The sequence below is a fragment of the Paenibacillus tyrphae genome, assembly GCF_027925525.1.
GTDB classification, from domain to species: domain Bacteria; phylum Bacillota; class Bacilli; order Paenibacillales; family NBRC-103111; genus Paenibacillus_G; species Paenibacillus_G tyrfis_B.
This window is the reverse complement of record NZ_BSDJ01000035.1, coordinates 1-57,671: the sequence shown is the minus strand read 5'-3', so window position 1 is coordinate 57,671 and position 57,671 is coordinate 1. Positions and strand designations below refer to the sequence as shown.

General features: G+C 51.7%; 43 protein-coding genes, 10 tRNA genes and 1 riboswitch (1 of these 54 running past the window's edge). Of the genes, 11 read left to right on the top strand and 42 right to left on the bottom strand.

The window, feature by feature from the left end:
- The 5 genes from QMG93_RS29530 to QMG93_RS29510 all read right to left on the bottom strand — a co-directional run.
- Positions 1–386, bottom strand: the 5' portion of a protein-coding gene (locus QMG93_RS29530; RefSeq protein WP_281942926.1) for a hypothetical protein. Its footprint begins 874 nt before the window's first position; 386 of the gene's 1,260 nt are visible here — the first part of the coding sequence; the start codon lies at positions 384–386; its stop codon lies off the left edge, out of view.
- Positions 387–400: 14 nt separating this feature from the next.
- Complete coding sequence (locus QMG93_RS29525) at positions 401–3,508, bottom strand: glycosyltransferase (protein ID WP_281942924.1); 3,108 nt, start codon at positions 3,506–3,508, stop codon at positions 401–403.
- Positions 3,505–4,728: an ABC transporter ATP-binding protein gene (locus QMG93_RS29520; RefSeq protein WP_281942922.1), complete on the bottom strand. Its 1,224-nt coding sequence runs from the start codon at positions 4,726–4,728 to the stop codon at positions 3,505–3,507. The genes QMG93_RS29525 and QMG93_RS29520 overlap by 4 nt, the downstream gene beginning before the upstream one ends.
- 11 nt (positions 4,729–4,739) lie before the next feature.
- On the bottom strand, positions 4,740–5,522 hold the full coding sequence (locus QMG93_RS29515; protein WP_281942919.1) for an ABC transporter permease: 783 nt from the start codon (positions 5,520–5,522) through the stop codon (positions 4,740–4,742).
- A 173-nt stretch (positions 5,523–5,695) separates the two neighbouring features.
- Positions 5,696–6,679, bottom strand: a complete 984-nt coding sequence (locus tag QMG93_RS29510; protein WP_281942917.1) for an acyltransferase family protein — start codon at positions 6,677–6,679, stop codon at positions 5,696–5,698.
- Positions 6,680–6,836: 157 nt separating this feature from the next.
- On the opposite strand from QMG93_RS29510, the gene QMG93_RS29505 reads away from it, so the two are divergent.
- Both QMG93_RS29505 and QMG93_RS29500 read left to right on the top strand, forming a co-directional pair.
- A complete protein-coding gene (locus QMG93_RS29505; RefSeq protein WP_281942915.1) occupies positions 6,837–9,320 on the top strand; it encodes an O-antigen ligase family protein in 2,484 nt (827 codons plus the stop codon).
- A gap of 157 nt (positions 9,321–9,477) precedes the next feature.
- A complete protein-coding gene (locus QMG93_RS29500) occupies positions 9,478–11,136 on the top strand; it encodes an S-layer homology domain-containing protein (protein ID WP_281942913.1) in 1,659 nt (552 codons plus the stop codon).
- A gap of 309 nt (positions 11,137–11,445) precedes the next feature.
- Here QMG93_RS29500 and groL read toward each other — a convergent pair whose 3' ends face one another.
- The 9 genes from groL to QMG93_RS29455 all read right to left on the bottom strand — a co-directional run bounded on the left by groL (position 11,446) and on the right by QMG93_RS29455 (position 18,359).
- Positions 11,446–13,080 (bottom strand): chaperonin GroEL, encoded by a 1,635-nt coding sequence (groL, locus tag QMG93_RS29495; RefSeq protein WP_054974092.1) that lies wholly within the window; start codon positions 13,078–13,080, stop codon positions 11,446–11,448.
- A gap of 99 nt (positions 13,081–13,179) precedes the next feature.
- Positions 13,180–13,461 (bottom strand): co-chaperone GroES, encoded by a 282-nt coding sequence (gene groES / locus QMG93_RS29490; RefSeq protein ID WP_010494510.1) that lies wholly within the window; start codon positions 13,459–13,461, stop codon positions 13,180–13,182.
- A gap of 198 nt (positions 13,462–13,659) precedes the next feature.
- Entirely contained in the window at positions 13,660–14,427 is a 768-nt protein-coding gene (gene tatC / locus QMG93_RS29485) for a twin-arginine translocase subunit TatC (protein WP_281942909.1), read from the bottom strand.
- A gap of 47 nt (positions 14,428–14,474) precedes the next feature.
- A complete protein-coding gene (locus QMG93_RS29480; RefSeq protein WP_010494507.1) occupies positions 14,475–14,738 on the bottom strand; it encodes a twin-arginine translocase TatA/TatE family subunit in 264 nt (87 codons plus the stop codon).
- Positions 14,739–14,780: 42 nt separating this feature from the next.
- Positions 14,781–15,785 (bottom strand): molybdopterin-binding protein, encoded by a 1,005-nt coding sequence (locus QMG93_RS29475; RefSeq protein WP_281942906.1) that lies wholly within the window; start codon positions 15,783–15,785, stop codon positions 14,781–14,783.
- A complete protein-coding gene (gene mog / locus QMG93_RS29470; protein ID WP_088834226.1) occupies positions 15,775–16,275 on the bottom strand; it encodes a molybdopterin adenylyltransferase in 501 nt (166 codons plus the stop codon). Before mog ends, QMG93_RS29475 begins: the two co-directional genes overlap by 11 nt.
- 33 nt (positions 16,276–16,308) lie before the next feature.
- Positions 16,309–16,803, bottom strand: a complete 495-nt coding sequence (gene moaC / locus QMG93_RS29465; protein WP_281942901.1) for a cyclic pyranopterin monophosphate synthase MoaC — start codon at positions 16,801–16,803, stop codon at positions 16,309–16,311.
- A complete protein-coding gene (locus QMG93_RS29460) occupies positions 16,796–17,431 on the bottom strand; it encodes a 5-formyltetrahydrofolate cyclo-ligase (RefSeq protein WP_281942899.1) in 636 nt (211 codons plus the stop codon). The genes moaC and QMG93_RS29460 overlap by 8 nt, the downstream gene beginning before the upstream one ends.
- A 352-nt stretch (positions 17,432–17,783) precedes the next feature.
- Positions 17,784–18,359, bottom strand: a complete 576-nt coding sequence (locus QMG93_RS29455; protein WP_281942897.1) for a biotin transporter BioY — start codon at positions 18,357–18,359, stop codon at positions 17,784–17,786.
- Between the two features lie 125 nt (positions 18,360–18,484).
- Between QMG93_RS29455 and QMG93_RS29450 the strand changes: the two genes are divergently transcribed.
- A complete protein-coding gene (locus QMG93_RS29450) occupies positions 18,485–19,315 on the top strand; it encodes an ATP-binding cassette domain-containing protein (protein ID WP_281942895.1) in 831 nt (276 codons plus the stop codon).
- Positions 19,306–21,063, top strand: coding sequence for an ATP-binding cassette domain-containing protein (locus QMG93_RS29445; protein WP_281942893.1), 1,758 nt, complete (start codon positions 19,306–19,308; stop codon positions 21,061–21,063). The genes QMG93_RS29450 and QMG93_RS29445 overlap by 10 nt, the downstream gene beginning before the upstream one ends.
- 41 nt (positions 21,064–21,104) lie before the next feature.
- On the opposite strand, the gene QMG93_RS29440 is transcribed toward QMG93_RS29445, so the two are convergent.
- Positions 21,105–21,992 (bottom strand): endonuclease/exonuclease/phosphatase family protein, encoded by an 888-nt coding sequence (locus tag QMG93_RS29440; RefSeq protein WP_281942891.1) that lies wholly within the window; start codon positions 21,990–21,992, stop codon positions 21,105–21,107.
- Positions 21,993–22,178: 186 nt separating this feature from the next.
- Here QMG93_RS29440 and QMG93_RS29435 point away from each other — a divergent pair, with 186 nt between their 5' ends.
- The gene (locus QMG93_RS29435; protein ID WP_281942889.1) at positions 22,179–24,152 is read left to right on the top strand and encodes an ABC-F family ATP-binding cassette domain-containing protein; all 1,974 of its coding nucleotides are present in this window, start codon (positions 22,179–22,181) and stop codon (positions 24,150–24,152) included.
- A gap of 30 nt (positions 24,153–24,182) precedes the next feature.
- On the opposite strand, the gene QMG93_RS29430 is transcribed toward QMG93_RS29435, so the two are convergent.
- The 7 genes from QMG93_RS29430 to QMG93_RS29400 all read right to left on the bottom strand — a co-directional run bounded on the left by QMG93_RS29430 (position 24,183) and on the right by QMG93_RS29400 (position 37,395).
- Complete coding sequence (locus QMG93_RS29430; RefSeq protein WP_281942887.1) at positions 24,183–26,759, bottom strand: hypothetical protein; 2,577 nt, start codon at positions 26,757–26,759, stop codon at positions 24,183–24,185.
- 570 nt (positions 26,760–27,329) lie between these two features.
- On the bottom strand, positions 27,330–28,742 hold the full coding sequence (locus QMG93_RS29425; protein WP_281942886.1) for an NCS2 family permease: 1,413 nt from the start codon (positions 28,740–28,742) through the stop codon (positions 27,330–27,332).
- A gap of 100 nt (positions 28,743–28,842) precedes the next feature.
- Positions 28,843–28,943, bottom strand: a riboswitch (purine riboswitch).
- A gap of 171 nt (positions 28,944–29,114) precedes the next feature.
- Entirely contained in the window at positions 29,115–30,653 is a 1,539-nt protein-coding gene (gene guaA, locus QMG93_RS29420; protein WP_281942884.1) for a glutamine-hydrolyzing GMP synthase, read from the bottom strand.
- A gap of 452 nt (positions 30,654–31,105) precedes the next feature.
- Complete coding sequence (locus QMG93_RS29415; protein ID WP_281942881.1) at positions 31,106–33,631, bottom strand: transglutaminase-like domain-containing protein; 2,526 nt, start codon at positions 33,629–33,631, stop codon at positions 31,106–31,108.
- The gene (locus tag QMG93_RS29410) at positions 33,612–34,874 is read right to left on the bottom strand and encodes a DUF58 domain-containing protein (protein WP_281942879.1); all 1,263 of its coding nucleotides are present in this window, start codon (positions 34,872–34,874) and stop codon (positions 33,612–33,614) included. Before QMG93_RS29410 ends, QMG93_RS29415 begins: the two co-directional genes overlap by 20 nt.
- A gap of 15 nt (positions 34,875–34,889) precedes the next feature.
- Positions 34,890–35,852 (bottom strand): AAA family ATPase, encoded by a 963-nt coding sequence (locus QMG93_RS29405; RefSeq protein WP_281942969.1) that lies wholly within the window; start codon positions 35,850–35,852, stop codon positions 34,890–34,892.
- A 130-nt stretch (positions 35,853–35,982) separates the two neighbouring features.
- Positions 35,983–37,395 (bottom strand): polysaccharide deacetylase, encoded by a 1,413-nt coding sequence (locus QMG93_RS29400; protein ID WP_281942878.1) that lies wholly within the window; start codon positions 37,393–37,395, stop codon positions 35,983–35,985.
- Positions 37,396–37,593: 198 nt separating this feature from the next.
- On the opposite strand from QMG93_RS29400, the gene QMG93_RS29395 reads away from it, so the two are divergent.
- Entirely contained in the window at positions 37,594–38,586 is a 993-nt protein-coding gene (locus QMG93_RS29395; RefSeq protein WP_281942876.1) for an ABC transporter substrate-binding protein, read from the top strand.
- A gap of 12 nt (positions 38,587–38,598) precedes the next feature.
- Here QMG93_RS29395 and QMG93_RS29390 read toward each other — a convergent pair whose 3' ends face one another.
- From QMG93_RS29390 to QMG93_RS29380, 3 genes are all read right to left on the bottom strand, one after another.
- Positions 38,599–39,684 carry a lactonase family protein gene (locus tag QMG93_RS29390; RefSeq protein ID WP_281942874.1) on the bottom strand — a complete coding sequence of 362 codons (1,086 nt, stop codon included), beginning with the start codon at positions 39,682–39,684 and terminating at the stop codon, positions 38,599–38,601.
- 143 nt (positions 39,685–39,827) lie between these two features.
- A complete protein-coding gene (gene bcp / locus QMG93_RS29385) occupies positions 39,828–40,316 on the bottom strand; it encodes a thioredoxin-dependent thiol peroxidase (RefSeq protein WP_281942872.1) in 489 nt (162 codons plus the stop codon).
- A 153-nt stretch (positions 40,317–40,469) separates the two neighbouring features.
- A complete protein-coding gene (locus QMG93_RS29380) occupies positions 40,470–41,138 on the bottom strand; it encodes a hypothetical protein (RefSeq protein ID WP_281942871.1) in 669 nt (222 codons plus the stop codon).
- Between the two features lie 381 nt (positions 41,139–41,519).
- Here QMG93_RS29380 and QMG93_RS29375 point away from each other — a divergent pair, with 381 nt between their 5' ends.
- The gene (locus tag QMG93_RS29375) at positions 41,520–41,732 is read left to right on the top strand and encodes a hypothetical protein (protein ID WP_216798292.1); all 213 of its coding nucleotides are present in this window, start codon (positions 41,520–41,522) and stop codon (positions 41,730–41,732) included.
- Positions 41,733–41,837: 105 nt separating this feature from the next.
- Here the strand turns inward: QMG93_RS29375 and QMG93_RS29370 are convergent, their stop codons facing one another.
- Genes QMG93_RS29370 through QMG93_RS29360 form a run of 3 tightly spaced genes read right to left on the bottom strand, consistent with a single transcriptional unit; the run spans position 41,838 to position 44,469 of the window.
- Positions 41,838–42,623, bottom strand: a complete 786-nt coding sequence (locus QMG93_RS29370) for an ABC transporter permease (RefSeq protein ID WP_281942868.1) — start codon at positions 42,621–42,623, stop codon at positions 41,838–41,840.
- 6 nt (positions 42,624–42,629) lie between these two features.
- Complete coding sequence (locus QMG93_RS29365; protein ID WP_281942865.1) at positions 42,630–43,424, bottom strand: ABC transporter permease; 795 nt, start codon at positions 43,422–43,424, stop codon at positions 42,630–42,632.
- On the bottom strand, positions 43,417–44,469 hold the full coding sequence (locus tag QMG93_RS29360) for an ATP-binding cassette domain-containing protein (protein ID WP_281942864.1): 1,053 nt from the start codon (positions 44,467–44,469) through the stop codon (positions 43,417–43,419). The genes QMG93_RS29365 and QMG93_RS29360 overlap by 8 nt, the downstream gene beginning before the upstream one ends.
- 191 nt (positions 44,470–44,660) lie before the next feature.
- Between QMG93_RS29360 and QMG93_RS29355 the strand changes: the two genes are divergently transcribed.
- The 4 genes from QMG93_RS29355 to QMG93_RS29340 all read left to right on the top strand — a co-directional run bounded on the left by QMG93_RS29355 (position 44,661) and on the right by QMG93_RS29340 (position 53,085).
- Positions 44,661–45,692, top strand: coding sequence for an LCP family protein (locus QMG93_RS29355; protein ID WP_281942862.1), 1,032 nt, complete (start codon positions 44,661–44,663; stop codon positions 45,690–45,692).
- A 70-nt stretch (positions 45,693–45,762) separates the two neighbouring features.
- Positions 45,763–46,572 carry a PhzF family phenazine biosynthesis protein gene (locus QMG93_RS29350; protein ID WP_127463227.1) on the top strand — a complete coding sequence of 270 codons (810 nt, stop codon included), beginning with the start codon at positions 45,763–45,765 and terminating at the stop codon, positions 46,570–46,572.
- Positions 46,573–46,675: 103 nt separating this feature from the next.
- Entirely contained in the window at positions 46,676–48,031 is a 1,356-nt protein-coding gene (locus QMG93_RS29345) for a glutamate-1-semialdehyde 2,1-aminomutase (protein ID WP_281942861.1), read from the top strand.
- A gap of 515 nt (positions 48,032–48,546) precedes the next feature.
- Positions 48,547–53,085 carry a glutamate synthase-related protein gene (locus tag QMG93_RS29340; RefSeq protein ID WP_281942860.1) on the top strand — a complete coding sequence of 1,513 codons (4,539 nt, stop codon included), beginning with the start codon at positions 48,547–48,549 and terminating at the stop codon, positions 53,083–53,085.
- A 113-nt stretch (positions 53,086–53,198) separates the two neighbouring features.
- Here QMG93_RS29340 and QMG93_RS29335 read toward each other — a convergent pair whose 3' ends face one another.
- From QMG93_RS29335 to QMG93_RS29270, 14 genes are all read right to left on the bottom strand, one after another.
- Positions 53,199–53,861 (bottom strand): bifunctional 2-keto-4-hydroxyglutarate aldolase/2-keto-3-deoxy-6-phosphogluconate aldolase, encoded by a 663-nt coding sequence (locus tag QMG93_RS29335; RefSeq protein WP_281942859.1) that lies wholly within the window; start codon positions 53,859–53,861, stop codon positions 53,199–53,201.
- Between the two features lie 58 nt (positions 53,862–53,919).
- Positions 53,920–54,918 carry a sugar kinase gene (locus QMG93_RS29330; RefSeq protein ID WP_413789358.1) on the bottom strand — a complete coding sequence of 333 codons (999 nt, stop codon included), beginning with the start codon at positions 54,916–54,918 and terminating at the stop codon, positions 53,920–53,922.
- A complete protein-coding gene (gene kduD / locus QMG93_RS29325; RefSeq protein WP_281942858.1) occupies positions 54,903–55,658 on the bottom strand; it encodes a 2-dehydro-3-deoxy-D-gluconate 5-dehydrogenase KduD in 756 nt (251 codons plus the stop codon). The genes QMG93_RS29330 and kduD overlap by 16 nt, the downstream gene beginning before the upstream one ends.
- A 250-nt stretch (positions 55,659–55,908) precedes the next feature.
- Positions 55,909–56,370, bottom strand: a complete 462-nt coding sequence (locus tag QMG93_RS29320; RefSeq protein WP_216798283.1) for a GreA/GreB family elongation factor — start codon at positions 56,368–56,370, stop codon at positions 55,909–55,911.
- Positions 56,371–56,684: 314 nt separating this feature from the next.
- Positions 56,685–56,758: transfer RNA gene (locus tag QMG93_RS29315), tRNA-Arg, on the bottom strand.
- A gap of 7 nt (positions 56,759–56,765) precedes the next feature.
- A tRNA-Gly gene (locus QMG93_RS29310) sits at positions 56,766–56,839 on the bottom strand.
- 14 nt (positions 56,840–56,853) lie between these two features.
- Positions 56,854–56,930, bottom strand: a tRNA-Pro gene (locus QMG93_RS29305).
- Between the two features lie 7 nt (positions 56,931–56,937).
- Positions 56,938–57,017: transfer RNA gene (locus tag QMG93_RS29300), tRNA-Leu, on the bottom strand.
- 10 nt (positions 57,018–57,027) lie between these two features.
- A tRNA-Gly gene (locus QMG93_RS29295) sits at positions 57,028–57,102 on the bottom strand.
- Between the two features lie 65 nt (positions 57,103–57,167).
- A tRNA-Gly gene (locus QMG93_RS29290) sits at positions 57,168–57,239 on the bottom strand.
- Between the two features lie 21 nt (positions 57,240–57,260).
- Positions 57,261–57,333: transfer RNA gene (locus QMG93_RS29285), tRNA-Lys, on the bottom strand.
- A 12-nt stretch (positions 57,334–57,345) separates the two neighbouring features.
- Positions 57,346–57,417, bottom strand: a tRNA-Gln gene (locus tag QMG93_RS29280).
- 7 nt (positions 57,418–57,424) lie between these two features.
- Positions 57,425–57,500, bottom strand: a tRNA-His gene (locus tag QMG93_RS29275).
- Between the two features lie 25 nt (positions 57,501–57,525).
- Positions 57,526–57,600: transfer RNA gene (locus tag QMG93_RS29270), tRNA-Thr, on the bottom strand.
- Positions 57,601–57,671: the final 71 nt, after the last annotated feature.

The following is a 57,671-nucleotide window of genomic DNA, read 5'->3' as shown; positions in this document are numbered from 1 at the left end:
TTATTATAGCGATCATTGAAAGCCACAATTTGTTTCGTACTTAATGAATCAACCTCTGGCAAGACAAATTCGTACTCCGAATATCTTGCAATATCTTCCGGGCCCGGACTTGAATCTGTTAATATAATACGTTGATTCTTAAAATGGCCGCTCAGTAGGTTAAAAAAATGAATTGCAGTGGAAATTCCACCAAAAACGTGTTCTTGATTTATGGATGGCACTATTAAATTAATTCTTTTTTCTTTTAAATCAACAGTCCGGGCGTTAAAAGGTGTAATTTCACCAATATGCGTATTAAGGTAAGAAGTGACGGTAGTTTTATATAACTTCTTAATGAACCTGCTTTTTTTTGCGTATCTGATAAGTTTTTCTACCATGTCACTCATAGATATACATCTCCTTACTTCACAGTCGGTTGCGGGAATTGTAACGAAAGATTGGGATTATAGTACGGATCACCATTTTCACGATATGGGCTATAGTGAATAGCTGATTGTTCAAAATCACACTCAGGTACAAACGATGTTCTTGTTTTTGATTCCAAATGATAAAGTCGGACATTAGGATCGTAAATATTAAACAACCCTCTTTTCATAGCTCTTAGAGAAATCTCTACATCGCTACCACAGATAATGAAATTTTCATCAAACAAACCTATCTTTTCGATAGTTTTCCTAGAAATAGCCAGACAAGCTCCTGTACTAGCAGCAACGTTTCTAGTCAGTACCGGGGAAACAAAAGGTGAGCCGAAATGTACTGGTTTCATCCCTTTAAATACATGATCAGCCCAGCCCCCCATCCCAATAACTACACCAGCGTGTTGAATAGTGTCATCTTCGTAGAGCAGTAGAGCTCCTACAGTTCCTACATCTCCTCTCACAGCTTTCTCTGATAATCGTTCCAGCCAATCAGGCGTAATAATAATCGTATCGTTATTTAAAAATATAAAGACGTCACCAGTCGCTTCGTTAATTCCGTGATTGTTTAATTTTGACCAATTGAATTCGTAAGAGGCTTCAACAACCTTTATAAACTGATGCTGTGTAGTTATTTCTTCAAACCATGAATAAGTTTCATCTAATTCTGAATTATTGTTCAGTATAATAATCTCGTATTGCTCATAAGTTGTTTTTTCAATAATACTATTAATACAAGGAATAAGTAGTTCGACCTTATCTTTAGTTGGGATAATAATACTTGCTTTGGGTTTTTCATTTAATAAATTATATCTTGCATCATAAACAAAAAAATGCTCTGTTTCATTAACCCAAGCCTTCCCCTTACCATACACCCTTTCCAAATGTTCGTTTAAAGCTCTTAATCCTGTTTCATGAGCATATGGTTTTGAATGAGGATTAAGCGCAGTCGAAGTTTCAAGTTCTCTCCAAGAATAAAGAACTTTAGGTATATGGTGAATATTGGACGTTCTCTCTGTCATTCTTAGTGCCAGGTCATAATCTTGGCTTCCTTCCAACCCTTTTCTAAAACCTCCAACTTCATTGAACAATGACTTTTTAAAACAAAAAATATGTCCAATATACATTTGTGTTCTAAACAAGTCGGGTGACCAATCTGGTTTAAAAAATGGAAATCTTCTATTTCCACTCATATCAATTTTATCTTCATCGGAATAAATTATATCAGGATCATAATGATTAATAGCCTTTACAATTTCAAATAAAGTATCGGGCATAAATTCATCATCATTATCAAGCAGAACAATATACTGGCCATCTGTAAGTTTAACTGCTTCATTAGAAGCTCCGGAAATCCCTTGATTTTCATTCAAAAATTTTATCTTAATATTTGTATTATTTAAATTAGTTAGATATTCTTTAGTTAAAGGATTTGTTGAACAATCATCGACTATACACAGTTCCCACTTTTCGTATATTTGTCTTTGCACGGAATCAATCGCTAGTTTCAACCATCGTGGATCAACATTAAATACTGGCATGACAATTGAAATTAATGGTTGCAAGTTAAACTTTGAAATCTCCTGCTTGATAAGTTGTTCGTCAAGATGAGATAAGTAATCTGATGATTGAATTTCACTTGCAGAAAGTTTGGCTTTAACTTTTTCTAAAGAGCCGCCAACCCCTTGTTTGCTTATTTCTGACAATCCCCGCTTTATGTACGCGGGATTTTCTCTAATAAGTTTTATTGATCGATAACCAAACTTTAATTTTTTCCACATAAAAGAGGGCATTATTTTTTTTATTACTTTCTTGATTCTTCCTTTAATTCTTAGCTCTTGTGCCATGAGTTCTAACTTGGAAATATATTCATCTTTACTCAAAATAACTTGATTCTTATTATCCAGCTCATTTTGTAATAACTGATATTCTTGCTCTTTAATAGTCATTACTTTGATTTTTTCCTCTAATAATTTTTGACCCTCATCCTTAATATGGAGGTCAATTAACAGGTGATTGATTTTATTTTGACTATCTTTAAGATCACTAGTTGTTTTTTGATGATCTCTCTCAAGTAATTTATACGATTCAATAACAGCACTTTGTTCATTAATTTGGTTTTTCAAATTATTAATACTGTTATTAAGTTCTGCTATCTGTTCTAATTTCGTTTGAAGAATCCCACTGATTTTTTGAACGTGTTCAAAGTTACTTAATAATTGACTATCTTTTATTCTAATTTGCTCGTACAATGTACTTACTTCACTCCTTAATTCTGCGGAAGCCAACCTATAAAAACTTTCTTCTAGTTGATCAAATAACATCAAATCCTTCTCATCAAATGGATTAGAATTAGGATAATTATATTTAATAAGACCAACAGCTTCAGATTCCCTTAAACTAACGATAAACTGTCTATAACACAGCTCACCATAATCGCATTGGAACAATTTATCATTATAAAAATCGTCAAGCATAAATCGATAATCATAAAGTACATTTTTCCCTGCAGCAAAAAAATGCACCTTTGTCATTCTCTCCCAAATCGCAAGGGATCCGTGCGAAAAATGATAAATAGTATTTTCTTTTAGTCGCAGATATTTTAAAGTGTTTTCCAGTTGGGGTAATGTGTTGTTAATGTGTTCTTCAAGCCACTCATAATTCATTCCATAAATGGTTTTGAAAAATGAGTTGGCCCTTAATTCAGCATCACGAACCCCCTGTGTATCGAAAGGTGCCGCCAAAACAAAACCGTATTTCCCAACCCGGTGCAATTCATCCAAAAATTTTTGTCTTAGCTGAACAGGAATATGCTCAAATACATCTAGGGCGACAACAAAATCATATGCCCCATCTGAGAAAGGCATCTCCGTTGCGTCACCCTGGATATATGATTTGTCTTCCTTCAAATGATCGGGTACGTTAATATCTAGATACGTAATTTTATCATCAGTTAGGAAAAACTCTAAGTTCTTATGTTCATTTGCCCCAACTTCCAAGATTGTTAACCTCTGATCCTTACCTCTTACTTTATTTATAATGTCACTTGTTAACCTATATCTTTGATATTGATCAAAAGGAATTTTTTTCATTTGATAACTCTCCATTCGTGTTCCAAATAAACCAAACCCTCGGTAAAATATTCGTTTTTTAACGTAATCGTTTGCGAATTAGTTTGATAATCAATACAAATTAATCCTTCATCACTAAAAATACCTACATCGATAAAATAAGTACCCGATAGCAAAGGAAGTTTAGGTATAATATACTGAATTGAATGCGCACCGTAAGTATTTGGTACACCCTCTATCTTATCAAGATAAGTGTTGGGGCCAAAAATATACTTTCTGTCTCGATCATATATCGCAACACCCAGCAAAAAATTAGGTATGACCTTTTGAAGAATTGTATATTTCACCTGCACAATTAATGATTCAAAAGTACTTAACTCATTTTCCACACAAACGACAGAATTAATTATGCCTACCTTGGAACTATCCGTTGACGGCTTTTCCGATAAGTTTTCTTCTTCTTGCAGCATTTGCTCTTGTTGTTTGTGTAATGTTTGATTTAAAATCTCTAAGTGCATAGAATCCTCGTATAAATTAACAATCTCATTCGCATCTCCAATTGCCTTAATATGACCTTTTTCTATCCATATGGCTTTTGTACAAAATCTTTTAATTTGTTCTGTAGCGTGGGAAACAAATAATATAGTTGTTCCGCTTTCTTTAATTTGTTTCATTTTTTCAATGCACTTCATTTGAAATCTTGTATCACCAACACTAAGAGCCTCATCGACGATTAAAACATCTGGCTCGACATTTATAGCAACCGCAAAAGCCAATCTTGCAAACATTCCACTTGAATAAGTTTTTACAGGCTGGTTTATAAATTCACCTATTTCCGCAAAGGAAATAATAGAATCAAGTTTATCCTCAATTTCTTTTTTGGAATAACCCATTATGGTTCCATTAAGATAAATGTTTTCGATACCGGTAAATTCCGGGTTAAATCCGGCACCAAGTTCTAGTATAGCCGCTACCTTTCCATATACACTAACTTCCCCTGCCGTTGGATGTAAAACTCCAGTAATCAATTTCAACAAGGTGGATTTTCCTGATCCATTTGTTCCTACAACGCCAACTGTTTCGCCTTTTACAAGCTCGAATGAAATATTTTTTAGAGCGTGAAATTCTTTATGAAATTTTTTAGAAAGAGGATGAACGGACTCTTTTAGTCTGTCGATAGGTTTCGAATAAATTTTATATGATTTTGATAAATCCTTTATTTGAATTACTAAATCACTCATATTTTTTCTCCTTAGAGCACATCTGAAAAATGAGGTTTTAATTTTTTAAAAATAAGTCTCCCCAAGAAAAGGAACAATAGCGCACCAGTCCAAAAATATAGGGTTTGCCATGGATGTTCCCAAAACCATGTATGGTAAATGAAAGACTCCCTATATCCATTAACAATGTAAAATAAAGGATTCAATTTGAAAATAAAAACAAAATTGTCAGGAACCGTTTTTAAGGACCAGAAAATTGGTGTTATCCAAAATCCAAATTGCATCATCATTGCAACAATCTGTGACGTATCTTTTAAGAACACCAAAAGTGCTGAAGTAAGATAAGATAAACCTACCGTTAAAATAATCATGGCAAGCAAATAATAAATAATTTGAAAATTATAAATCGATAGTCCGTACCCGTATATTTGAAACATCAAAAAAGTAACAAAAATAAAAAACAAATGAATTTTTAAAGAAGTTGTTAATTTGACAAGTGGCAATAATTCTATTTTAAATACAACTTTTTTAACAAGGTAACTACTTTCAACCACACTATTTGTCGCATTTGGAAAAGCGTCCGAAAAGAAGAACCACGGAATTATACCTGCGATCAGCCAAAGAACAAATGGGAAATTATCTACAGGCATTGATTTGAAACCCACTTGAAATACAAACCAAAATATTAGAATTAGTATAGAAGGGTGTACAAAAGCCCAGATAACTCCTAAGTAAGATCCTAAATATTTGTTTTGAAAGTCTTTTTTCGAAAGATCATAAATTAAACTAAGATGACTCTTAAAATTTTTAGACATATAAAATCTCCCAAATTTTATTAAATCTCAACATCATTCTACCAAAATACAATTTTATATACCATAGTAACATACTTCCTTATAAAGTCTACACAACTTAAATTTTAAATTAAATTCAAAGTAAATCTGATTCAAGAAAAAATCATTGATAGCCCCCTAATCGCGGCAAGGAATTAATATCCAAACAAAAAACGACTATGTTTTTTTAGTAATTTCTTTGAGAACACCAAAAAAAGATAGCTAAGTGTTAAAATAACTATGGTGACTATAAAATACAAAATCAATGCAACAATATTATTATGGCTATAATCAAGAATATGCGATTCATTAAGAAGTAGCAAAAAAAAGAAATGAACAAAAAATATACCGAAACTTGTGTCCGCAATCTTTGAGAAAACCGTTCCTAACTTACTATCTTTCTCACGTAAGAACCACACTAATATAATACATAGTACAATTTTTCCTATGGCACGCAGAAAACCATTGCCTTTTAAAGGTGAATAATATTCATCAGTAAAAAGGTTTACATAGTCTAATATAAATACTCCAAAAAGTAGAATGAACAAGTGTATAAGATACTTACTTGTAAAACGATGCAATTCATCTTTAAAGCGACTAGAAAACATACCTAGAACATATATAAATAGAAAATGAAGGGCATTTTCAACAGGATTAGCCCCTCGTGGAATAAATATGGTGACAACAAAAAAAACAGGTAAAAAATAATAAAAATATTTCCAACCATCCATTTTATAAAGTAAATTGGCAAGTATATAAATAATAAGAATCATTGGTATAAACCATAGATGTCCTGAAGTAGGATAACCTAATAATATCGCTTTTGGAACGTCACTTATTTCCATAGTTTTGGCAATAAAGCAATTATAATATAAGTATAACGCTGAACAAAACAAATAAGGAATCACTACATAGAAAATTTTCTTTAGAATATACTTTTTAAAATTAAACTTACCTGATAAATGTTGAAAGAGATACCCCGCGACAAATACAAATATTACAGTACTATCTTGGAATAGAACAAAAAAAAAGTCATAAATACTTTTGTCAAGATGTTGCTGGAAAGGTAATAAGCAGTGAATAGCTACAACCATTATCATGGCTATTCCCCTGAAATTATTAATGTAATTTAAGTACATTTTTAAATATCTCCTAGTCTTCTCTATGCTGTGGTGTAATTTTAACTCAAACACTTTTTCAATTCAAATATGAGCAATTCAATAAATTTGTCGGATCCCCCAAACTATGATAAGATTTTGTCGTAATTCCAAGAAATCAAAAGGAGAAATCCCAATCATGAGTGCTAATAAAAGCCAGCATGTGTATGCTGCTCACCTAAAAAAGTCGTCCGAATCTAGCGACAAAAGTTCGATTCTATTCTGGATACTAGCAGGAATCTTCGTAATATTCCTACTCTGGGCTCCGTTCCAACGCGGATTGTTCAACGGAAACAACTTCGACTTTGAAAGACCGATCTATTCCTCCTTTGTTTGGGCCTCGGTCATTTTGATCCTGCTTTCCATTTATTTGTACTTCCACTGGGGACTAAAAGAAAAGTCGGATCTTGCAATAATTATGGCTTGGCTGCTGCCAATTACGTATTTCATTTCGACATTCACAGCGGCCTCAACTAATTATGCTGCAAACTCGGTCTATATTCAAATTATTTATATCGTTTTTTTTTCATTAGCCTACTATCTTTCAAAGCAAAATCTCGGCCTATCGATACTCAAATACGGTTTTGTCATCACTTCATATTTTATCGTAATTTTCGGGATCATGAACTGGTTTGGCAATAAAGAAGCTGCTTTTGCGCTGGTAAAGTGGTTCGCTGCCAATATGGAGCCTAATAACTCTTACCTTCACGCGGTGATGTCGGATTCCAACGGTCCTCGTTTGACATCGGTTTTCCAGTATGCCAACTCTTACGCGGCTTTTCTTATTGCCGTCTTGCTAGTCGCCATATTCTTAGTTATCACCTCTTCAAAATGGTATTCGATAGGTATCCATGCTTTTATGGTCGTTCCTATTATCATTTCTTTTTTCGTTACATTGTCGCGCGGCGCTTTGGTCATTTTGCCAATTGTTTTGTTATTGGTCCTGCCGTTTCTTAAACCGCGCAAGCAGGTTACCTACCTAATTCATTTTGTATTATCTTTTGGATTATCAGTTATCATTCTAAATAAAGTAACGACAATCGGCGTTACTTTGTTTCAAGGCTATAAATCTGACTTATCTATTTCGGGTTGGACTAACCTATTGGTGATTTCTCTAATTTATGCGGTATTAGCAGTGCTTATCCAAAAGTTTGCTTCTCCATGGATCGAAAAGTTAACAAATCGTTTCGAAGAAAAACGTTTTGCTTTTCTGGCTATTCCCGTTGTTACCGTCATCGTTGGTGGAATAGGGGCCGTATTGTTATTTACTGATACCGGAGTAACAAAGTTGCTTCCGGAAAATATCCGTACCCGTATTGAAAACATCAACTTTCAACAGCACAGTGTGTTAGAGCGCGGTACGTTCTACAAAGATGCTATGAAATTATTCAACGACTACCCCGTTTTTGGCGCCGGTGGGGGAGCTTGGCCAGCACTATACGAAAAGTACCAGAATAACCCTTATATCAGCCGACAAGCTCACAACTTCTTTCTTCAATATCTAACGGATGTAGGTATCATTGGATTTGCTGTATTCTTAGTTTTTCTTATTTTTATTTACTATATTTACATCCGCAATTTCATCTATCAGGATGAGCAAACGCGAAACAAACGCTTTATTTTCTATATTGTATCGATCTCTCTGCTTGTTCACAGCAGTCTGGACTTTGACATGAGTTTTGTTTATCTGGGAATGCTTTTGTTCTTAAGCTTAGGAATCATGATCTCAAACGATACAATGGAGCTAGGCGGCCGGTGGAAAGAAGTATTGAATTCAAAAAAATGGGCTTATCCATCAGTAATACTACTGGTTTCTATGCTGCTTTTCTTCATTTCCGTTAAGATGCTGAGCGCAGACAGCCAATTCAATCAGTCTAGAGCTATAGCAGCTAGCGGAAATAACAACCTGAACGACATTTTAACACCGTTGGATAATGCCTTATCGCAGCATCCGAATCATCCTGATTATGTATACCAAAAAGTCTCTATACTTTTTCAAGTTTATAACCAGACCAAGGATGATAAATACTTTACGGAAGCTACAGCTTTGCTGGATCAAGCATTGCAAAAAGAACCCTTTAACTTTCAACTGGTAGATAGAAAGATTTACAGTCTGATTCTAAAAGATAAAGTAGAAGAAGCACTGCAGTTTACAAAAGATAAGCTCAATAGCTTCCCTTGGAAAGTTTATCTTTATGAAGTTGCCATTTCCCTAAGCACGGATCTGGGCCATAAAGCTCGCGAAGCAAATAATATAGCACAGCAAGATCAATATTGGAATCAAGCTTCCGAACTCTACAACCAATTTGAAACTCGCAAAAAAGCTCTTGCCTTACTGCCAAAAGAACAAGGTCAAGGTCAAGAATTCTCGGAAACCGGAAAAATGGGACTGGCTTTAGGTCAGATTCAGTTCGTTCGAGGTAAATACGATGCTGCAGAAGCAATGTTCCGTTTCGGAATCGGGGGTTCGCTAGATGATCCAGCAACAAGACAAAACATCCGTTGGTACCTGGCCTCTCTGCAAAAACAAGGCAAAACAGATCAAGCCCTTTTCGATAAGCTAGTAACAAAAGATCCGAATGAACGTCAAGAAATCCAAACCCTTGTAAACGCTAAGTTTTAAAAAAATCTTTATAAAAAATGGTAGCTAAATTTACACTACAATTTGCTACCATTTTTTTGTCTATGATGCTAAAATAGATTCTAGGCCTTAAAGACGATTTCTAATCGAAAAAGGTATTGTTTAGTGATTCTACTCAGGGAGGGAGGTGAAATGCGAAATGAGTCAAATAGAGAAAAAAAATGTTTACAATTCTGAAAGGAGCAAGACCCAAGTGAAATCGACTGTATTGAAAAAAACATCCCAAGCATTGGCCGGAATCATGATCGCTTCGACGCTAGTGCCTGTGCTTGCATTTGCTGGTATTGATTTTGGTAGTTTGAAGTATGATAAGTACACCAAAACTGTTTCTGGTTCCGTATATACCAATACCTATGACAAAGAAAAAAGCGTATCTTTAAGTGTATATTCGGATGCTTACCACAAAGATCTGCTTATCACGACTTCTAACGTAACCTACAGAACGGTTGATAAGGTTACATACTTCGACTTTGACTTTAGCTGGACAAATCCTACCGTTCCGGACAGCGTCTATATGGTAACCTACTACGGTAACGACCGCAATCAAACTTACGCACTGAACAGCGGTCAAGCTCCGACTACCTCCACCGGTTCTAGCGGTTGGGGCGGCGGCGGTGGTTGGATTTCTTCCAACAACGGCGTTATCGAAGTATCCGGTGATTCTATTGACGCCTACACCTTACAAAGAGCTTTTGAAAACTCCAAAGAAGTTAAAATCAAAATCAAAGGCGAAAAACTTGCCATCCCGGCTGATGTATTGGCAGAAGCGCTGAAAAAAGGTGCTATTTCTGTAACAATCATCAACGACAACGGCACTTATACTCTTCCGCTGGCTGCTATGAAATTCGAAGCACTCGCGAAAGAATTGGGCGCTGAACTGAAAGAAACGAAAATCAATGTAACGATTGCAAAAGTAACGGGTACTGCAGCTGAAGATGTAACAAAAGCAGTATATGCTGCTGGCGGCAACCCGATTGCCACATCTGTTGACTTCAACGTAACAGCTTCCGGCAACAGCAAGTCTGTTAATGTTGATTTCGGCAGCACTTATGTTTCCCGTACGTTGAACGTTAACAAAAACCTGGATGCTAAAAAAGCAACCGGCGCTCTTTACAACGAAACAACGAAGAAGCTGAGCTTTGTGCCTTCTACGTTCGAATCGAAAGACGGTCAAACCGTTGCAACGTTGAAACGTAACGGCAACAGCATCTACACGGTAATCGAAGCAAGCAAATCGTTTGAAGATCTCGCTTCCCACTGGTCCAAAGCAGACGTTGAGCTGCTTGCTAACAAATTGGTGGTTGAAGGCGCAGCCGACAAACAATTCCAACCGGACCGCAACATTACTCGCGCAGAATTTGCAGCACTGGTTGTTCGTTCCTTGGGTCTGAACTCCGTAACGGCTAATACGTATTTCACTGACATTAATGCTTCCGCTTGGTACGCTGGCGTAGTAGCAGCGGCTTCCAAGGCAGGCATCATCAATGGCTATGAAGACAACACGTTCCGTCCGGATGCACAAATCACTCGTGAAGAACTGGCTGCTATGATCATCCGTTCCCTGTCTTATGCAGGCGTAGCTTCCGATGTTTCCGAGTCGAACCAAGCTCAACTGCTTGCAAAATTCAAAGACTCTTCCAAAATCGTTTGGGCTAAGAAAGAAATTGCTGCTGCCGTAAATGCTGGCATCATCAATGGTCTGACTGACGACACCATCGGTTCTGCTGAGAAAGCAACTCGTTCGCAAGCAGCTACGATGCTGAAACGTTACCTCAAACTGGCTGACTTCATTAATTAATCTTTAATGCTTTAGGAGACCTGGTACCTTTGGTGCCGGGTCTTTTATTTTTTTAACCTTAAAAAGTGTGATGCTTTACCGATCATATTAAAGACAAGCGATTAAGGTATACCCTGAGACACGAGTACCGCCCTATTAAGACCGTAAAATGCTTAATTAATCCCCCAGAGCCTATTTTATGAGCAGGCCTTTAAAACAGCATTTCGCAAACCTCAGAGATTCTCTCCTTTATAGTATCGACACACCCAACCATAACAAAAACGGCAGCCATCCCGAAGGATGCTGCCGTTTTTGCGGGCTAAGGTCGGATTAGAATCCGCCCATGCCGCCCATTCCACCCATGCCGCCCATGTCAGGCATAGCAGGTTTGTCTTTTTCCGGTTTGTCTGCGATAACGGCTTCGGTTGTCAGGAACATAGCTGCAACGGAAGCTGCGTTTTGCAGGGCGGAGCGAGTTACTTTCGCCGGGTCAACGATACCCGCTTCGATCATGTTCACCCATTCGCTGGTAGCGGCGTTGTAGCCGATGCCAACGGATTCTTTTTTCAGGCGCTCAACGATAACGGAGCCTTCTTGACCTGCGTTTGCTGCGATCGTGCGAACAGGCTCTTCCAGAGCGCGCAGAATGATGTTTACGCCTGTTTTCTCGTCGCCTTCAGCTTGCACAGCTTCTACAGCTGCGTAGACGTTCACGAGGGCCGTACCGCCGCCTGCAACGATACCTTCTTCTACTGCTGCACGCGTAGCGTTCAGAGCGTCTTCGATGCGCAGTTTGCGCTCTTTCAGCTCGGTTTCGGTAGCAGCGCCGACTTTTACGACAGCTACGCCGCCAGCCAATTTTGCAAGGCGCTCTTGCAGTTTTTCTTTATCGAAATCGGAAGTGGTTTCTTCCAGTTGAGCACGGATTTGCGATACGCGCGTACCGATGTCTTTTTTGTCGCCTGCGCCGTCAACGATGATCGTGTTTTCTTTCGTAACACGGATTTGACGAGCGGAACCGAGTTGGTCCGGAGTCGTGGATTTCAACTCAAGACCGAGCTCTTCGGTGATCACTTGGCCGCCAGTCAAGGCAGCGATGTCGCCGAGCATAGCTTTGCGGCGGTCGCCGAAGCCAGGAGCTTTAACCGCTACGCAAGTGAACGTACCACGCAGTCTGTTCACGACGAGAGTCGCCAGAGCTTCGCCTTCTACGTCTTCTGCGATGATCAGAAGCTGCTTGCCGGATTGAACGACTTTCTCCAAGACAGGCAGGATTTCTTGAATGTTGGTGATCTTTTTGTCCGTGATCAGGATGTACGGGTTATCCAGAACGGCTTCCATTTTGTCCGTGTCCGTGATCATGTACGGGGAGATGTAACCGCGGTCGAACTGCATGCCTTCAACCACTTCCAGCTCCGTTGCGAAGCCTTTGGACTCTTCTACGGTGATTACGCCGTCTTTGCCCACTTTTTCCATCGCTTCTGCGATCAGTTGGCCTACTTCGTCGTCAGCAGCGGAGATTGCCGCTACTTGAGCGATGGATTGTTTGCCTTCGATCGTTTTGGAGATTTTCGCGAGCTCTTCTACCGCTGCACGAACGGCTTTGTCAATGCCTTTGCGGATAACCATCGGGTTAGCGCCAGCCGTTACGTTTTTCAGACCTTCGCGAATGATCGCTTGAGCCAGAACCGTAGCCGTCGTCGTACCGTCGCCGGCAACGTCGTTTGTTTTGGTCGCTACTTCTTTTACAAGTTGAGCGCCCATGTTCTCGAAAGCATCTTCGAGTTCGATTTCTTTCGCGATCGTCACACCGTCATTGGTGATGAGCGGGCTGCCGAATTTTTTCTCCAGCACGACGTTACGGCCTTTCGGTCCCAAGGTAACTTTTACGGCATTCGCAAGCGCGTCAACCCCGCGAAGCATCGCGCGGCGAGCGTCTTCACTGAACTTAATTTCTTTTGCCATGAATGAACCCTCCCGAGAATTAATCGTATATTTTTAACGGTTCGAATATTTTCGTAAGTAAATTACTAGAACTTAAGTATCGAATCGAGGCGTTGGTTCTTAAGCCAGAACGGCCAGAACGTCGCTCTCACGCATAATCAGCAGCTCGCGGCCTTCGAATTTTACTTCAGTACCGGCGTACTTGGAGAAAATCACGCGGTCGCCTTCTTTCAGCTCAAGCGCAACGCGCTCGCCGTCTTTGAGTGTACCGCTGCCTACAGCTACGACTTTGCCTTCTTGCGGCTTCTCTTTCGCCGTGTCAGGCAGTACGATACCGCTTGCGGTCGTTTCCTCCTTAGCGATGGCTTCAATGACTACGCGATCACCCAACGGTTTGATCATGAGAAAATAGCCTCCTTTTGATATTAGGGTAACGATGGTTTATCTTATTAGCACTCAAACGTCTTTAGTGCTAACAACAATTCTTATGATAACTATTTCCCATCAATTTTGCAAGTGGTTTTACAACATTTTCACACCTCAATCATTGTATCCAGCCCTTTCCAAAATATACGACAAGCCGACAAACAAAAAAGCCTGTCATTCGACAGACTTTGCGGAGCTTTCCGCCTCCCAGGCTTGATCCTGCAGCAACTGCTTCCGGTAGACAAGCGCCGACAGGTAGACGCTGAACTCGTATAAAATAATCATCGGCACAGCGACGATAATGGCGGACACGGCATCCGGCGGTGTAATCATCGTGGCGATTATGACGAGCGCCAAATACGCGTAACGGCGCAGTTTGCGGAGAAGCAGCGGATTGAGCAGGCGGATTTTGGTCAAAAACATCACAACAATCGGCAGCTCGAAAACGAGTGCGATCGGAATCAATATATTGAACATGAACGTAAAATATTGCGCGATGCCGAAGTTTTCGTTCAGCTCCAAGCTTTGACTAATCGCCGTCGTAAACAAGAATGCCATTTTAAAAACGATAAAGTAACCAAACGCCAAACCAAGCAAAAACATAAGGAACGCAAAAGGGATGAAGATTAATGAGGCTTTTTGTTCTACTTCACGAAGCCCTGGCTTCAGGAAAGCCCAGATCTGGTATAAAGCAAACGGAAGCGTGACCAGAAGGCCGGTAACCAGAGAAAAGCTCATATACATCTTAATCGGGTCCCACGGGGAAAACACATACCAGTTCATGTTAGCGATCGGAGAAACGCTTTTCAAATAATTAATTAACGGCTTGGCCACGAGCAGCCCGACCACCATGCCGACGATCAGGACAAGCAGCACCCAAATAATTCGTTTGCGCAGCTCCGCCAGATGCTCCACCAGCGTCATGCCTTCATCATGTTCCATAACGGTTCACCTTCCACACGGTCTAAATCGGGAGTACAAGAGCCTCCCTAATCCGGCAAACGACGCGAGTCTTGTCTCGCTTCTGGCTGTACAGCATGCGGCTGTGGCTGCTGAGCAGGCGCCGGCGGCGTAACGTCTTGACGCGGCGGCTGAGGTGCATCCGTATTCATCAGATCGCGGGCGCCCTGCTTGAACTCGCGCAGCGTCTTGCCTAGTGCCCGGCCAAGCTCCGGCAGCTTGTTCGGGCCGAACAATAGTAGAGCAATGAGGCCGATGAGCAAAATTTCGCTAAATCCTATATTTCCGAGCATATCGAGTATCCTCCTTCAGTGGAGATGTTACCTGTTCATCAACTAGCAGCCGTAAAGCCCGCCGTAGCCGAGCTCGGTAATATCCGCCCGGGTAATCGTTTCTCCCGCACAAATGCGCGGCAGCAGAACGTCAAACGACGTGTACGGGTCGTGCATGACGCAGCCGGGCAGCCCCATAATCGGAACGCCGTCCAGATAGCCCATCAAAAGCATAGAACCGGGAAGCATCGGGGTGCCGTAGCTGACAACGGACGCTCCGGCACGTTTGATGGCGCCGGGCGTCCGGTCGTCCGGGTCTACGGACATGCCGCCGGTAACGAGAATAAGATCCGCGCGGTCTTCCTCCAGGAAGCGGCGGATTTCCTGTACGATCGTTTCGCTGTCGTCCGGCGCAAACCGCTGCTCGATCACTTCCGAGCCGAGCGCCGCAAGCTTGCTGCGTACGACGGGACCGAACTTATCCTCAATCCGGCCCTTGAACACCTCGCTGCCTGTTGTGATCAGTCCTGCCCGCAGCGGACGGAACGGCTTGACCTCCACCATGGGCTGTCCCATGGAAGCGGCGATGCGCTCAACAACTTCAATGCGGTCTTCTTCTATAACAAGCGGAATGACGCGGGTCCCCATCAAGGAACGGCCGGGTTCCGCCACCGTATTCGTTTTCACGGTCGACATGATGACTTGATCCAGCGAATTGACTTGGTCGATCCGGTCTTTGTCGATCTTGACCAGACCATGGATCGCAGACTTCAGCGTGACTTTGCCTTCGTGCGGCTCAGTCAACGTGACGCCGGCTCCCTGCGCGGCCTTCGCCATCCGCAGAGCCGCTTCGTCTTCGTGCAGATAACCTTGCTGCAGACGAAGCGTGTAAATATGCTCCTTGCCGATGCTGAGCAGCGCCGGGATATCCTCCTCGCGGATCACGTGTCCTTTTTTAAACAGGCGGCCCTTGAACTTGCCGGGAATAATCTGGGTCAAATCATGTGCAAGTACCATGCCGACGGCTTGTTCCACAGGAACCTCTTCGAGCATCGAATCATGCTTCATCGCCATGGTCTCCCTCGCGTCCGGTCAGAATGGCAAGCGCGTGAGGCAGTTGGTCGATGACGGCGGATAAATTTTCCGAAACCCCCTTGGGGCTGCCGGGCAAGTTCAGGATCAGCGTCTTGCCGCGAATCCCGGACACGGCCCGGGAGAGCATCGCGCGCGGCGTCTTTTGCAGCGAATACATGCGCATCGCTTCGGCAAAGCCCGGAGCGTGACGATCGATGACGCTCAAAGTCGCTTCCGGCGTGACATCCCGCACCGCGAGACCCGTGCCTCCGGTTGTCAAAATGAGATCGGCCCGGAAATAATCCGTCATTTCGATCAACGCCGCCATAATTTCGTCTTTCTCGTCAGGCACGACACGGTATTCGATAATTTCGCCGTTCATTTCTTCTTCAATCAATTCCCGAATGACCTGTGCACTCGTGTCTTCCCGCTCTCCGCGCGAACCACGGTCGCTTGCGGTCAAGATAGCCACTTTCCAGCGCATACATCTGCTCCTCTCCCGGATCTCATTAAGTCTCTATGGGACTGCGTGAAAATCCCCGCTCTTGCCGCCGGTCTTGCTCAGCAGCAGTGTCGGTCCGATCTGCATCGTTTTCTCCGCAGCCTTGCACATATCGTAGACCGTCAGCGCCGCGGCGGATACGGCCGTGAGCGCCTCCATCTCCACACCGGTCTGTCCCTTCGTGCGGACGGTCGCTTCGATGTATAATTGCCCTTCTCCGTTATCGCTAAACCGGACATCGACGCCGGTCAACGCAATCGGATGGCACATCGGAATCCAATCCGACGTTTTTTTGGCAGCCATGACCGCGGCAACCTGCGCGACCGCCAGTACATCCCCTTTGGCGATGCCTCCCCGCCGGATCAACTCCAGCGTAGACGGAAGCATCGTAACGGTCGTACGGGCCGTCGCCGTACGGACGGTTTCCTGCTTGTCCGAAATGTCCACCATGCGCGCGCGGCCTTGTTCGTTCAGATGGGTAAGCGGAGACGGCTGCCGTTCCTCAGTCATGAACATCCACTCCCTTCTCCGTCACAATGCGGGTTTCCGTCACCAGCTCGTCGATCCGGAAATCGAACAGTCCCATCGGGACTTCCGGGATCAACTGCTCCTCGTAAGCCGCCGCCAAAATATAAGGCTTCGGCAGGCCGGTACGGACATATTGCTGCATAAAACGATCGTAGAAGCCGCCGCCGTAGCCAAGCCGGCCCATATGGGCATCGAACGCCAGTCCCGGAACCAGCGCGACATCCACCTGCCGGATATCGAATAGCTGCTGCGCTTTGGCTATCGGCTCGCGGATTCCCCACGTTCCGCGCTCCAAGTCGGCGTATGAACGCACCTCGAACAGCTTCATCTGTTTATAGGCGGGCACGACCTTCGGGACGACGACGCGCCAAGGACGGTCCCAGCAGGCTTCCATGACTGGGGTCACGTCCACTTCAGTTTTCACCGGCATATAGGTAAGCAGCGTCGGACGTCTTCTCATCGACGGCTCGGGACGAAGCAGCGCTTCCAACCGTTCGATCAGCTTGCCGCTGATGATCTCAGACTTGCGCTTCCGCTCGTCCTCTGGGATGGCTGAACGAACCGCTTCGGCCTGGCGGCGAAGTTCGATTTTTTTCTCTTTAATATTCATGAAACGGCCTCATTTCATCGGGTCGATTCTGGGTTAACAACATTCTAATGGGTACCGTGCTCGATGGCAAATCCCTTTTAGGGCATTTTCTCCTAGTTTAACATAAATCGAAGCAAAATAACGAATTTCTACGATTTTACCCAAAAACTCGCGGCAAAATAAAAAAACTTCTTATCGAAGCATTTTCGAGGAAAAAATATTCGGTCTTAGAGTAAGCTTTTCTTAAATGATAGAGTGGTTCAACTCCACTGAATACTTATGCATTTTATACATAAACAAAAAAGCCTGCCCGAGGGCAGACGTGTATGTAAAGAGTTCGCGTGAAAACGAACGATTTTCCGATATATCATTCCTACTCTTGGGGAATTCCTTCACCTGTTAACCGTTCCGGCGGGAACACTTGACGCACAGAGGCGATAATCAGGGTCGCCGCGGCAGCCTTGATCGCATCGCCGATCAGATACGGGTAACACCCGGCAACCATTGCTTTAGACAATGACATGCCCGTCACATAAGCGAGCCATGGCACTCCGCTTACATACAGCAGCAGCGAGCCGAACAGCTCGAGCACAAGAAACGAGGCAACGTATCCCCATATGCCTCGAACACGTATCCGCGGCAGCAGCCAGCCGATCAGGAGCGCAGAGATTGGCCACATAAATACATAGCCTCCGGTCGGTCCGAGCAGAACGCTCAATCCTCCCGTGCCGTGCAGCAGCGGAAAACCGATGGCCGTCAGCACCACGATAAGTGCCATGCTCAAAAAGCCGTACCGCGAGCCGAGCAGCCCGCCCGCCAGCATAACGGCCAGCGTCTGCAGCGTGATAGGTACGGGCGTAAAACCGAGCGGAATGCTGATAAATCCGAAAAGTACGACGAGTGCGGCGAACAGCGCACTAAAAACAATGCCTCGAAGCGTAAGCTTCATATTGATGAATGCCTCCTTTTTTGGTATGGTTATGATGACCGAATCGTCAACTAGAAAAATCGATTAAAGGTTAACAATTGAGGATTATAGCACACGGTTTTTAAAAACGAAAGGATTTTTTACCTATGTCTTCTTCCTTCTTTATAGCCTTGCAGGAAGCATCCGTAAAGTACCCGACCGGCTCGGGCACACATATAGCTTTGTCCAACGTTACACTGCTCATCGAGCCCGGGGAATGGATAACCGTTGCAGGTCCGAACGGAAGCGGCAAAAGTACGTTGGCCGGCGCACTGCTTGGTACGTGCCGACTGACGTCGGGGCGGCTGGTCCGGAAAGAGCCCCTGGACATCCGCGGCGTGCTGCAGCATCCGGAGGCCCAGCATATCGGCGATACGCCGGCCGAAGAGCTTGCTTTCGCGTTGAACGACCGCCGCTTAAGCAAGGAGGAGCTGAAGCTGGTTCAAAAGCAAGCCCTGCTTCGGGTGGGGCTCCAATTGTCACCCGATACGCCGCTGAACTCCTTGTCCGGGGGGCAAAAGCAGCTCGTCAACATTGCCGCGGCACTCGCAACCGCCCCCGATATGCTGGTGCTGGACGAGCCGACCGCCATGCTCGATCCGGCTGCAAGAGAACTAGTGCTGCGGGTCGTCCGGCAAGCTCATCTTCAAGGAACGACCGTCGTATGGATTACGCATCGGCAGGAAGAAGCGGTCCACGCAAGCCGTATTGTCGCTTTTCAGAAGGGTGAGATTGCGTTTGACGGAGCGCCGGAGACGTTCTTTTATGGAGACCCTGCTACGGCTTCCGATTCGGAGACGCCATGCGAGCGAGTTGGACTTGACCCTCCCTTCGTCGTGCAGACGGCACTGCATTTAAAGAAAAAGGGGCATGACCTGACGGCCCGTCCCTTAAGCTACGACGATTTGGCGAAGGCGGTGAACCGCTTATGCCTCTGACGCTGCACAACGTAAGCGCAGCAGCTCCGGACGACCCGAACCGCCGCTTGTTAAGCGATATCAATCTTACATTCGAAGACGGAACGGTCACGCTGCTCGTCGGACATACCGGCTCCGGCAAGTCCACGCTGCTTCACCTGCTGGCAGGCATGCGGCCGCCATCGTCGGGCGACATTCGTCTGGATGACGAGCCGTTATGGCGCCGCAACCGGGTCACCCAGCCGCTTCTTCTTCGGCTCGGCTTGACGTTTCAGTTTCCGGAGCAGCAATTATTCGCGCGAAGCCTTCGGCAGGAGTTCGGCTATTCGTTACGTCCGTATGGATTGACGGCGATGGAAAAGGAACGCCGCATTCAATCCGCTTGTGAAGACCTCGGCCTCGGCGCCGCGTTCGACCCGGATCGTTCCCCGTTCGCGCTGAGCGGAGGCCAGCGGCGCAGGCTTGCTCTGGCTACGACAATCGCTACCTCGCCGGATTGGCTCCTGATGGATGAGCCTACCGCGGGTCTTGAATCGGCGGCAGCCAAAGAGCTGCTCCGGTACGTACAAGCCCGTAGAACGGCCAAAGGCGGCATGATTATCGCCACCCATGATTTGGACTTGTTTCTTCCGCTGGCGGACCGCGTGATCGTGCTCGATCGCGGTACGATCGCAGCCGATGGCACACCGGCTGCTCTATGCGCCAATCCCGAACCGTTAGTACAAGCGGGAGTCGGGCTCCCAAGCTGCGTCCTGCTTTCGCACGCGCTGGCGCGAAACGGCATTGCATTAATGGACGAAGGCAGGCTTTCGCCCAAAGACATGGCCGATGCGATAGCAGAGAGGCTGATGGAACGACGCAAAGTTGCGGTAAAATCTGCACTGCAAGCAGAGCATCTGGACGGCAAGCCGCAGATTGAATCCCAGTCGGATGAATCTGAACTGTTCGCCTCGCTTCCGCCGCAGAGTCTAGCGGCCGGTCTGTCAGAAAAAAGCGAACATCCGCCTGCCGCTGCTAAATCGCTCTGGTCTCGGCTCGATCCGCGCACCAAATGGCTGCTGTATCTTTTTATTGTCATGGGCACGATGCTGCAAAGCAGCTGGCTCGGACTTGCCTGCGCCGCATTGCCGATTGGCACCGCCTATATCGGACTGTCCCGCTCCGCGCTGCTTGGCGCGGCCAAGCTCCTAAAACCGTTAGCATGGTTCATGCTGATCTCCGTCGGCTTGGCCGGGCTGGAGTGGACGGCAAGCGGCAGCTTTCCCTTCGTCGGGTTTTCCCTTGAGAAGGCGCTTGCTACCGGCTTGAATGTGTTCCGCCTGTTTCTGATCACGCTCGCAAGCTATTGGTTTGCGGCTGCAACACCTTACGGGCGCATGGTGCAGGGCCTTGCCTGGGGGCTAGGATATGCGAAGCGGTTGAGGCTTCGAACGGATTCGTTTGCTTTGGCGGTATCGCTCATGTTCAAATTTATCCCGATGATCGTGCGCGAATGGCAGCGATTCTCGGATATCGTTCGGGCAAGAGGCAAAGCGGCCATCCGGCCGGGAGCCGTACGGGGACGCGATATGCCGGCGTTGGTCGTCCCGCTTCTGCTGGCGCTGTTCCACCGGGCGGAGGAAATGACCTCCGCTCTGGAAATGAAAAAAATCGGCCGGCGAACCGCGCTCTTGGGCCAAACCGAGTCGCTTCGCCTGACCCGCGCCGACGGAATCGCCATCGTCTCAGGCCTCCTTCTTCTAGGCGGGCTTGCCGTATTGCGCGGCTGACTTAACAAAAATCCCCCTTCGTCGCACGTGAAGCTGGCAGCTTAATGTGCGCGGAGGGGGATTTCGTTTTCGTTCAACGAGGCGGACACGGGCCTGTGATCGGAAGCGCGGCTGTCTCTGACAAGCGCGGGTCGCTCTGCTAGCAAATTGGTAAAAATATGGTCTATCCTGCCTCCATGGGCAACCGTCGGCAAGGAGGAAGGCTTCGGCCTGATTTCCTTCAGTCCAAGTCCGCGGACGGTCTCCTGAAGCTCGGGGCTGGAAGACGGGCTGTTAAAGTCGCCGAGCAAAATCAAAGACGTCTGCCCGTTCTGCAGCGCAGCAAGCAGCTGCGGCCATTCGCGCATTCGTCCTTCGGCTTCGACGCTGAGATGCGTGGTCGCAACCGTCACGGTGCGGTCCGGCAAGCGCAGCTCGGCCGTCAGCAGCAGCCGCGGCTCGCGTCCGCCGGCAAGCCGGTGAAACTGCGGCGCTTCAAGCGGATAGCGGCTCAGCAGAGCAACGCCGTACTGCGACACGCCACGACGGATCGTGGGAGCATAGATGCAATGCATGCCCATGGCTTGGGCAAAATAGCGGGCTTGATCCTGCAACCCGCTGCGCCACTGCAGCCGGTCCACTTCCTGCAGCGCAATGACGTCCGCATTGGCGACTTTTAGATCCCGCAGCACCGCTTGCGGGTTGACGCGACCGTCCATTCCTTCGGCGTGGCGAATATTGTATGTCATTACTTGAAGCGGCCGGGAATCGGGACCCGTAGACGAGACGGCCGGTACCAGGCGGGGCTTTGCACCGGAAGGCGTCGGCTGCAAGAAGCCGGTATTCGGAACGATGAACGCCATCAGCAGCAGCGAGCTCCATATGGCAAGCCACACAAGGCGGGACGGTGCGCCGCGTCGCGGGTCTTTTTGTAAGGTCACCGGAAGCACAATAATCGCCTCCTCTCCACTCGGTTTGATCACGTTTCGGAAGCATGTGTATAAAAGCATAAGACAAGCGGGCTGTAATTGTATACCGGGGAACGGATGGAAATCGAAATTGGCGGACAAATATGCTAAACTGAGGGAGATTGTCGTCTTTTTTCAGGACTTTGATTTCAGGAGGCTTTATTCATTATGCTGCTTCAAGTTTCGAACATCACCAAAAGCTACGGCGTCAGCACCGTACTTTCCAATATATCGCTTCAAATCGAGGCGCGGGAGCGCATCGGACTCGTCGGCGTCAATGGCGCAGGCAAATCGACGCTTCTTCAGATCATCGCAGGCGAGCTGTCTTACGATTCGGGGAGCATTTTTAAGGCAAAAGAGACGAAAATCGGCTATTTAAAACAAAACAGCGGATTAGCGTCGGACCGATCCATCTGGAACGAGCTGATGAGCGTCTTCGACCGTTTGCTGGAAATGGAAGAGGAGCTGCGGCGGCTGGAGGCGCGCATGTCCGATCCGGACGTCCTGGCCGACGAGAAAAAAACCGAGGAAACGATGCGCCGTTATGCCGAGCTGTCGGATGCATTCCGCGAGCGCGGCGGCTACGAGATCGAGGCTAGAATTCGCGGAATCTTGAGCGGGATGGGCTTCGGACACATGGACCCGGCTACCCCGGTGCAAACGTTGAGCGGAGGACAAAAGACGCGGCTCGCGCTGGCCAAAATGCTGCTCGAAGCTCCTGACCTGCTGCTGTTGGACGAACCGACCAACCATTTGGACATTCCGACGCTGACGTGGCTGGAGCAGTATTTGCGCTCCTATCCCGGAGCCATTTTGGTCGTCTCGCACGACCGTTATTTTCTCGATTCGCTCGTCGGCGCCATCTATGAGATCGAACGAACTTCGTCGCGCCGGTACACCGGAAATTATTCGCGGTACATTGAGCTGAAAGCGGCGGATTACGAGGTGCAGCTCAGGCAGTACGAAAAACAGCAGGAAGAAATTTCGAAAATGGAAGACTTCATCCAGCGCAACCTGGTCCGCGCTTCCACAACCAAACGGGCGCAAAGCCGCCGCAAAGCGCTGGATAAAATGGAACGGCTCGACAAGCCGCTCGGCGAGCTGAAGCGGGCCAGCTTCTCCTTCGAGGTCGAGGCGCCTACGGGTCGGGAAGTGCTCGACGTGCGGGGGCTGACCGTATCCTACGATCGGCAACAACCGCTGGCGCAAGGCATTACGTTCCAATTGCGCCGCGGCGACACGGCCGCCTTGATCGGTCCGAACGGGATCGGCAAATCGACCCTGCTGAAGACGCTGATCGGGCAGCATACGCAGGACCGCGGGGCCTTCGATTGGGGAACGAATGTCAAAATCGGCTACTACGATCAGGAGCAAACGGGTCTGAACCCGAATCAAACCGTGCTGGAAGAAGTATGGAACGCCTTCCGTCACCTGGAGGAAGCGCGCATCCGTACGGTGCTCGGCAATTTTTTGTTCAGCGGCGAGGATGTGTTCAAGAAAGTCGGCTCGCTAAGTGGCGGCGAGAAGGCCAGGGTCGCGCTGGCGAAGCTGATGCTGCAAAAAGCGAACGTGCTCATTCTTGACGAGCCTACAAACCATTTGGATTTGTACAGCAAGGAAGTGCTCGAATCGGCCCTGATAGAGTACGAAGGTACCCTGCTTTTCATTTCCCACGACCGTTATTTCTTGAACAAAATGGCCGAGAACATGCTGGAAATGGACAAGGACGGAGTAACCGTCTACCTGGGCAATTACGACGATTATGTGGAAAAGAAGCAGGAGCTGGCCGAGATGGAGCAGCAGCGGCTGGCGGAAGCGGCAAGCCGCGGAGGTGCCGAAGCCGCCAAAGGCCGCGGACATGCGGAAGGCAGCGCGGCGAAAACGGCTGAACCGGGAACCGGCAGCGATTACGAGGCCGGGAAGCAGGCGAAGCGCGAAGAGCGCACCCGCCTGCGCAAGCTGGAGCAATTGGAGCAACAGATTGCGCAGTTGGAGGAAGAGATCGGCTGCTTGGAAGCCGAGCTGACCGACCCGGAAGTGTATAATAACTACGTGCTCGTGCAGGAGAAGAACGCAGCGTTGGAAGCGAAACGCGAACAGCTTGCGGAATGCTACGAGCAGTGGGAACAGTTAGCGGAATAGAATGATTTTGGAGGGCGCCTGTCGTTTCGATCAGGCGCCCTCCAGCTTTAACAGCAGCAGCGGCACGCTGCTGTAGACGATCATCGCCGCGGCGGCGACAATGCCGGAATCGTTCAAGGCGAGCGCGGCCAGCGCGCCGATCACGTTAGCGTAGCACCCGTGCATCAGGTGCGGGTAGCGCTGTTCCCACAGGCGCAGCCGCCCTGAGGGCCGCAGCACCAGCACGGCCATCACGGCCAAGGCCGTGAGCAGCACTTTGCTCCAAGCGGAGACGCGGATCAGGTGAACGTTCATCGCCAGCTTGCGGGCGATGATCGCGCCGATCACGTCGTAGCGCCCGTGGCGCAGGTCATCGAAGGCGCGGCCGATATGGCTGCTTGGGGCGGCCGCGGGCGCGGCTGCTGCGGCGGGCGCGTTCGCGGCGGCGGCGCCCGCGGCCGGGCCGGGGAGCCAAGCGGCGTTCAGCAGCCAGAGGCCCGCCAGCGCCGCGCCGAGCGGCAGCACGACCGCCAGCGCGAGGCGGCGCAGGCGCAGGGCACCGCCAGCGGCGAGCCGGGCCGCCAGCGCGCCGAAGGCGGCGGCCGAGGCGAGCGCGCCGCCAGCCTCGCTGCCGAGCGCAGGCGCCGCAAGGCAGCCCGCGACGGCGGCGCCGACGGCAGCGGCGGGCGCAGCCTCGCGCCAGGCGCTGCGGCGGAAGGCTGCGCGGGCGCGCCCCGGGCCGCAGGCGCTAGCCTCCCGCACAGCCGCTTCGGTGGGCTGGAGCGCTTCTTCCCCCGCCTCGGCGCCACTGCCCTTAGACACCCGCGTCCGCATCCGCCTGACCTGCAGCCACGCGCTCAACCCAAGAAGTGAGGCGCCGAGCAATACACCCATAAACTCGTTACCGATTCCGTAATAACGCGCGCCGACGATCGGATCGTACCCAAGCACCGAACGCTTCATCGCTGCGGCGCCGGTGCAGCCGTCAAACAAGATCAGCGCCCCGGTTCCCACCCCGATCCAACCAAGCGTGCGCATAAGCTGCGGAACCTCCCGGGAGCCTGCTGCGGCAAGCATTCCGAGCACGAGAGGAGCGGCAAGCGCCGAACCCGCCAATAGCGGCTTGTTCATATACGCCGCCCATCCCAGCGCCAGCAGAACGCCGGGCGCAAGAAGCACCGAAAAAAGCAAACCGCGCATCCATCTCCGCAAGCGTCCGGTCGACTTCGCGCACCGCAGCGTAATAAGCCCCAGCAGCATAACGGCCACTTCGTACCCGGCAAGCCCATATAATAGCGTAGGCCGCAGCGCGTAGACGTTAGCCATCTGCCGCATATCGCTCAACAGTACAGTAAGCGGTGACATGTTATCGCGTCCCAATTCGGCGCTCATGATAGGCAAACCGATCATGCCCTCCGGCCGCGCGAGTCCGAATTCGCCCAGCAGCGACGGAGCCACATCGACAGCTGCAACCAGGCCGGGACGCCGCGTCGTAGCCGAAGACATCAGCGCGCCTTCCGTTATGGCCGAGGACCAGCGAATGACCGGAGTAAGCTGCCATTTTTCTTTCCATGCCTCTGAATGCACCTTCGGGCTGACCAGCCACAGCACATGATGCCTGCCGGACGCTTCCATTTCGCCTGTAAGCTTCGACAACAGCCGATCGGTCTGCTCTAGCACCGCTCTTTTCCGTTCGACGAACCGGGCAGGCTCGTACCAAGCCTTCTCTGCGTATAACCGGTACCAATCGCCGAGCTCCATCACCGCGAGCGCTCCGCGATCCGCCCCTTCCGCAAGCGGCGGCTTACGTCCGGTAACAAACACTTTCCATTCCTCGACCAGCCGTTCCGTATCCGTCCTGACAGCCGAAGGCATGGTGGGATCGGCGATGAGCGTGCCCCGGCCTACATCCCCTGCCGATACCGTTCCCTGACCGTCCATGATCATAAGCGGAGCAGGCCGCTTAAAGCGATCCGTTCCTCCTCCCGGCTCATCGAGATTGCCCCACACGCCTAATCGGACGCCATGGCGTTTCAAAGTTTCCCCGAGTAAACCCGGCCGGCTCAAATAATTCCCTTCCGCGTTGTCCCGTTTGAGCGAAGGGTAAGCCGGAACAAGCACCGAGACGCTTGAAGCGACAGCCTCCGCCCCGTCAGCAGCAAACCTGCCTATGAGCGCTAAGGCGGATTGCCCGTCCCGCCGCTCCGCACGGTTCCACCCTTCGCCGCCTTTGCCGTCTGCCGGCGTTCCCGCCCCCCAAGTCGCGTACACCGACTCAAGTCCTTTATACGGGACGCGCACATTCATTGCGGCCAAGCGCCCCGTTGTCGCAAGTTTCCGCAAGGCCGGAAGACGGTCCAACCACTCCGGCTGCAACTCCATAAACGATAACCCGGGTATCGAAATCACCGTAACGATCGGAGAATTTTCAGAATTGGGGATAACTTCCGATTTTTCCTGTTGAGTGGGGATAACCTGCTCCTTTGAAACGGAATTTGTCCCCAAGCCGTAAACCGGGGAGACGCCATAGGATAAACTCATCCACATACACGATATGGCCGCCATGATACTGACGATCCCTTTGGCATACAGCCTGGAGGCTTTTCGACGAATCGTTCCATTGCGCATGATGTTCCGCCTCTCCCTTGCCAATCGCTCATCAGGGAATTCGTCGTATGCAGCGTATTGTACGTGCAATAGCAACGAAATTTTGCATGTTCCGCCGAATCCCTCGCTAAAGAGCTCTTTTTCGTACTTTGCCCAATTCATTCTTCTTTATCCAGCTTATCCCCTATACCGGAGCTATTCACTCTATCCACAACATTATCCCCATAAAAACTTGTCACTTTCTCTAGAAAAATCAGGCTTTTTCAAGGAATCCACAAACTTATTCACATTATCCACATATTCGCTGTGAAAAACTTATCCACTTCCCCTTGAGAAAACGGAGCACGCTAAACGTTATTCTGACGCGGATTTCCCGAATTACCCACATTATGCACAAAGGCTGTGGATAACTATATCCACAGCCTCTAAATCCATCTGCTCACCGCTCAACTCCACTCCAGCTGCCGATGTTCTGTTACGAAGTCCGAGTGATTCCAGGTGCATACTTCGGCTCGCCGTCTTATTTTCATCAAACGAAAAGAGCCCGCCGTCTCAATGTAAGAGACGACAGGCAAATTTACAATCGCAAGCTTATTCTCCGCCGACAAACATATAGCGCGCGACCACGAGAACGGCCAGCAGCCACATCAACCAATGGACCTTGTATTGGCCTTTGCCGCCCAATTTCGCAACAGTCGCAAGAAGCACGTAGCTGACGATCCCGAACGAAATCCCGTTCGCAATGTTATACGTGAACGGCATAAGCGCCACGATCAGAAAAGCCGGAATACCATAAACCAGATCTTGAAAATCAATCTCGCGCACGGCCTGCATCATCAGCACCCCGACGATGATCAAAGCCGCCGCCGTCGCCGGCCCCGGAATGAGCGCCGCAATCGGTGCCAAGAAGAGCGCCAGCAGGAAGCATACGCCCGTTGTAACCGCCGTAAGACCTGTACGACCACCTTCGGCAACCCCTGCAGAGCTTTCGACAAATGCGGTCACCGTACTCGTTCCGACCAACGCACCGGCGCTAACGCCAACGGCGTCGACCATCATCGCTTTGCCGACTTTTTTGTTGCCTTCTTCCTTGTTCTTCATGAAGCCCGCCCGGTTGGCCGTGCCTACAAGCGTGCCAAACGTGTCGAACATCTCGACAAACGTGAACGTCGCAATGACCGAGATGATTCCCGCGTGCATAATCCCCGCGAAATCAAAATGAGCGAACGCCAGCTTGCTCATGTCGGGCACCCAGGTCGTTTTGGCGCTTGTCAGGTTGGCAAAATTCACCATGGGCGAGCCGTCCGGATTGTGCATGAACACGCCGACCAGCGTCGTGAGCAAAATCCCGAACAAAATCGCTCCCCGAACGCGCAGCACCATCAGAATGGAGATGAGCGCCAAGCCGATAATGCAGAGCAGCACGCTCGGATCTTTCATGCTGCCGATATGGAATACCGTTTCAAACGAAAGAACGTCCGTATATTTGTGCGCCGGAATGTCTTTGCCCGCTTCCACCGCGACCGTCAGTAAGCCGCTGTTCTTCACTCCGATGATCGCAATGAAAAGCCCGATCCCTACGGTAATCGCGTGCTTAAGGCTGTCCGGCACGGCGACCAGCAGCAGCTGACGCACTTTGGTTACCGTCAATACGATGAAAATCAAACCCGAAATGAAAACCGCCGTCAATCCCATTTGATACGTGAATTGACCTTGCGATGCTAAAATAACCGTTGCAAAATACGCATTGAGCCCCATCCCCGGCGCAAGCGCGACCGGAAAGTTAACGAACAGGCCCATCGCAATCGTCATTACGCCAGCGGCAATCGCCGTGGCCAGAAACACCGCCGTCCAGTCCATACCTGTCGCCCCGGAGCCGAACGCGCTAAGAATGTTCGGATTCACGGCTAAAATGTAGGCCATCGTCATAAACGTCGTCAGCCCGGCCATGATCTCGGTGCGTACGGTGGTACCGTTTTCCTTCAGTTTAAAAAACCGGTCCATTCTAGAAATCCTCCCACATATTTAATCGGAACAACGACGAAAAACCCGGGTAAAGACCCCGGGCTATCAAGCAAAAGAAGGCTCCACGGATATATCCGTGAACCGTCCTATCCTTGTTCGTAGCCAGATCATTTACGGTGATCTCGTAGAAACTTCCAGGCCGATTCCCGGAATTATACGAAACGGTTATTCCTATTTTGTCAACAATCCCTATTCTAAAATCGGGAGCGGCGATTGTCAATTATTTTTCCGAACAATCTGCGTAACAGTGATAAATTCGTTCGGAATCGCGACAGACAACCCGAGTTCGGCAGGCAGGCTGCGCATGAAAAAAAGCCCGTCCTCTTCGTTCGAAGAAAACGGGCTTTCCGATTATTCCCACTCGATGGTAGCCGGCGGCTTGGAGGTGACATCGTACACGATGCGGTTGACGTTGTCGACCTCGTTGACGATCCGCACCGAAATTTTTTCCAGCACGTCCCACGGAATACGCGCCCAATCGGCGGTCATGCCGTCGATCGACGTGACAGCGCGGATGCCGACGGTGTACGAATACGTACGCTCGTCCCCCATGACGCCGACGCTTTTCATATTCGGAAGCGCGGTGAAATATTGCCAAATTTCGCGGTCAAGACCGGCTTTGGCGATCTCGTCGCGAAGAATCGCGTCGGATTCGCGTACGATGTGCAGCTTCTCCTCCGTGACTTCGCCGAGCACGCGGATCGCAAGTCCCGGACCCGGGAACGGCTGGCGCCATACGATAGCCGCCGGAAGGCCGCATTCCTCGCCGACCTTGCGGACCTCGTCCTTGAACAGCGCTTTGAGCGGCTCCACGAGCTGGAACTTCATATCTTCCGGCAAACCGCCAACGTTATGGTGCGATTTGATCGTTTGCGCCGTTGCCGTGCCGCTTTCTACAATATCCGTGTACAGCGTGCCTTGAGCAAGGAACGCGAAATCGCCGAGCTTGGCCGATTCTTCTTCAAAGACGCGGATGAATTCCGTGCCGATGATTTTGCGTTTTTGTTCCGGATCGTCCACGCCTGCGAGCTTGCCGAGGAACCGTTCGCGCGCGTCGATTTTGACCACATGCATATCGAATTTGCCGACAAACGTATCCATGACACCTTCCGCTTCGCCTTTGCGCAGCAGACCGTGATCGATGAACATACAAGTCAATTGATCGCCGATCGCTTTATGGATGAGTGCCGCCACGACGGACGAATCGACGCCGCCGCTGAGCGCGCAAAGCACTTTTTTGTCGCCAACCTGATTGCGGATGTCGCGGATCGTATCTTCGATGAACGTCTCCATGCTCCACTTGCCTTCGCAGCCGCAAATATGATACAGGAAGTTGCGGATGATATCATTGCCGTAGACGGAGTGACGCACTTCCGGATGGAATTGAACGGCGAACATTTTTTTCTCCGGATGGCTCATGGCCGCTACGGGAGCGTGCTCGGTGCTTGCGTCAATGACGAAGCCTTCCGGCGCTTGGACAACAAGGTCGCTGTGGCTCATCCAAACCGTTTGTTTTTTATCGAGGCCATGCACCAATCCGCACGCGTCGGTGAAATCGACCTCGGCTTTGCCGTATTCCCGCTTCGACGCCCGTTCCACCTTGCCCTGCAATTGATGCGCCATCAGTTGCATGCCATAGCAAATTCCGAAAATCGGCACGCCAAGCTCGTACACGGCCGGGTCAACCAGCGGCGATGCTTCTCCGTACACGCTGGCAGGGCCTCCCGAGAAGATGATGCCTTTTGGCTGCAGCGCTCTGATTTTTTCAATCGGGGTGTTGTAAGGGAGCAATTCGCTGTAAACGCCCAAGTCGCGAATCCGACGGGCGATGAGCTGGTTGTACTGTCCGCCAAAGTCGAGCACCACAATGATTTCGTTCGGCTTGTCCATGTTAAGTAAGTTCCTCCTGGCTTCTTCGTTCGTTTTCAATGAAACTTATTATAAACTTCTGCCCGGCAAAGGGCAATGCCTGAGCGGAAAGTCGCGCCACAGGGCCGATGTAAGCGTTATAACTCTTCCATTAAGCCCCAAAAAAGGGTTTCGGGGAAAGGAAAGCCGGTCCGGGAGTATTCGTATTCGGTTCGCCCCCGCGATGTGGACAAGTGCGGCATCGAATACGATGCCGGGAATATGTGGATAAACGAAACAGTGACGCAGGCCGCTGGGGAGATGTGGGTGATACGATACTCCTTTATTCGGATGTGCATTGTAGGTAAGCTGTGAGTGGTTTGCATATAATCACCAGTTGTCGCGGGCTCGCTGTGGACAAGAAGAGGCTGCACGGACCGACAGGACGGAAGAGAAAAGCCCGGAACGGAAGGCGGCTCTTCGTGGAAGAGCGCCTACGGTTCCAGGCTGCGGCTTTGACGCAGGCGCCGCCATGCGTCCGTGAGCATACGGCGGGTGACCTGCTCCTGCGGGCCATCCGGATCGGCATAGCGTACCGTTTCAAGCAGCTGTGCCAGTTGGAACAGCGTCATGCGCTGCGTCTCACTGCGGCAGCGGCGGGTATTCACGTATTCGCGCAGCGTTTGCTGCGGTGCCGCACGGCCGTACGAGCGCTGCAGCCGCCGCCACAGCCGGTCGGCAAAGCGGTGCAGCGAGGCCCGGCGCAAGCTGCCGTGGGAGTCGGAGGTCTGTGTTGGGCCGCGTTGCCGGGCTCGATTCATGCTGAGGAACGCCATAAGGAAGCCACCAGCAAGGAGCGGCGCTATCGGCCAGAGGAAAAGCGCGCTCTGTAAAAAGGGCACTGCGGCGTGCATCCCCCCTTCGACCGAGGCGACAGCCGCGGATAACGTCGCTTTTACACGATTCAGTGCGGTATTTGCGAAATCTGTCAGCGTTGAAGCCCATTGCGATACGATCGACGGCTTGCCCACTTCGTTATTTGCCGTCAAAGCGGCGGTTGAAGCAGCCGCAGGAGTCTCGTCAGCGGGAGCTCCTCCCGTAAGGGTAAAGCCCGGAGTCGGCTCGAACGGAACCCAACCGACCGATGGAAAATACGCTTCTACCCAAGAATGCGCATGCTTTTGGCGCACTTGGACGATGTAGCGCTCGTCTCCGTCGGCGACCGCCCGGGATACCGCTTCGCCAGGCGCGAATCCTTTGACCCAGCGGGCCGGTACCCCGGCGGAGCGGAGCAGCACGGCCATCGCGGTGGAAAAGTGATTGCAATACCCGGTTTTTTGCTCAAACAGGAACCGGTCGACGAAGTCCTCGTTCTCCCCCGCGGCTCGCGTCCCTTCCAAGCTGTAGGGATAATGCTCCCTTAAATAACGCTCGATCGCTTCCGCTTTCGCATAGGGGGTCTGCAAGCCCGCAGTTAGCTGCTCCGCGAGGCGGTGGACCCGGTCCGGCAGCGAGGCGGGAAGCTGCAAATACCGGTTCCGCACGTCTTCGGCATAACCGGTCCCCGCATCGGCCGCCGGCGCTGTGCGATCGGTCAGCACTAAAGCGTCGACTTCGTAGGAAACGAGCGGGTCCGTTAAGGCCGGGAGCGTATACCGGTCTGTCGCGTCCTGCTTCCAGACCCACTCAGTCGGAATCGGTTTTCCTTCGACCGACTGCATCGACGTTACCCGTTTAAGCTCGCCGCCCGCGAAAAGCTGGCGGTTCAAGCTCGGAGAGGCGATACGGATTTCCTGCTGGACGAGGGCATAAGCCGCCGAACGCGGCCGGCTGTCCTCCTGCCTTTCCATCTGATGGGGAACGAATGCGACCGGCGGGTCATTCACTGCCGCCCAGCCTTGGCCGGTATAGAAGCTTTTGGCCTCGCCCCGCCAGTATGTAAGCCTGGAAGTAACCGCCGTGAACGCAAGGCTGTCGTCCTGCTGCAAAGGCTGCCCGAGCTTGCCGTCGTCGGAGCCGTACCCCGTTCGGGCTCTCGCTTCGGATGCCCATCCGTGCCGCTGCAGCCAAGCGCTGCCCAGGAGGCGGTTTTCGAGCGACCGGACATACCCCGACCAATCGGGTGTCCGCATGTCCTGCGGATGCAGCGTCGCTCCAAACAGTCCGGCGCCAAGGCAGGCAGCGGTCAGCAGCAGTACGGGAAGGATGCGCATCCGTTCCCCGGAGGAGGAAGCGGCGGAGACCGCTTCTCCCCGCCAGCGGAGCGCCCGTCCCGGCTGAAGCATGGCTTGAAGCAGCAGTCCGAAGCCTATGCAGCGCAGCACGGCGTGAAACATATCCAAGGCCAACACCATCTGAAAGAACGCCAAATAGCCCAGTGTCAATCCAAGAAACCAAATTAGCTGCCGACGCTCCAACACGAACGATTGCACGACGGACACAAAAAATGCCCAGCCCGCCATAAAACAAAGCGTCCGTGTCGCAGGCTCCCAATTCGCCACCTTCCCCTGCAAGCCTTCGGCTGCATCGGCAGCCAGCTCGTGGCCCCATTGCAGCCACCAGGAGGGAGCAGGCACCGTTTGTCCGTTATGAATCCAAGCCGTTACGGCAACGATCCATAACGCTTTGGCCGACCATGCGGCCAGGCCCGGTAGGCGGAACGTATCCAACAGCATAAATGCCGCAAATGTAACTGCGAATGGAGCGATACTGTATATCTCGGTAAGCTCCGACAGTCTGCCCAGCGGATACAGCCACTCGAGCAGCAGCAGAAGCAGCAGCACGCTGAGGACGGCATCTCCCGCCCAAGTGGCGGGCGGGCGCGGCGCCTCGCGGTTCGCTGCCACGGCGCGGGAGCTTGCCGAGGCGGCTGCGGCGGGGGCGGAAGCCGCCGCCTCGCGAAAGGCGCGGACGCAAGCTGCTAACGCGGCGCGGGAGCCGGAAGCGACAGCTGCGGGAGATGCAGGATCCTTCGCCGGCTGAGCGGCGCGAGGATCGGTGTCAGGTGCCGATAGCGGCATCGGCGGCACCCCCTCTCGGCGCAGCAGCGGGCGCATGCGGCGCCAGGATCGTGACCGGGCAGCCGAGCGCTTCGAGCTGCCGTACCCATGCGTGCAAGGGCCCAGGCCAAGCCGCCCCGGGCCCGTGCACGTAAACGACGCGCGCGGCGCCGCGTGGCAGTCCACGCAGAGCCGCGGCGAGCTGCGCATCGGCGCGGGCGGTGACGAGCGTCAGCGCCCCGCCGCCTGCAAGCCGCGCTTCGCGCAGCGCGAGCTCGGCGAACGTGTCCGCGCGCGCCTCGCCGCGCGGCACTGCCGCGAGCAGCCGCAGCAGCTCGCCGTCGCGCCCGCGCCCCTGCGCCTCGGCGGCGCCGGACTGGCCGTCGCTGACGGCCAGTCGCACCCGCGCGCCCTGCTCGAGCGCGCGCCGCGCAAGCCCCGCCGCGGCCTCCACCGCCGCCGCGAGCGCAGGATCCGCCCACAGGGCGGCTCCCGCGCTCCGTCCGGCTCCGGCCGCGTCAAGCACGATGAGCTGCCGCCCGGCGGCAGGCAGCTCCGTCTCTTTCGCGCGCAGCTCGCCCGTGCGCGCGCTGCTGCGCCAATGGATCCGGCGAAGCGGATCCCCTGGCGCGTAAGGCCGCGTGCCGCTCACCTGCGGCACGGGGTCCGAACCCGGCGGCCGCCGGGAAGCCGGACGCGCCCCTTCCGGGGCCGCGCCCGGCATCGGCATCGCCGTGCCCGAACCCCCGGGCAGCACCCACAGCTGCCCGCTGCCTGCGCTTTCGCGCTTCGCCTGCACAAGCCCGAAAGCGTCCACGGCGCTCACGATCAGCGCCTCCTGCCGATACACGCCGCGGTCAAGCCCCTGCACCGTACAGCGCATGACAGCGGCGCGCCGGAAGCCGGTTTCGGCCGTTCCTCGCCGGACGATCCGCTCGCCGGTACCCTCGTGCACCCAGCGCTCCTCCACCCGTAGCCGCCCTCCGAACAACGGCAGCCAAGCCGCAGAAAAGCGATAGGCCATCGTAACCGGTTCCCCGTTGTAAACGAATTGGTCAGCGGACGGCATAGCCTCCATCCCGGCAGGCAGTCTTTCTACCTGCAGTCCGCGTCCGGCTGCAGCGCGAAACAACCCGAGATAAACAACGAAAAAAGCCCAGACATAAAACAAAAACCAAGCCGTCCGGCCGCCCCAGCCAAACGCCCACCAGCCGAGAAACGCCCCGCAGCCCCCGATCCATCCGACCGCCAATAACCTCCCCATGCTTACCGCCTTTCCTCAGCCTGCGGCATGCCGTCGGACCGGCAGCGGCGCGCTGGCGACGAGCGAAGCGACAAGAGCTTCCGCCTGACGGCCGGACAGCAGCGCAGACGGCGCTAGCGTCAATCGATGCGCCAGTACGGGAACGGCCAGCTCCTTTACGTCGTCCGGGATAACATAACTGCGGCCCTTCAGGAACGCCTGCGCCTGGGAGGCCCGCATCAATGCGACCGAAGCCCGCGGGCTGGCGCCGAGCGATACGTCCGGATGCGTGCGGGTTGCCGTCGCAAGCTGGACGATGTACTCCTTGATCGTATCATCGACATGAACGGCGCGGGCTTCTTTTTGAAGGGAAACGAATTCCTCCTGAAGGACGACCGTACGAATTTGAGCGAGCGGAAACGGCTCTTCCATGCGGCCCAGCATCTCCACCTCGCCAAGCGGGTCGGGATAACCGAGACGAAGCTTCACCATAAACCGGTCGAGTTGGGCTTCGGGCAGTGAGAATGTGCCCTCGAAGTCGACGGGATTTTGCGTCGCCAGAATAAAAAACGGCTCCGGCAGCGGATAGGTCGTTCCGTCGACCGTCACCCGCTTCTCTTCCATCGCCTCCAGCATGGCGGCTTGCGTCCGCGGCGATGCGCGGTTCAGCTCATCGGCCAATACGATATGGGCAAGCAAAGGCCCCGGACGGAATTCGAATTCGCCGCTGCGTTGGTTGTACACCGAAACCCCGGTCAGATCGGACGGCAGCAAATCCGGGGTGCATTGAATCCGCTTGAAGCTGCTATCGATCGTTCTCGCCAGCGCGCGCACAAGCATCGTTTTGCCTACGCCCGGGACGTCTTCCAGCAGCACATGTCCGCCGCAAAGCAGAGCCACAAGCAGCTTTTCGATGACCTCCCGTTTGCCTACGATGACCTTTTCCACCTGATACACGATCCGTTCGAGCACCGCCTGAGGCGTATCCGTCAGATTCATAGATTTTGTCACCCTGAAAACCTCCTGACCTGAATCATGGTATGCAAGCTTTTCCAGTCTTGCATTCTAGCATTCAGTATGGCCGGTTTTCATAGCTTTTAGACTCGAGCGAGAGGTTTCCACATGTTCGTCAACTATGCATCCAACCAATCCGATAGCCGCCATAGACTGCCGCCTGCACCTCCGCAGCCCCCCGTTCGTGCGGAGCGTCGCTGGACAACATCCGGTCGCCCAGCAGCTCCAGCGTTTGACGGAGCGGCACATACAGCGTCCCGTTCGCAAGCTCTATTTCAGGAAACGGGTGAATGCGTGTCTTCGCTTCAGCATCCCATTCGGCTGCCGGACGCCGTACCCTCAGCTGCTGCCGGGCCAAATCGTACTCGGCCGTAATCGCTCCATAGCGAACGACAGCCATCCGGCGCTCGGCGTTCCATTCGACGATTCCGCCCATCGCTGCGATCAATGATCTCAGAGGTACCCTATAGCTCCCGTCCCGAAAACGGAACTGCTCCTTCGTTAAAGCCAGCGTGCGTTCACCCAAATGTACATTCAAACGATCCGGCCCTCCCCTTTGACCGGCTTCCGTATAAGCGATGGCTGCGGGCGAGCCGGGCAGCGCTTTCGGAGCATTAGCCTTGCTCGGAATGTCCTCTGGAGCCAAAAGTCCCCTATGTTCGTGCGCAGCAGCTAGCAGGCTATCGAACGATTCGCGAGTTTCCGTCCTGGACCATTTCAGGTTCCCGCCGGAAAACTGTACCGGCTTCACCTCTGGGGCGAGCGAAGCGAAAGCATAGCCTTTTTCTTTAAATAACCGGATAATTCGCGGAAGCGCTTTTACCGTTTCTTCATGTCCCAAACCGTCGTGCATCAGCACAATAACCTCGTTTCCGAACGGCCCTTTTTCCACCGTACGGAAAATCTGGTCTGCCGTCATCCCGGGACGCCTCGCATCTTCGCTGTCGATGCTCCAATCGTAAACCTCGTAGCCGGCCTGCCCCAAATAATAGAAATAAAAAGCGTCAAAATTGCCGTACGTTCCGCCCGGAGCACGGATAAAACGCGGCCTGACGCCCGATGTCTCCAGCAATATATTTTCCGTCTTCTGAACCTGCTCCCAGAATGCGCGAAAATCGGAATACAGCTCCCGGTAAACGTGATTATACGTATGATTGCCGAGGGCATGGCCGTCCTCTACGATACGCTTCGCTATTTTCGGGCGTTCCTGCACCTGCTCGCCCAGCACGAAGAAGGTGGCCCGAATGTCCTCCTCCTGCAAAATATCCAGCACCTTCGGGGTCAGCTTGCTTGGCCCGTCGTCGAAGGTCAAGTACACCGTCGGTTTTTCTGCCGGGGTATAGTTTTTTTCGATTGCTATACGTTTGCCCGATTTCAACTGCGTAAATAAAGCTTCCTCTCCTTCATGACCGGGTGCCGCCTCTGCCGTGTTCGTCAAGACCGTAAGCCACAGGATCGTGAGGCCAAGCATGGCTGTCCAAACGGTGCTTATCATGCGGAACGAATAAGCTTGCGGTCTGCGCTTCATTGAGAGATCCCTCCGTATAGTTCTATGAAATAGGTATTGATAGAATATATGGATGGTTTTTCTCTTTTATGACCGGAGCGCCGCCCTGAGGTTCGCCGGACGACCGTAGAAGAAAAGATTGACAAGGGGGAGGGAACAAGGTAGAATTTTTCACGATAATGATAATCATTTTCATTTATAAAGAGAGGGGTATCATCTTTGTTTACATCTTTGCGTTCGAAATGGAAATCCGCTGCTGCGCTCTTGGCTTGCGCAACCGCCTTGGGTGCGATGTTGAGCGGCTGCGGCACGGCTAACACTTCAGCCCCGACTAATGATACGACTCAAAAGCAGCCGGCTGCGGCAGCCGTATCCGAACTAACGATCAACCACGCGATGGGCTCTTCCAAAGTTCCCACTGAGCCCAAACGGATCGTCGTTCTGACTAACGAAGGAACGGAAGCCGTGCTTGCTCTTGGCTTTAAACCGGTGGGAGCGGTTAAATCGTGGTCCGGCAACCCGTGGTACGACCATTTGAAAAAAGATTTGGATGGCGTCGAAGTCGTCGGAGACGAGAACCAGCCGAACCTTGAAGCGATCGCCAAGCTGGAACCCGATTTGATCCTCGGCAACAAGCTGCGGCAGGAAAAAGTATACACGCAGCTCGCCGCCATCGCGCCGACGGTATTCTCGGAACGTCTGCAATCCGACTGGCAAAAAAATTTCCGCGTCTATGCCGAAGCCGTTAACAAAAAAGCCGAGGGCGAGCAGCTTTTACAGCAGTATGACAAGCGCATTGCCGATATGAAGGCCAAAGCGGGAGACAAGCTCCATACGAAAGTATCGCTTGTTCGCTTTATTCCGGGGAAAGCCCGGCTTTATATGAAAGATACGTTTGCAGGACTCGCGCTCAGCAAAATCGGCTTTAAGCGTCCTGCCGCTCAGGACAAAGACGAGTTTGCGACCGAAATCAATAAGGAACGCCTCCCGGATATGGACGGAGATATTCTGATCTATTACGTATGGGATAACGATAAAAAAGAAGCGAGCGCCGTCGAGAAAGACTGGACGAGCGACCCGCTTTGGAAAAACTTAAACGTCGTGAAGAATAACAAAGTGATTAAAGTGAGCGACGATATTTGGAACTCCTCCGGCGGGATCATCGCCGCCAATAAGATGCTGGACGAAGTGGATCAATACCTGCTGAAATAAACATCCTGCCCGTTAATCGAAAAATTGGATGCACACCGGTTTCGGTATGCGAAGCTCATAACCTGTGGGCTCCAGCCGGCCGGTGTTTTCATTTACGGCTAACGTGACAATGGAATCAGAATTTTGATTGGCGGCCAACACGAATTTCCCATCTGGCGTGACGGCAAAATTTCTCGGCCATGCTCCGCCGGTCGGCTCGTGCTGGATCAGCGTCAGCTTGCCGCTGGTCCGATTGATGCGGTAGACGGCTATGCTGTCGTGCCCGCGGTTGGAGCCGTATAAGTAGTCCCCGGTCACCCCGATATGGATATCGGCACAGTAGCTCTCCCCTGCAAACCCTTCCGGCAGCGCGGACACCGTCTGGATTTCCCGAAGCGTTCCGGATTCTTGGCTATAATCGAACGCCGTAATCGTAGAATCCAGCTCGTTAATCACGTACGCATACGGAAGGTCGGGATGAAACGCCATATGCCGCGGGCCTGCCCCGGCATGCACCTGCACTTCGCCATGTAAAACAAGCGACGGCTTTGCTTCGTTCTCTTGAACGTTGTAGATCATGATTTTGTCCGTTCCGAGATCTGCGACATAAATGCGGGAATCTTTCAGGACGGTGCAATGCGCATGAGCCGCTTCCTGCCGATCGCTGCGGGCGCTATGTCCCTCATGCTGCTTCCGATCCGCCAATGGGCCGATACTGCCATCTTCCGAGATCGGGTACAGGCTTACGCTGCCGCTTGTATAATTAGCTACGACGAGCCGCCTCCCCTCACGATCCGTTACCAAATGGCACGGCGAAGCGCCGAAAGTAGGCTGTTTGCCGGTATAGCGCAAAGCCCCGGTCTCCGCTTCCACAGCGTAAGAAGCCACTTCCCCGCCTTCCTTGCCTGCCTCATCCTGCAGCTCGCTTACCGCAAACACCCTGCCGCGTTCCGTATCTACCGTTAAGAAGGAAGGCATCTCGACCTCCGCATAAGCGCCGATGACAGACAGCTCCCCGGTTGACTTATCCATACTTAGTACATATAAAGAATCGTTCCCTCCGCCATTATAAGTTCCTACATAGACGATCCGACAGGACTGTTTTTCATACCGCTGCATTCACGAACGCTCCCTTGCTGGAAATTTATTGCTAAGGGTTGTTTTCGCCAACCCCAGTATGCATTCCTGCTTCTACCAAACTTGATGCAAATTTAAAAGCCGGGGCTGCTTTACGTTGCTCCCGGCCTTTAGATGAACGGCTACTATGAGGTCTTTACTCCTGCTTGAGCCTCCTTGACGGCTTCCAGCACCTGTTCGACATGTCCCTTGATCCGAACGCCGCGCCATTCACGGACAAGCTTGCCTTGCGGATCGATAACAAATGTCGAGCGCACCACGCCCATATATTCACGTCCGTACATCTTTTTCAGCTGCCAAACGCCGAACAACTCGCACACCTCGTGTTCAAGGTCGGAGAGCAGCAGGAACGGCAGCTCGTATTTGGCGGCGAACTTCCCATGGGACTTCAGGTCGTCTGGGCTAATCCCGATCACCTCGGTGTTCAAGTTCTCGAACTGTGCGTTGTAATCACGGAATTGACAGGACTCCTCCGTGCATGTAGGCGTCATATCCTTAGGGTAGAAATACAGAACGACGTATTTGCCCCGAAACTGCGATAGCGTTACGGTTTCCCCGTTTCCAGCCGTCAGAGTAAAATCTGGAACAGGTTGTCCGGGTTGAAGCTGCGGCATAGTGATTTCCTCTCCTCGCATCCATATTGTAAATTTTTTCTTTGTACAAGCATTATACGAAACTCCTCCGCCGCAAAACAACCTGATCTGCTCTCAGGAACATGAAAAAGCCGCCCTCATAAAAGGACGGCTTTCTTAGGTGTTCGGAAGCTCTTACTTCTTATTGATGAATGCTTTCAGGGAATCGTTCAATTGATCCTTCAGGCCGGCAATGACTTGATCTTCGTTGAGGCCTTTTTCTTTCGCGATATCGGCAATCGTTTTGCCGCTGCTGAACGCCTCATCCAATTCATTTTGGGTAATGCCAAGCACTTTAGCTACGGATTCTTCATCGACTTGAGTTTTCAGCTTAAGCTTTTTGGAATACTTGCCACTGAATTTATCTTGATAACCTGATTTATCGATTGCTTCGGAAAACTTTTCTGTAACTTCTTTCTTCAATTGCGTCGCTTCTTCTTCAGTAATTCTATTTTGGCTTAATGCATTATCTACTCTTTCAAGCGCCGGATTAACCAATCTGCTAATCAAATCCGAACGTTCGACTCCGCTTGTACGGGCCAGCTCACTGATCGATTTTCCTTTTTTGAGCTCTGCTTTGAAATCGTCCACGTTCATATTAATAATACCGGATGCCTGAACAATAACCGAAGTCAAACCGACATCTACACGTTTGTGCAAAGGAATGGAAGCATCCGGAACGACCGTGTACGTAATATCGTCATCCGCAAACGCCTTAGGAGCTGTTGCCAAACCGCCGATTCCGCCAAACAATACTGCTGCTGCTACCGTACCTGCCATAACTTTACCTGTCCATTTTTTCATAATTCTCTCCACCCTATCCTTTTTTTTATTTCGAACATACGCTTGAACATTCGTTTTGAACAAACGTTTTGAACATATGTTCAACTCCCTATGATTTGTATCATACCACTGGATAAACCTCCCTGTCAACTCGCTCGAAATCATCAAGTATGTACATTTTTTGAACGAACCAGTTCGTGGTAAGGGATTTATTGTTAGTATAGGAGCGAAATATGAACTCAACGTTACGCCAAGCTTAAAGGAAAATGAAATAAAGCTTAAAAAAATCTTAAAACAAAGAGACTTGATTTTTCTAAATTTTGCCCAACTGGGGATTGGCCCAGTCCACTAGACGTTTGTCGCATACTATAAAATAAATCCAACTCGAAAGGAGCCGCTTATATGCACGATTACGATTGCTATTCTCCATGTCCGACCAAGACCGTTTACGATCCGCCCGTCCGGATCTACCGGGATTTTTTCCACCCTCAGATCGTTCAGGTCGTTCATCCCGTCGAAATCGTCAATCGCCATCATTGCGTCCCTTGCCCGCAGCACGTTTACTCCTATTCCGAGAGAGACGAATGGGTCAAAGGCGGGCACAAAGGCTACTAATGGTAACCTTCTCCACGGCGCTGTTCCCGGTACGCAAAAGAGGAGCTTGCCTGTCGGCAGCTCCTCACGATCCCAATATGTTACTTGTTACAAATGCTCCGCCCTCTACGAGCCCGCTCCGCGGTACCGCTTCACCCCATAATTCCATACCGTCAGCCCGAAGGTGAGGAAGACGAGCCCGACTACCGGGGTAAGCAAGGCAAACGTCCCCCAATTCGCCCGGTCCAGGAAATAGGCAGCGGGATAAAAACCGACAAAGCCAAACGGCAGCACCCATGTCAGCATGATGTTAAGAAGACGGTTGTAGATCGTCATCGGGTACCGCCCGTAGTTTTGCAGGTTCCACAGCAGTGGCAAAATGCCAGTAGGCGAATCCGAGAAAAACGACAACGATGTAAAGAAAATGTACACGCCCCCGTAAATCATGATCGAACCGAGCACCAGCACAATTAGAATGAGCGGATCGTACCACATCAGCCCGAGATCAAGCTGTGTCCAGGAATAGAACATGATGATCAGACCGACCAGCGCGCTGAACAGCGAGGACGGATCCATATTTTCCAGCATCAGCTGTATCAGATTATGTGCCGGACGGGTCAAGATCCGGTCCATTTCGCCTTTGACGATGTACCGCTCGGTGAATCCCCATAAGTTAAAAAACGTAATAAACAAGCCGTAAGGCACCATAAAATAGCCATAAATAAACAAAATCTGCTGCTCGTTCCATTCGCCGATCGCCGCGGTATGCTGGAACACGACGAGAATGAAAAATAAATTCAGCCCGTTAAATAACAGATCGGACAGCACCTCAATCCAGAAATCGGAACGGTAGGTGAGCCGCGTTTTCATGTAATTTTTCAAATAATTGACAAACAGGCTAGCATAGAACATGCGCCATCACCCTCCCTGTACGAACAGCCGCGTCCGCGCGCTCCGCCACAATACATAGAGCGGCACAATCAACAGCACGAACCAGACGATTTGGATGGCAAATACGTTGTAAACGGCGCTACCGGCGACCTTGCCGGTAAAGACGGAGCCAGGCAAGTACGTGATCGCCGGAAACGGCAGCAGATTCATCAGCTCTTGCGCCCAGCCCGGGAAGAACGACATTGGCACGACCAGGCCGGAGAACAAATCGACGGTTACCCGCTTCATCCGCATCATGCCTTCGTTGTTTTCAAGGAAAAAAGCAAACAGGCCGGTAATAATATTGATCTGCGTATTGATCAGGAAGCTGAAAAACAGCATGGCGAGAAAAATAAGCCAGGTCAGCGGATCTGACGGCAGCTGCACCGGAAACAAGAACGAGACGATCACCATGCCCGGCACGGAAAATAGAAAGAAGCGGAACAAGCCTTCGCCAAGACCCTGCATCATTTTGACGACGATGTAATTGTACGGGCGGATGAACTGGATTGCGACGCTGCCGTCTTTGATCTCATTCGCAATTTCCCGGTCCAGATTGTTAAAATAAAACGCCCGCGCCATCCACGATATAGCCACATAAGTCGTCATCTGGGTCACGGTCATCCCGCCGAGCAGCTCTTTCGTCCCGTAAATCGCCTTCCACAGAAAATAATACGCCCCAATATTAAGGGCATAAATAATAATCCCGCTGTAATAATTGACCCGGTAAGCGAGCATCATCAGGAAGCGGATGCGGATAATGTCCAGATAAGCGCTAAACATGCAGCGTCACTTCCTGTTCTTCGCGCAGCTCCTTTTTCGCTTCCGCCGATCCGGATTTGTAAATTTCCCGCACGATGTCGTCCGTATTCGTTTCAAGGATTTTAATGTCCTCAATCGTCGTTATGCCGACAACCCGGCTGAGCACCTCGGAGACGCTTGCCGCCTGCTGCGGAATCCATACTTTGGCCGTCAGTTCGTTGTCGAGCGACCAGTCTACTTGCAGTCCTGCGGTCAGCTCGCGCAAACGTGGTAAGGATACTAGCTCCGAGAAACGGAGAATGACTTCCTTGCCTTTGCCCCAGCGTTCTTTCAGCTCCTCAAGTCCTCCGTCGTAGATGATCCGTCCGTCGTCAAGCATAATGACCCGGGAACACAGCGCTTCAATGTCCTGCAGATCGTGGGTTGTCAGCAGAATGGTCGTGCCGTACCGTTTGTTCATGGATTTCAGAAACTCGCGGATTTCCGTCTTGACCATAATATCCAGACCGATCGTAGGCTCGTCCAGAAACAAAATTTCCGGATTGTGAATAAGCGATGCCGCAAGCTCGCAGCGCATCCGCTGGCCCAGACTCAGCTTGCGAACAGGCCGGTTCAACAACTCGCCAAGCTGGAGTCGCTCCACGAGCTCGTCCATCCGGCTGCGGTATTCCGCATCCGGGACGCGGTACACTTTCTTGAGCAGCTGGAACGATTCGATCACGCCGATATCCCACCAAAGCTGGCTGCGCTGGCCGAACACGACGCCGATGTTCCGGACGAATTTCTCCCTCTCTTTATAAGGAATGAAGCCGCCTACGCGAATATCGCCGGAGGTGGGAACGAGAATGCCGGTCAGCATTTTAATCGTGGTCGATTTGCCCGCTCCGTTCTCGCCGATGTAGCCGCATATCTCGCCCTGCGGAATTTGGAAGCTGATGTCTTTCACCGCGGCGACTTGGTTATACTCTCTCCTGAACAGGTCGCGCACGGCGCCTTTCAAGCCTTCCCGGTTTTTCTGCACTTTAAATTCTTTTCTCAGCCGATGCACATCGATGGCGAGATTCATAGATGTAGGTCCTCCTGTCAAAATATGCCGAAGCTTGCAGGCGCGGATTGAAACCTTTTATAATAATGAAATAGTTTCCTGTCCTAACGTATGCATGTTCCTGCGGCATTGTCAAAACCTATACCCGTTATGATACACCAACCTTACGATCAGGAAAAGCGAACGCAACCAGAGGAGGGAACCGAATTCCCATGGTCCGCACGATAAAATGGTTTTTCATTTCGCTGCTGCTGCTGTTGCTTGCAGGAATCGGCTATTTTACATATTCATTCGTTCAATTTGCCAATAACATTCAAAGTCATCCCGAAACGACCAAATTCGGCGGGCTTACCCCGAAGCAGCTCAACATGTCGGACAGCTACACTCCGCCCAAATGGGAGGGGAACTCACGGGTGAACGTGCTCATTCTCGGCGGCGACTCCCGGGGGCTCAAAAAGAACGAAGTACCGCGTTCCGATTCGATTATGGTCGCCTCCATCGATCCGGTGACGAAGAAAGCGTACTTATTTTCCATTTTGCGCGACACCTACGTGAAAATTCCGGGGCATGGCGAGGACCGCATCAATACGGCACTTGCCGTCGGCGGGCCGAATCTGGCCATGCGCACGGTTAGCGACCTGCTCGGTATTCCGATTCAATATTTTTTTTATACCGATTTCAAGGGCTTCATCGCGCTGACGGACGCCATCGGCGGTATCGATCTCGAAGTCGAGAAGGATATGAAGTACCGCGATTCGGAAGACGGCCATGAGTACGATATCGATCTGAAGAAGGGCATGCAGCATCTCGACGGAAAAATGGCGCTGCAGTACGTCCGGTTCCGTCACGATGCGATGAGCGACTTTTCCCGCACCGAGCGGCAGCGTAAATTTTTGCAGGCCGTCGCGCAAAAAATGCAGACGACCGGCTCTCTGATCCGACTGCCGAAAATATTGAACAGCATCGATCCTTACCTCGAAACGAACTTGACGACGACCGACATGCTGAAGCTCGGCTCGCTCGCCTTCGAGGCCAAAACCGAGGGGATGGTCAGCCAGCAAATCCCGCCTTCCGAGCTGCTGATTGAAAAACGGGTCGGCGGCGCCGAAGTCCTCAGCGTAAACCGCACCAAGCTGCAGGATTACATTAAGGCACTGTTCGAAGGCCGGGACCCTCTGGCTCCTACCGGCAAGGAAGGTGGCAATAAAAGCACGACTGGCACCGTACCGGCAAAAAAACAATAGCAGCTAGGAAACATACGCGAGCGGGAGGCCTGGGGCTTCCCGCTTTTGACCTGAAAGGAGAACTGTCATTATGATCGAAATGCATGTTATTGACGCCTTTGCGGATAAGCCGTTTCGCGGCAACCCTGCGGCGGTGTGTTTGCTAGAGCGCTATCCTTCCGACCCATGGCTTCAGCAGGTTGCGATGGAGATGAACTTGTCGGAAACGGCGTTTCTCTCCCCCCAAGAGGACGGCAGCTACCGGCTTCGCTGGTTTACACCGACGGTTGAGGTGGATTTGTGCGGCCATGCTACACTGGCCAGTGCACACTACTTGTGGGAGACCGAGCGGGCAGACCGCAAACAGGCTTTGACCTTTCACACGCTTAGCGGTCAGTTGACGGCATCTCAAAGTGAGGACGGTTGGATCCGGCTCGATTTTCCCGTTGAGCGGATCACCGAAACGGACGCGCCAGACCGATTGGCCGATGCCCTGGGCGGGGCCGTGCCCCGTTTTGTCGGAACCAACGGGCTGGACTTGCTGGTCGAACTGGACTCGGAGGAAGCCGTGCGGGAGCTCAAGCCCAATTTTACCGTCATGGCGGAGCTTGGTGTCCGCGGCGTGCTGATTACAGCCCGTTCGCAGGATGAACGGTACGACTTCGCCTCCCGCTGCTTCTTCCCGGCGCTGGGAATCGACGAAGATCCGGTTACCGGATCGGCCCATTGCGCGCTGGCGCCTTACTGGCAGGATAAGCTGGGAAAAGATCGGATGACGGCCATTCAATCGTCTGCACGAACAGGTGTTCTTAGACTGGCGCTGGTCGATGACCGTCTCCACATCCATGGTCAAGCGGTAACGGCACTTAAAGGCTCGCTTCTTCACATTCCCACAGAATGAGGCGCCGACCGATCCGATCCGATCCGATCCGGAGAAAAATTCACTGCAGGAACGTAATCCTTTATAATGTAAATATACATAGATGGAAAGGACTTGAATCCTCATGAGCAATCCATTTGCGTTTAACGCATCCGAAGCCAAGCCCCGCACACGCTCCGCAGCGCTTTATACGGAGGCGCTTGAGCATATCGTCGGCGGGGTCAACAGCCCTTCCCGCTCCTTCAAAGCCGTGGGCGGCGGAGCGCCCGTTTTCATGAAACGGGGACAAGGAGCGTATTTCTGGGACGAAGACGACAACCGTTACATCGACTATTTGGCCGCCTACGGTCCGATCATTCTCGGCCACGCGCATCCTCATGTGACCTCCGCCATCGTCCGTGCCGCGGAGAACGGCACATTGTACGGTACGCCGACGGAACTGGAAATCCGATTCGCCCGCATGCTGAAAGAAGCGATTCCGTCGCTTGACAAGGTCCGCTTCGTCAACTCCGGCACTGAGGCCGTAATGACGACGATCCGGGTAGCCCGCGCCTATACCGGCCGGAACAAAATCATCAAATTCGCCGGCTGCTACCACGGCCATTCGGACCTGGTGCTCGTTGCCGCCGGCTCCGGCCCGTCCACCCTCGGCATACCGGACAGCGCCGGCATTCCGGTCAGCATCGCGCACGAGGTCATCACCGTGCCGTTCAACGACCTCGCCGCGCTGGAAGCTGCGCTGGAGCGTTGGGGCAGCGACGTGGCCGCGGTCATGGTCGAGCCCATTGTCGGTAACTTCGGCATGGTCATGCCGAAGCCTGGCTTCCTGGAAGGACTATGCTCCGCCGCCCGCCGGAACGGCTCCCTTGTCATCTACGACGAGGTGATCACCGCGTTCCGCTTCCATTACGGCGCAGCCTCCACCTTCGCCGGTTTGCCCGAAGGCACCGACTACGCAGCCATCGAGCCCGATCTGACGGCCCTTGGTAAAATCATCGGCGGCGGACTGCCGATTGGCGCTTACGGCGGCCGCGCAGAGATCATGGCGCAGGTTGCGCCGCTCGGACCGGCCTACCAAGCCGGCACCATGGCCGGCAATCCGGCATCGATTTCCGCGGGGATCGCATGCTTGGAGGCGCTGCAAGAGCCCGGCACCTACGAGCGGCTGGACCGGCTGGGCGCCATGCTGGAAGCAGGCCTTGCCGAAGGGGCTCGCAAGCACGGTATCGCTCTAACCGTAAACCGCATCCGCGGCGCGCTGTCGACACACTTTTGCGACCATCCGGTGACAAACTACGACGAGGCGCAAAATACCGACGGCGAGCAGTTTGCAGCCTTTTTCCGCTATATGCTGGAGGACGGCATTTGCCTGGCTCCTTCCAAATATGAAGCCTGGTTCTTGACCACGGCTCATACGGATGAGGATGTCGCTTATACGATTGAAGCGGCAAATCGCGCATTCGCCCGAATGAACGCTTAACTGATAGATCGGCAATAAATTCCATTTATCACCCAAATTACGAACTATTATCGGACAAAGGTAATAGTTCGTTCGTTTTTTATCAACCCTCATCATTCCGCTCCGAAATTGCCTTTATTCACCAGTTATGCAAAATAGACAGCGCTTACAATTAACATTTCCCTTCAATGTTCTATTGTCTCACATGAAATTTCGTGATATTCTATAAATACTTTAAAACCAAGTGAATTCGGCTAAATGTAAGGTTTTTGCCATGTTAACTATGAAGCTGTGCGTTTGGACGGTTGGGGCGTTGTCCCTTTTATCACCCGCTTCCGCACAGCTTCTGCTGAATCGAGAAACCGAAAATCAAGTGAATTATGCAGAATAAATGTATTTTTATTCATTGCAATGATTCGTTGACTCTTTCCGCTTTCTTGCTTCACATGAACAAAGCCTTCTTTTCAGGACGAACCCGCAACTAATTTTAATGGGAGGTGACGGTCAGCCTGCTGACCACGAGAATGAATCAAGTTATGCGCAATGAAGGCCGCTTTCAGAATTTATTGGCCACCGAACATGATAGCTGCGGTATCATCTGTATTATTGAAAAAGACGGATTTCCGTCCCGCGACAACATTCAAAAGACGATCGACGCCCTCGTGAAAATGGAGCATCGTTCGGGTTTCATTAACGGGGAAGGCGACGGCTGCGGCATCCTGACCGACATTCCGCGCGCCCTGTGGGAGAAAAAGCTGACCGACGCCGGACTCGACGGCAAGCTTGCTCATGACGAGCGCTTCTCCGTTGCGCACATTTTCGTGCCGCGCAAGCTGGACATCTCCGCTCCCGATATGCAAAAAGGCATCCGCGAGCTGTTCTCCCAGTTCCAGGTCAGCATCCTCTTGGAGCAGGAAAATCAGGTGGACAGCAGCGTGCTCGGTCCGAACGGACGCAACGACGAACCGACCTTCTGGCAAATCGCGGGTCTCTGTGACAAGCAGGAAGTGAAAGTCTCCGACCATCTGTTTGAACTTCATGTGGCGATCGAAGCCAAATACAACGTACACGTCGCCACCCTCAGCAACGTCACGGCCGCTTATAAAGTAATGGGCGCCGCCAGCATTTTGCCGAAGTACTTCAATGACACCCGCGACCCGCTGTTCGCAGCGCAGGTTACTATCGGACACAACCGATACTCCACGAACACTCAATCCAGCTTCTTCCGCGTGCAGCCGTTCTCGCTGCTTGGCCATAACGGCGAGATCAATACGGTGAAAAAGATGCGGATCGAAGCCGACATGGTCGGCGTGCCCCTCGTTGACGGCGGCAGCGACTCCCAGGACATGAACCGCACCATCGAAACATTCATTCACCGTTTCGGCCTCAGCCTGTTCGAAGCGATGGAAGTCGTTTTCCCTCCGATTCTTAATGAGATGAAACTTTTCCGTCCGGAACTGCAGGACATGTACGTCTATTTCCGCCAAGCTTGGGGCCATTACGCGCAAGGACCGGCAGGGATCGTTTCCCGTTACGGCAACGAGTGCATTTTCAGCGTCGACGCGCTTGGTCTGCGTCCGGTATGGATGGTGGAAAGCGAAACGTCCCTGTATTTCTCTTCGGAGCAAGGCGTCATTACGGTCGGCGAGATGGTCGCAGATCCGAAACCGATTGCACCGGGCGAAAAAGTTGGCGTCGTGCTGACACCGGGCGAGCATGTACAGGTGATTCCTTATCATCTGGTGCAATCCTCCGTGCTGGAGCGCGTGCAAAGCCGTCTTGGACTCGAAGGACAGCGCAAGCACTTGAACAATGAAATTCCGGCCGTCGAAGCGGCGCCTTCCGCCGATGTCACGCCGACGGATGCGCTCTACAGCTCGTTCGGATGGGACCGCGACGGCATCCAAATGATCGAAACGACCGCCGAAACCGGCGCAGAGCCGATTCGCTCGCTCGGCCACGACAGCCCGCATGCCGCGTTGAACTGGGAGCGTCAGAATATTCCGGATTTCATCAAAGAAAGCGTTGCAGTTGTTACCAACCCGGCGATCGACCGTGACCGCGAAATGGAGCACTTCTCCACCCGCGTTGTCGTAGGGCCTCGCCCGGCCGTGTACAGCCAGCCGGATGACCGGCTGCGGGTAGAGCTGCTCTATCCCGTCGTGTTGGAGGGCAGCAACGGTATCGATTCTTTAGCTGAATTGAAACAGCCAAGCTATGAGCAGCTTGTTGCGATGTTCGGTGCGCAAAACGGCGATGCCGTTACCACGTTGTCGACAACGTTCGCCCGCGGCACTTCGCTGAAGGATGCCCTGGAGCAGCTTGCGGCGGACGCCGTGCAAGCTGTGCGCAAAGGCGCTATGCTGCTTGTGCTGGACGATAGCGAGGCGCATCAGAACGACCGGCTGTGGATGGACCCGCATCTGGCCGTATCCAAAGTCGATATCGCGCTTCGCGAAGTGAAGCTCGGTTACGGCAACAACCTGCGCCGTCAAACGACGATCGTGCTGCGCAGCGCGGCTATCCGCAACCTGCACGATATGGCCGTTGCTTGCGGCTTGGGCGCAGATGTGTTGTCCCCTTACATCTTGTTTGCTACGGCAGCGGCAAAGGACGGCGCACCGGCGGCACGCAAGGTGTTCACCGCGTTGATGAAAGGCTTGGAGAAAGTCATTTCCACGATCGGGACGCATGAGCTTCGCGGTTACACCCGCTTCTTCTCGTCGATTGGCTTGAAGCCGGAGCTCGCCGACGTGCTGGATATTGTAAACTACCTGGGCAGCGATAAAGCCGGAACCGGCTTTGCCGAGCTTGAAGCCGATGCCGAAGCCCGTTACGACGACTTTGCCAATCCGAAAGCAAAAGCAGCCCGCAACTTCCGCTTCTTCCAACGAATGTGGAAAGCGCTCGGCGATGCGGCTTCCGGAGCGGCTCCGTACGAAGACTATCGCGACAAGCTGCGCGAAGAGGAAAAGAAAAACGGTATTTCCATCCGTCACGTTGCGGATTTCAATTATGCGAAAGCGCACGCCGAAGGCCGTAAGCCGCTCGACCCTTCCCAAGTCGAGATTGGTATCGGCGGCCATGATCTGCCAATGCTCATTTCATCCATGTCCTTCGGATCGCAGAACGAGACGGCATTTCGTGCTTACGCCGAAGCCGGCGAGCGTCTGAACATGGTGACGATGAACGGCGAAGGCGGCGAGATCAAAGACATGCTCGGCCGCTACAAGCGAACCCGCGGCGCCCAAGTTGCATCTGGACGCTTCGGCGTTAACGTCGAGCTGGCTAACGCTGTTGCCTTCTTGGAAATCAAGATCGGGCAAGGCGCAAAACCGGGCGAAGGCGGTCACCTGCCGGGCTCGAAAGTAACGGCGAAGATCGCATTGGCACGGAACGCGACCATCGGCTCCGACCTGATATCACCGTCCAACAACCATGACATTTATTCGATCGAGGACTTGGCGCAAATCATTTCCGAGTTGAAGGAAGCGAGCGGACGCAAGGCGAAAATCATCGTCAAAGTTCCGGTCGTTCCTGGTATCGGCACGATTGCAGTCGGCGTTGCCAAAGCAGGCGCGGATGTGATCACGTTGTCCGGTTTTGACGGCGGCACGGGTGCAGCTCGGATTCACTCCATCACGCACGTCGGTCTGCCGACCGAAATCGGTACGAAGCTGGCGCACATCGCGCTGATCGAAGCCGGATTGCGCCACAAAGTGGAGCTTTGGTCCGACGGCGGCATGAAATCCGGTGCTGACGTTGTGAAAATGGTCATGCTCGGCGCGAACCGCATCGGCTTCGGCTCCATCGCAATGCAGTCCATCGGCTGTACGACGTGCCGCGGCTGTCACCTGGATACATGTCACGTCGGAATCGCAACGCAAATCGACTCGATGGAAGAAGCCGAAGAAAAAGGTCTTCGCCGCTTCGTCCCTCGTGTCTATGATACGGCTGTTGAATCGCTTGTTCGTTTGTTTGGCGGAATCGGCCGTGAAGTGCGGGACATCGTCGCTCAGCTCGGCTTTGCAAACCTGCAAGATCTCGTTGGTCGTTCCGACCTGCTGCAGCAAGTAAGTCATCTTGAGAAAATCGATCTGTCCGACCTGCTCCGTCCGGCTCCGCTGTCCTTGGCGGCAGCACAAGAAGCTTTGGAGGAAGTTGCAGCCGCGGTATCCTCGGATATTCGCATTGCAGCAGGAGCAGAAGGCCAGCAATTTTTCCCGGATGCCGTTTCGTTCGATGTGCCGGTGGAGCGTACTTGGTCCAAAGTCGATGCGGAATCCCGTATCCTTGGCAGCCGCTATGCAAGCCACCGCGTAAGAGACCGTTTCGATGGCAGCTACGATGCGCTGCCTCCGGTAAGCATCACCATGACCGAAGGTTCCGTGCCGGGTAACGGGTTGGCTGCTTTCAATGCCCGCGGCGTAAATATCACGGTTCACGGCGGTGCGGAAGACGGCGTCGGCAAAATGTCGCTCGGCGGTAAAGTCGCGATCCTGAAAGCACCAAGCAAGCATAAGCAATTCATCAATGGTTCCGTGGGCAAATCGTTCGGCTACGGCGCGCAAAAAGGCTTATTCCTGATTCAAGGCAATGCCGATACCCGCGCTTGCATCCGGTTCTCCGGCGCAGACGTCGTATTCGGCGGCGAAATTACGGCTCCGATTCAAGACGAGCTCGGCGGCATCGCAGCCCGCGCGAACTTGAAAGGCTTCGCCTTTGAATACATGACCAACGGCCGCGCTGTTGTGCTCGGCGATCCGGGTCCTTGGATTTGCGCAGGGATGACGGGCGGCGTCATTTACCAACGCCTCGTACCGGAGATGGGTCTAGATCAAGCCGCCATCGAACGCCGGGTAGCCAAAGGCGCCAAGGTCAAAATCGAACCGGTCGGCGTACAAAGTATGAAAGACTTGAGCGAACTGCTCGGCACTTACCATGAAGAGCTCGTGAAGTCCGGACAGCCGGAAGCCGCGGCGAAAGTGGAGCATTTGCTGAACAACCTGCAAACGAGCTTCGTTCGGATCGCACCGGTCGGTCTGCAAGCCGATCAATCGGTAGCTACCGAATAAACTTGATAAGAAGCAACCATTCGTAAGATCCTCATCAAAGAAAGAAGCAGCGTAACCCGAACGAACGTTTGGGTTACGCTGCTTCTTTGATATTACTATAGATAATGGACAACTTAGCCTTTCGCCGCCCGGTAAGCTTCGATATATTGCGTGGCTTTTTGGGCTACCAGACTGTAGTTGCCCGTTTTGACGGCTTCCGTTGTCAGATCGGAACCGATACCGACAGCCACTGCGCCCGCCTTGATCCAATCGGCGAGATTGTCCAAGGAGACACCGCCGGTCGGCATAACGTTGGCTTGCGGAAGCGGCCCTTTGATCGCTTTGATCGTGGATGGCGAGTACAGATTGCCCGGGAACAGCTTCACGATGTCTACGCCGAGCTCCAATGCCCGTTGAATCTCTTGAATCGTCATGACGCCAGGCATCACAGGTACGCGGTACCGGTTGCACAACGTAACGGTATGCGGATTTAACGCCGGACCGACCACGAATTCCGCTCCGCTTAGAATGCCCGCCCGCGCTGTTTCCGGGTCCAATACCGTCCCTACGCCAATAATCGCATATTTGGACGGGTCCTGCGTGGAGCTTGTATATTTCTTGGCAAGCTTCTCAATTGCCTGCAGTGCGAACGGCACCGTCATTGTCACTTCGATAACTTTGATCCCACCGGCAATCGCCTGTTCCGCCATTTCGACGACTTCTTCCGGCGTTTCTCCGCGCAGAACCGCTACCACGCCTTCATTGGTCAACTGCTGCAAAAGCTTGATTTTTTTCATATTCCCTCATCCGTTCCTAATATGAAATTAGTAGTGCATGGACTCGTTGCATCGGATACTACCTCTCGACATGCTTTACGTTGTTAAGAAACGCCTCCACTTGCTCCCAAGTCGGAATGCCTTCCCAGTCTCCCTCCATCTGTACCACCATACAGCCGATCAGGTTACCGAGGCGGACCGCTTCTTCCAAACTATAGCCCTTGAGCAACCCGACGAAAAAGCCCGCGCAAAAACCGTCTCCTGCCCCGACCGTATCCACGACTTGCTCCGCTTTAAAATACGGCACCGAGCTTACGCGTCCTTGCTCGACGATATACGTTACGTCTTCGCCGCCCTTGACGATCGATACCGCCTTAAGCTGGCTAAGCCGGCTTACAATTTCGTCGAAACTGTCCGTTTGATACAGCAGCTTCAACTCATCCAGTCCCGGGAGGAAATAATCCGCTTCTTGGGCCAATTCCAGCAGCACCTCTCGCGCTTCTTCCAGTGACCACAGCTTCAGCCTCAAGTTCGGATCAAAACAGACCTTCACGCCATGCTTGCGGGCCAGCTTCATCGCTTCCCTGACCGTTTCCCGGCAGGTCGGACTGAGCGCTGTCGTAATCCCCGTTACATGCAAATATTTGGCCTGCTTAATATATTGCTCGTCTAAATGCTCCGGCTTCAGTGTGCTGGCTGCCGAGCCTTTGCGGTAATAATAAACCGATGTTTTCCCGGATACCACCTCGCGGAGCATTAAGCCGGTCGGCGCTTCGGTTGTCAGCTCCACACGAGAGACGTCCACGCCCTCGCCGCGGATTTTTTTCATGATCATGCGGCCTAGCGGATCTTTCCCAAGGCGGCTGAACCAGCCTGCTCTGTGGCCCAGACGGGATACCCCGATCGCTACGTTGCTTTCCGCACCCCCGAACAGCCCTTGGAAGCGGGACGAATATTCGATTCCTTTGCTTCCTTCCGGCATCATCAATGCCATCGATTCCCCGAATGTAATGATTTCCGGCTGAAACATCTGCTGCTGCTCCGCTCGTCCGTTCTCCATCATTATCTCGTCATCCATCCCCCATCCACGCAAAGCACGTGGCCGCTCATGTAGTCTGAAGCCTGTGACGCGAGGAATATGATCGGTCCTTGCATATCTTCCGAAGTTCCCCAGCGCCCGGCTGGAATACGCACCAGAATTTGCGAGCTTCGCTCTTCATCCGCACGAAGCGCTGCCGTATTGTCGGTAGCCATGTACCCCGGAGCGATAGCGTTCACTTGAATGCCTTTGCTGGCCCACTCGTTCGCAAGCGCTTTAGTTACTCCGGCAATCGCATGCTTGGAAGCCGTATAGCCCGGCACATTAATCCCGCCTTGAAAACTTAACATTGATGCAATATTTATAATTTTACCCGACCCTTGTTTAATCATTTCACGCCCAACAAGCTGTGACAGGAAAAAAACAGAGTTTAAGTTCAAATTCAACACATCATGCCAGTCCTGCGCCGCGTGATCGGCAGCCGGCGTACGCCGAATAATCCCGGCATTGTTAACCAAAATATCGATTTTCCCAAATACGGACAACGCCTCGTCTACCACGCTCTTCAATACGCTTTCATCCATCAGATCCGCTATGATGGTGTGTGCCTTACGGCCCATCGCTTGGATTTGCTGCTCAACCTCACGCGAACGGTCGTTGCTTGTCACGATAACGACGTCTGCGCCTGCCTTGGCCAAGCCTAAGGAAATACCCGCACCAAGACCTACGGCTCCTCCGGTTACTAAAGCCACTTTTCCGGTCAAATCAAACAAATTCATCTCTAACACCCCATTTAAACGTTTTAAGCGTATCCGAGCTTACGTTCTAATCGGATTGCTCATTCCTTTTATTATAAGTCATACTGCTGCAAACTGCTATAGCCGGGTCCAAAATGTAACCGGAACGCTAAATTTTGTAGACAATTTGTATAGCTTCGGGCTCTCCCGATGGATTGTTTAATGTAGAAGAACAGCCCCTATCATCGAAAGGAGCTGTCCTTTTGTGAGCCTGATGTTTTTTCGATGTTGCTTAGCCTGTCTTCGTAAATTCGCCGGAGTAAGCGTATTTCACTTCTTCGATCGTTACAGCAAAGCTGCCGGCAGGAATTTCAATCGTTTGTACCGCACCCGACGTAGCTAAGAGCAACTGCCGCCCCATAGGGGATAAGAATGAAACATAGTTTTTATCAGGCGCAGTCAACGTTGGGAATACAATCGTAAACGTTTCCTCTAGACCGTCATCCTCATACTTCACTTTTACGCTGCTGCCGATCAGCACTTTGGAATATAAGGACTGCATAAACTGCACTTCATCTTGCGCCAATAAACGTTCCAGAACTGCCGTGTATTGTTCGATGAACTTCTCGAGTTTTGCTCGGTCCTTGCCTTGCTGCGGGCAAAAGTCATCAAGAAACGCACTGCTTTGTTCGTCAAAATAAAGCAATTGGTTAATTAATTGGGTACGGGCGCCACGTCCGAAACTAGGGTTCATAGTAGATATCCCCCCCTATATACGTTCTCATCCTTTGCGAGTTCAGCCTTTGTACTGCCATAGGACTCATATGCCTTCCTCCTTAAAAAAATAAGCCCCTCGAAAGGAGCTTTAACCCATTGTATCAGAACTTTTCCGTAAATGCCATGATTCCCAGAGATTGAACTGCGAAAGCTTATCCTACGTGCTCCCGCCCGATATATAATTTAGAGCACTGCATGGAAAGTGGCACCCTCTATAAGCGGGATCGTCTATAGCCAAAAGAATACAACAAAAAAAGGCCTGTTTCCAGACCTCTTTAATTTCAAATATGACGTCCCAGGAGGGATTCGAACCCCCGACCGACGGCTTAGAAGGCCGTTGCTCTATCCAGCTGAGCTACTGGAACTTACATATGGAGCGGGTGATGGGAATCGAACCCACGCTACCAGCTTGGAAGGCTGGAGTTCTACCATTGAACTACACCCGCATTAAAATATTGAATGGTCGGGACGACACGATTCGAACATGCGACCCCCTGGTCCCAAACCAGGTGCTCTACCAAGCTGAGCTACGTCCCGTTATAAATGCCGGTAGAGGGACTTGAACCCCCACGGTTTCCCTCACGATTTTGAGTCGCGCGCGTCTGCCAATTCCGCCATACCGGCATGTCATAAATGGAGCGGAAGACGGGATTCGAACCCGCGACCCTCGCCTTGGCAAGGCGATGCTCTACCCCTGAGCCACTTCCGCAAACTAATTTTAGATTAAAAGTAAAAAGAGCAATTGTCAATCTTCATAAGCAAAAGTTGCGATGAAGCGGAAGACGGGATTCGAACCCGCGACCCTCGCCTTGGCAAGGCGATGCTCTACCCCTGAGCCACTTCCGCTCAATTTATTTTGTAAGAAGATGAGCCATGTAGGACTCGAACCTACGACACCCTGATTAAAAGTCAGGTGCTCTACCAACTGAGCTAATGGCTCGTGCTAAAAATACTGGGGATCTAGGATTCGAACCTAGGCATGACGGAGTCAAAGTCCGTTGCCTTACCGCTTGGCTAATCCCCAATGACTATGGGGCGATCGAAGGGAATCGAACCCTCGAATGTCGGAGCCACAATCCGATGCGTTAACCACTTCGCCACGACCGCCATATGAATTATCATGTGGCCTTGATGGTGCCGTCGAGAGGAATCGAACCTCCGACCTACGCATTACGAGTGCGTTGCTCTACCGCTGAGCTACGACGGCACGTTACATAAAATAAAAATTTCGGAACCCTCGGATATTGTCCGTTTCGTTCCGAAGTTAAAAGCTTTAAA

Bases quoted from the DNA above. Each gene is read 5' to 3' on its own strand.
- QMG93_RS29525 (WP_281942924.1), bottom strand. From the start codon at position 3,508: ATGAAAAAAATTCCTTTTGATCAATATCAAAGATATAGGTTAACAAGT.
- QMG93_RS29520 (WP_281942922.1), bottom strand. From the start codon at position 4,728: ATGAGTGATTTAGTAATTCAAATAAAGGATTTATCAAAATCATATAAA.
- QMG93_RS29515 (WP_281942919.1), bottom strand. From the start codon at position 5,522: ATGTCTAAAAATTTTAAGAGTCATCTTAGTTTAATTTATGATCTTTCG.
- QMG93_RS29510 (WP_281942917.1), bottom strand. From the start codon at position 6,679: ATGTACTTAAATTACATTAATAATTTCAGGGGAATAGCCATGATAATG.
- QMG93_RS29505 (WP_281942915.1), top strand. From the start codon at position 6,837: ATGAGTGCTAATAAAAGCCAGCATGTGTATGCTGCTCACCTAAAAAAG.
- QMG93_RS29500 (WP_281942913.1), top strand. From the start codon at position 9,478: ATGAGTCAAATAGAGAAAAAAAATGTTTACAATTCTGAAAGGAGCAAG.
- groL (WP_054974092.1), bottom strand. From the start codon at position 13,080: ATGGCAAAAGAAATTAAGTTCAGTGAAGACGCTCGCCGCGCGATGCTT.
- groES (WP_010494510.1), bottom strand. From the start codon at position 13,461: ATGATCAAACCGTTGGGTGATCGCGTAGTCATTGAAGCCATCGCTAAG.
- tatC (WP_281942909.1), bottom strand. From the start codon at position 14,427: ATGGAACATGATGAAGGCATGACGCTGGTGGAGCATCTGGCGGAGCTG.
- QMG93_RS29480 (WP_010494507.1), bottom strand. From the start codon at position 14,738: ATGCTCGGAAATATAGGATTTAGCGAAATTTTGCTCATCGGCCTCATT.
- QMG93_RS29475 (WP_281942906.1), bottom strand. From the start codon at position 15,785: ATGAAGCATGATTCGATGCTCGAAGAGGTTCCTGTGGAACAAGCCGTC.
- mog (WP_088834226.1), bottom strand. From the start codon at position 16,275: ATGCGCTGGAAAGTGGCTATCTTGACCGCAAGCGACCGTGGTTCGCGC.
- moaC (WP_281942901.1), bottom strand. From the start codon at position 16,803: ATGACTGAGGAACGGCAGCCGTCTCCGCTTACCCATCTGAACGAACAA.
- QMG93_RS29460 (WP_281942899.1), bottom strand. From the start codon at position 17,431: ATGAATATTAAAGAGAAAAAAATCGAACTTCGCCGCCAGGCCGAAGCG.
- QMG93_RS29455 (WP_281942897.1), bottom strand. From the start codon at position 18,359: ATGAAGCTTACGCTTCGAGGCATTGTTTTTAGTGCGCTGTTCGCCGCA.
- QMG93_RS29450 (WP_281942895.1), top strand. From the start codon at position 18,485: ATGTCTTCTTCCTTCTTTATAGCCTTGCAGGAAGCATCCGTAAAGTAC.
- QMG93_RS29445 (WP_281942893.1), top strand. From the start codon at position 19,306: ATGCCTCTGACGCTGCACAACGTAAGCGCAGCAGCTCCGGACGACCCG.
- QMG93_RS29435 (WP_281942889.1), top strand. From the start codon at position 22,179: ATGCTGCTTCAAGTTTCGAACATCACCAAAAGCTACGGCGTCAGCACC.
- QMG93_RS29430 (WP_281942887.1), bottom strand. From the start codon at position 26,759: ATGCGCAATGGAACGATTCGTCGAAAAGCCTCCAGGCTGTATGCCAAA.
- QMG93_RS29425 (WP_281942886.1), bottom strand. From the start codon at position 28,742: ATGGACCGGTTTTTTAAACTGAAGGAAAACGGTACCACCGTACGCACC.
- guaA (WP_281942884.1), bottom strand. From the start codon at position 30,653: ATGGACAAGCCGAACGAAATCATTGTGGTGCTCGACTTTGGCGGACAG.
- QMG93_RS29415 (WP_281942881.1), bottom strand. From the start codon at position 33,631: ATGCCGCTATCGGCACCTGACACCGATCCTCGCGCCGCTCAGCCGGCG.
- QMG93_RS29410 (WP_281942879.1), bottom strand. From the start codon at position 34,874: ATGGGGAGGTTATTGGCGGTCGGATGGATCGGGGGCTGCGGGGCGTTT.
- QMG93_RS29405 (WP_281942969.1), bottom strand. From the start codon at position 35,852: ATGAATCTGACGGATACGCCTCAGGCGGTGCTCGAACGGATCGTGTAT.
- QMG93_RS29400 (WP_281942878.1), bottom strand. From the start codon at position 37,395: ATGAAGCGCAGACCGCAAGCTTATTCGTTCCGCATGATAAGCACCGTT.
- QMG93_RS29390 (WP_281942874.1), bottom strand. From the start codon at position 39,684: ATGCAGCGGTATGAAAAACAGTCCTGTCGGATCGTCTATGTAGGAACT.
- bcp (WP_281942872.1), bottom strand. From the start codon at position 40,316: ATGCCGCAGCTTCAACCCGGACAACCTGTTCCAGATTTTACTCTGACG.
- QMG93_RS29380 (WP_281942871.1), bottom strand. From the start codon at position 41,138: ATGAAAAAATGGACAGGTAAAGTTATGGCAGGTACGGTAGCAGCAGCA.
- QMG93_RS29375 (WP_216798292.1), top strand. From the start codon at position 41,520: ATGCACGATTACGATTGCTATTCTCCATGTCCGACCAAGACCGTTTAC.
- QMG93_RS29370 (WP_281942868.1), bottom strand. From the start codon at position 42,623: ATGTTCTATGCTAGCCTGTTTGTCAATTATTTGAAAAATTACATGAAA.
- QMG93_RS29365 (WP_281942865.1), bottom strand. From the start codon at position 43,424: ATGTTTAGCGCTTATCTGGACATTATCCGCATCCGCTTCCTGATGATG.
- QMG93_RS29360 (WP_281942864.1), bottom strand. From the start codon at position 44,469: ATGAATCTCGCCATCGATGTGCATCGGCTGAGAAAAGAATTTAAAGTG.
- QMG93_RS29355 (WP_281942862.1), top strand. From the start codon at position 44,661: ATGGTCCGCACGATAAAATGGTTTTTCATTTCGCTGCTGCTGCTGTTG.
- QMG93_RS29350 (WP_127463227.1), top strand. From the start codon at position 45,763: ATGATCGAAATGCATGTTATTGACGCCTTTGCGGATAAGCCGTTTCGC.
- QMG93_RS29345 (WP_281942861.1), top strand. From the start codon at position 46,676: ATGAGCAATCCATTTGCGTTTAACGCATCCGAAGCCAAGCCCCGCACA.
- QMG93_RS29340 (WP_281942860.1), top strand. From the start codon at position 48,547: ATGCGCAATGAAGGCCGCTTTCAGAATTTATTGGCCACCGAACATGAT.
- QMG93_RS29335 (WP_281942859.1), bottom strand. From the start codon at position 53,861: ATGAAAAAAATCAAGCTTTTGCAGCAGTTGACCAATGAAGGCGTGGTA.
- QMG93_RS29330 (WP_413789358.1), bottom strand. From the start codon at position 54,918: ATGGATGACGAGATAATGATGGAGAACGGACGAGCGGAGCAGCAGCAG.
- kduD (WP_281942858.1), bottom strand. From the start codon at position 55,658: ATGAATTTGTTTGATTTGACCGGAAAAGTGGCTTTAGTAACCGGAGGA.
- QMG93_RS29320 (WP_216798283.1), bottom strand. From the start codon at position 56,370: ATGAACCCTAGTTTCGGACGTGGCGCCCGTACCCAATTAATTAACCAA.